General features: G+C 63.0%; 56 protein-coding genes and 1 riboswitch. Of the genes, 28 read left to right on the forward strand and 28 right to left on the reverse strand.

The features are described from left to right. Window positions 1-10 precede the first annotated feature (10 nt). The 4 genes from A11A3_RS03955 to A11A3_RS03970 form a co-directional block, all read right to left on the reverse strand. On the reverse strand, window positions 11-520 hold the full coding sequence (locus A11A3_RS03955; RefSeq protein ID WP_008927974.1) for a dihydrofolate reductase: 510 nt from the start codon (window positions 518-520) through the stop codon (window positions 11-13). 93 nt (window positions 521-613) lie between these two features. Then, on the reverse strand, window positions 614-1,447 hold the full coding sequence (locus A11A3_RS03960) for a thymidylate synthase (RefSeq protein WP_008927975.1): 834 nt from the start codon (window positions 1,445-1,447) through the stop codon (window positions 614-616). After that, entirely contained in the window at window positions 1,444-2,244 is an 801-nt protein-coding gene (gene lgt, locus A11A3_RS03965) for a prolipoprotein diacylglyceryl transferase (protein WP_008927976.1), read from the reverse strand. The genes A11A3_RS03960 and lgt overlap by 4 nt, the downstream gene beginning before the upstream one ends. Window positions 2,245-2,251: 7 nt before the next feature. Continuing rightward, window positions 2,252-3,055 carry a sulfite exporter TauE/SafE family protein gene (locus A11A3_RS03970; RefSeq protein WP_008927977.1) on the reverse strand — a complete coding sequence of 268 codons (804 nt, stop codon included), beginning with the start codon at window positions 3,053-3,055 and terminating at the stop codon, window positions 2,252-2,254. 122 nt (window positions 3,056-3,177) lie between these two features. Here A11A3_RS03970 and A11A3_RS03975 point away from each other — a divergent pair, with 122 nt between their 5' ends. Beyond that, complete coding sequence (locus A11A3_RS03975; RefSeq protein WP_008927978.1) at window positions 3,178-3,927, forward strand: NRDE family protein; 750 nt, start codon at window positions 3,178-3,180, stop codon at window positions 3,925-3,927. On the opposite strand, the gene A11A3_RS03980 is transcribed toward A11A3_RS03975, so the two are convergent. Genes A11A3_RS03980 through A11A3_RS03990 form a run of 3 tightly spaced genes read right to left on the reverse strand, consistent with a single transcriptional unit; the run spans window position 3,924 to window position 8,177 of the window. Further along, window positions 3,924-5,369 carry a M20/M25/M40 family metallo-hydrolase gene (locus A11A3_RS03980; protein ID WP_008927979.1) on the reverse strand — a complete coding sequence of 482 codons (1,446 nt, stop codon included), beginning with the start codon at window positions 5,367-5,369 and terminating at the stop codon, window positions 3,924-3,926. The two genes, A11A3_RS03975 and A11A3_RS03980, sit on opposite strands and share 4 nt — an antisense overlap. A gap of 41 nt (window positions 5,370-5,410) precedes the next feature. Then, window positions 5,411-7,681, reverse strand: coding sequence for a phosphoenolpyruvate--protein phosphotransferase (gene ptsP, locus A11A3_RS03985; protein ID WP_008927980.1), 2,271 nt, complete (start codon window positions 7,679-7,681; stop codon window positions 5,411-5,413). Further along, entirely contained in the window at window positions 7,674-8,177 is a 504-nt protein-coding gene (locus A11A3_RS03990) for an RNA pyrophosphohydrolase (protein WP_008927981.1), read from the reverse strand. The genes ptsP and A11A3_RS03990 overlap by 8 nt, the downstream gene beginning before the upstream one ends. A gap of 205 nt (window positions 8,178-8,382) precedes the next feature. Here A11A3_RS03990 and A11A3_RS03995 point away from each other — a divergent pair, with 205 nt between their 5' ends. Together A11A3_RS03995 and A11A3_RS04000 are read left to right on the forward strand one after the other, a co-directional pair. Then, a complete protein-coding gene (locus A11A3_RS03995; protein WP_008927982.1) occupies window positions 8,383-9,045 on the forward strand; it encodes a histidinol-phosphatase in 663 nt (220 codons plus the stop codon). Window positions 9,046-9,047: 2 nt separating this feature from the next. Then, complete coding sequence (locus A11A3_RS04000; RefSeq protein WP_008927983.1) at window positions 9,048-9,971, forward strand: imelysin family protein; 924 nt, start codon at window positions 9,048-9,050, stop codon at window positions 9,969-9,971. 99 nt (window positions 9,972-10,070) lie between these two features. Here the strand turns inward: A11A3_RS04000 and A11A3_RS04005 are convergent, their stop codons facing one another. After that, the gene (locus tag A11A3_RS04005; RefSeq protein ID WP_008927984.1) at window positions 10,071-10,670 is read right to left on the reverse strand and encodes an outer membrane beta-barrel protein; all 600 of its coding nucleotides are present in this window, start codon (window positions 10,668-10,670) and stop codon (window positions 10,071-10,073) included. A 178-nt stretch (window positions 10,671-10,848) separates the two neighbouring features. On the opposite strand from A11A3_RS04005, the gene A11A3_RS04010 reads away from it, so the two are divergent. The 9 genes from A11A3_RS04010 to A11A3_RS04050 all read left to right on the forward strand — a co-directional run bounded on the left by A11A3_RS04010 (window position 10,849) and on the right by A11A3_RS04050 (window position 21,526). Then, a complete protein-coding gene (locus A11A3_RS04010; protein WP_157375300.1) occupies window positions 10,849-13,329 on the forward strand; it encodes a heavy metal translocating P-type ATPase in 2,481 nt (826 codons plus the stop codon). Further along, a complete protein-coding gene (locus A11A3_RS04015) occupies window positions 13,326-13,685 on the forward strand; it encodes a cupredoxin domain-containing protein (protein ID WP_008927986.1) in 360 nt (119 codons plus the stop codon). Before A11A3_RS04010 ends, A11A3_RS04015 begins: the two co-directional genes overlap by 4 nt. Before the next feature lie 342 nt (window positions 13,686-14,027). Continuing rightward, a complete protein-coding gene (locus A11A3_RS04020; protein WP_008927987.1) occupies window positions 14,028-16,322 on the forward strand; it encodes a catecholate siderophore receptor Fiu in 2,295 nt (764 codons plus the stop codon). Between the two features lie 127 nt (window positions 16,323-16,449). Continuing rightward, window positions 16,450-17,130 carry a Fe2+-dependent dioxygenase gene (locus A11A3_RS04025; protein ID WP_008927988.1) on the forward strand — a complete coding sequence of 227 codons (681 nt, stop codon included), beginning with the start codon at window positions 16,450-16,452 and terminating at the stop codon, window positions 17,128-17,130. A gap of 37 nt (window positions 17,131-17,167) precedes the next feature. After that, complete coding sequence (locus A11A3_RS04030; RefSeq protein ID WP_008927989.1) at window positions 17,168-17,797, forward strand: LysE family translocator; 630 nt, start codon at window positions 17,168-17,170, stop codon at window positions 17,795-17,797. A gap of 23 nt (window positions 17,798-17,820) precedes the next feature. Next, entirely contained in the window at window positions 17,821-18,177 is a 357-nt protein-coding gene (locus A11A3_RS04035; RefSeq protein ID WP_008927990.1) for a hypothetical protein, read from the forward strand. Window positions 18,178-18,216: 39 nt separating this feature from the next. Further along, window positions 18,217-20,127, forward strand: coding sequence for a copper resistance system multicopper oxidase (locus tag A11A3_RS04040; RefSeq protein WP_008927991.1), 1,911 nt, complete (start codon window positions 18,217-18,219; stop codon window positions 20,125-20,127). Beyond that, window positions 20,124-20,843: a copper resistance protein B gene (locus tag A11A3_RS04045; RefSeq protein WP_040296684.1), complete on the forward strand. Its 720-nt coding sequence runs from the start codon at window positions 20,124-20,126 to the stop codon at window positions 20,841-20,843. Before A11A3_RS04040 ends, A11A3_RS04045 begins: the two co-directional genes overlap by 4 nt. A gap of 125 nt (window positions 20,844-20,968) precedes the next feature. Next, window positions 20,969-21,526: a c-type cytochrome gene (locus tag A11A3_RS04050; RefSeq protein WP_008927993.1), complete on the forward strand. Its 558-nt coding sequence runs from the start codon at window positions 20,969-20,971 to the stop codon at window positions 21,524-21,526. Between the two features lie 39 nt (window positions 21,527-21,565). Here A11A3_RS04050 and can read toward each other — a convergent pair whose 3' ends face one another. Together can and moaA are read right to left on the reverse strand one after the other, a co-directional pair. Beyond that, window positions 21,566-22,213: a carbonate dehydratase gene (gene can, locus A11A3_RS04055; protein WP_008927994.1), complete on the reverse strand. Its 648-nt coding sequence runs from the start codon at window positions 22,211-22,213 to the stop codon at window positions 21,566-21,568. 37 nt (window positions 22,214-22,250) lie between these two features. Beyond that, a complete protein-coding gene (gene moaA / locus A11A3_RS04060) occupies window positions 22,251-23,246 on the reverse strand; it encodes a GTP 3',8-cyclase MoaA (RefSeq protein ID WP_008927995.1) in 996 nt (331 codons plus the stop codon). A 139-nt stretch (window positions 23,247-23,385) separates the two neighbouring features. On the opposite strand from moaA, the gene A11A3_RS04065 reads away from it, so the two are divergent. Next, on the forward strand, window positions 23,386-23,874 hold the full coding sequence (locus A11A3_RS04065; RefSeq protein WP_008927996.1) for an FKBP-type peptidyl-prolyl cis-trans isomerase: 489 nt from the start codon (window positions 23,386-23,388) through the stop codon (window positions 23,872-23,874). A 70-nt stretch (window positions 23,875-23,944) separates the two neighbouring features. On the opposite strand, the gene A11A3_RS04070 is transcribed toward A11A3_RS04065, so the two are convergent. After that, the gene (locus A11A3_RS04070) at window positions 23,945-24,604 is read right to left on the reverse strand and encodes a class I SAM-dependent methyltransferase (RefSeq protein WP_008927997.1); all 660 of its coding nucleotides are present in this window, start codon (window positions 24,602-24,604) and stop codon (window positions 23,945-23,947) included. Window positions 24,605-24,644: 40 nt separating this feature from the next. Continuing rightward, complete coding sequence (locus A11A3_RS04075; protein ID WP_008927998.1) at window positions 24,645-25,508, reverse strand: LysR family transcriptional regulator; 864 nt, start codon at window positions 25,506-25,508, stop codon at window positions 24,645-24,647. Window positions 25,509-25,607: 99 nt separating this feature from the next. Here A11A3_RS04075 and A11A3_RS04080 point away from each other — a divergent pair, with 99 nt between their 5' ends. Both A11A3_RS04080 and A11A3_RS04085 read left to right on the forward strand, forming a co-directional pair. Then, window positions 25,608-26,078 (forward strand): nuclear transport factor 2 family protein, encoded by a 471-nt coding sequence (locus A11A3_RS04080; protein WP_008927999.1) that lies wholly within the window; start codon window positions 25,608-25,610, stop codon window positions 26,076-26,078. Between the two features lie 50 nt (window positions 26,079-26,128). After that, the gene (locus tag A11A3_RS04085; protein ID WP_008928000.1) at window positions 26,129-27,304 is read left to right on the forward strand and encodes a YbfB/YjiJ family MFS transporter; all 1,176 of its coding nucleotides are present in this window, start codon (window positions 26,129-26,131) and stop codon (window positions 27,302-27,304) included. A gap of 252 nt (window positions 27,305-27,556) precedes the next feature. Here the strand turns inward: A11A3_RS04085 and A11A3_RS04090 are convergent, their stop codons facing one another. The 6 genes from A11A3_RS04090 to A11A3_RS04115 form a co-directional block, all read right to left on the reverse strand. Beyond that, on the reverse strand, window positions 27,557-29,020 hold the full coding sequence (locus tag A11A3_RS04090) for a cobyric acid synthase (RefSeq protein ID WP_008928001.1): 1,464 nt from the start codon (window positions 29,018-29,020) through the stop codon (window positions 27,557-27,559). Window positions 29,021-29,113: 93 nt separating this feature from the next. Beyond that, the gene (cobO, locus tag A11A3_RS04095) at window positions 29,114-29,725 is read right to left on the reverse strand and encodes a cob(I)yrinic acid a,c-diamide adenosyltransferase (RefSeq protein ID WP_008928002.1); all 612 of its coding nucleotides are present in this window, start codon (window positions 29,723-29,725) and stop codon (window positions 29,114-29,116) included. Window positions 29,726-29,728: 3 nt separating this feature from the next. Then, window positions 29,729-30,517 carry an ABC transporter ATP-binding protein gene (locus A11A3_RS04100; RefSeq protein WP_008928003.1) on the reverse strand — a complete coding sequence of 263 codons (789 nt, stop codon included), beginning with the start codon at window positions 30,515-30,517 and terminating at the stop codon, window positions 29,729-29,731. Then, on the reverse strand, window positions 30,517-31,497 hold the full coding sequence (locus tag A11A3_RS04105; protein WP_008928004.1) for a FecCD family ABC transporter permease: 981 nt from the start codon (window positions 31,495-31,497) through the stop codon (window positions 30,517-30,519). The genes A11A3_RS04100 and A11A3_RS04105 overlap by 1 nt, the downstream gene beginning before the upstream one ends. Then, window positions 31,484-32,368, reverse strand: coding sequence for a cobalamin-binding protein (locus A11A3_RS04110; protein ID WP_008928005.1), 885 nt, complete (start codon window positions 32,366-32,368; stop codon window positions 31,484-31,486). Before A11A3_RS04110 ends, A11A3_RS04105 begins: the two co-directional genes overlap by 14 nt. A 23-nt stretch (window positions 32,369-32,391) precedes the next feature. After that, window positions 32,392-34,215, reverse strand: a complete 1,824-nt coding sequence (locus A11A3_RS04115) for a TonB-dependent receptor domain-containing protein (RefSeq protein WP_008928006.1) — start codon at window positions 34,213-34,215, stop codon at window positions 32,392-32,394. On the opposite strand from A11A3_RS04115, the gene A11A3_RS17665 reads away from it, so the two are divergent. The 4 genes from A11A3_RS17665 (at window position 34,214) to A11A3_RS04130 (ending at window position 37,125) form a co-directional block, all read left to right on the forward strand. Next, window positions 34,214-34,390 (forward strand): hypothetical protein, encoded by a 177-nt coding sequence (locus A11A3_RS17665; RefSeq protein ID WP_157375303.1) that lies wholly within the window; start codon window positions 34,214-34,216, stop codon window positions 34,388-34,390. The genes A11A3_RS04115 and A11A3_RS17665 overlap by 2 nt on opposite strands. Continuing rightward, a riboswitch (cobalamin riboswitch) is annotated at window positions 34,356-34,568 on the reverse strand. Its footprint overlaps the gene before it by 35 nt. Window positions 34,569-34,723: 155 nt before the next feature. Then, complete coding sequence (gene cobT, locus A11A3_RS04120) at window positions 34,724-35,776, forward strand: nicotinate-nucleotide--dimethylbenzimidazole phosphoribosyltransferase (protein ID WP_008928007.1); 1,053 nt, start codon at window positions 34,724-34,726, stop codon at window positions 35,774-35,776. A 6-nt stretch (window positions 35,777-35,782) separates the two neighbouring features. Then, window positions 35,783-36,397: a histidine phosphatase family protein gene (locus A11A3_RS04125; RefSeq protein WP_008928008.1), complete on the forward strand. Its 615-nt coding sequence runs from the start codon at window positions 35,783-35,785 to the stop codon at window positions 36,395-36,397. Continuing rightward, on the forward strand, window positions 36,394-37,125 hold the full coding sequence (locus A11A3_RS04130) for an adenosylcobinamide-GDP ribazoletransferase (protein ID WP_008928009.1): 732 nt from the start codon (window positions 36,394-36,396) through the stop codon (window positions 37,123-37,125). Before A11A3_RS04125 ends, A11A3_RS04130 begins: the two co-directional genes overlap by 4 nt. Window positions 37,126-37,156: 31 nt before the next feature. Here the strand turns inward: A11A3_RS04130 and cobU are convergent, their stop codons facing one another. From cobU to moaB, 4 genes are all read right to left on the reverse strand, one after another. Further along, window positions 37,157-37,684, reverse strand: coding sequence for a bifunctional adenosylcobinamide kinase/adenosylcobinamide-phosphate guanylyltransferase (gene cobU, locus A11A3_RS04135; protein ID WP_008928010.1), 528 nt, complete (start codon window positions 37,682-37,684; stop codon window positions 37,157-37,159). Next, entirely contained in the window at window positions 37,681-38,262 is a 582-nt protein-coding gene (locus tag A11A3_RS04140) for a PhnA domain-containing protein (RefSeq protein ID WP_008928011.1), read from the reverse strand. Before A11A3_RS04140 ends, cobU begins: the two co-directional genes overlap by 4 nt. Before the next feature lie 70 nt (window positions 38,263-38,332). Then, the gene (locus A11A3_RS04145) at window positions 38,333-39,577 is read right to left on the reverse strand and encodes a molybdopterin molybdotransferase MoeA (protein WP_008928012.1); all 1,245 of its coding nucleotides are present in this window, start codon (window positions 39,575-39,577) and stop codon (window positions 38,333-38,335) included. Next, complete coding sequence (gene moaB / locus A11A3_RS04150; protein ID WP_008928013.1) at window positions 39,577-40,089, reverse strand: molybdenum cofactor biosynthesis protein B; 513 nt, start codon at window positions 40,087-40,089, stop codon at window positions 39,577-39,579. The genes A11A3_RS04145 and moaB overlap by 1 nt, the downstream gene beginning before the upstream one ends. 157 nt (window positions 40,090-40,246) lie before the next feature. Here moaB and A11A3_RS04155 point away from each other — a divergent pair, with 157 nt between their 5' ends. The 6 genes from A11A3_RS04155 (at window position 40,247) to A11A3_RS04180 (ending at window position 44,458) form a co-directional block, all read left to right on the forward strand. Next, a complete protein-coding gene (locus A11A3_RS04155) occupies window positions 40,247-41,611 on the forward strand; it encodes a cytochrome P450 (RefSeq protein WP_008928014.1) in 1,365 nt (454 codons plus the stop codon). Between the two features lie 92 nt (window positions 41,612-41,703). Then, window positions 41,704-42,345, forward strand: a complete 642-nt coding sequence (locus A11A3_RS04160) for an MBL fold metallo-hydrolase (protein WP_008928015.1) — start codon at window positions 41,704-41,706, stop codon at window positions 42,343-42,345. Window positions 42,346-42,351: 6 nt separating this feature from the next. Further along, window positions 42,352-42,888, forward strand: coding sequence for a mechanosensitive ion channel family protein (locus tag A11A3_RS04165; RefSeq protein ID WP_008928016.1), 537 nt, complete (start codon window positions 42,352-42,354; stop codon window positions 42,886-42,888). A 161-nt stretch (window positions 42,889-43,049) separates the two neighbouring features. Continuing rightward, complete coding sequence (locus A11A3_RS04170; RefSeq protein WP_008928017.1) at window positions 43,050-43,346, forward strand: BPTI/Kunitz domain-containing protein; 297 nt, start codon at window positions 43,050-43,052, stop codon at window positions 43,344-43,346. Next, a complete protein-coding gene (locus tag A11A3_RS04175; protein ID WP_008928018.1) occupies window positions 43,343-43,687 on the forward strand; it encodes a DUF4870 family protein in 345 nt (114 codons plus the stop codon). Before A11A3_RS04170 ends, A11A3_RS04175 begins: the two co-directional genes overlap by 4 nt. 75 nt (window positions 43,688-43,762) lie before the next feature. Further along, window positions 43,763-44,458, forward strand: coding sequence for a DUF2057 domain-containing protein (locus tag A11A3_RS04180; RefSeq protein WP_008928019.1), 696 nt, complete (start codon window positions 43,763-43,765; stop codon window positions 44,456-44,458). A gap of 89 nt (window positions 44,459-44,547) precedes the next feature. Here the strand turns inward: A11A3_RS04180 and A11A3_RS04185 are convergent, their stop codons facing one another. Beyond that, entirely contained in the window at window positions 44,548-44,973 is a 426-nt protein-coding gene (locus tag A11A3_RS04185; protein ID WP_008928020.1) for a secondary thiamine-phosphate synthase enzyme YjbQ, read from the reverse strand. 77 nt (window positions 44,974-45,050) lie between these two features. Between A11A3_RS04185 and A11A3_RS04190 the strand changes: the two genes are divergently transcribed. After that, window positions 45,051-45,857 (forward strand): SDR family NAD(P)-dependent oxidoreductase, encoded by an 807-nt coding sequence (locus A11A3_RS04190; RefSeq protein ID WP_008928021.1) that lies wholly within the window; start codon window positions 45,051-45,053, stop codon window positions 45,855-45,857. Window positions 45,858-45,904: 47 nt separating this feature from the next. On the opposite strand, the gene A11A3_RS04195 is transcribed toward A11A3_RS04190, so the two are convergent. Beyond that, window positions 45,905-46,861: a 2-hydroxyacid dehydrogenase gene (locus A11A3_RS04195; RefSeq protein WP_008928022.1), complete on the reverse strand. Its 957-nt coding sequence runs from the start codon at window positions 46,859-46,861 to the stop codon at window positions 45,905-45,907. A 39-nt stretch (window positions 46,862-46,900) separates the two neighbouring features. Here A11A3_RS04195 and A11A3_RS04200 point away from each other — a divergent pair, with 39 nt between their 5' ends. Next, complete coding sequence (locus A11A3_RS04200) at window positions 46,901-47,569, forward strand: 2-thiouracil desulfurase family protein (RefSeq protein WP_008928023.1); 669 nt, start codon at window positions 46,901-46,903, stop codon at window positions 47,567-47,569. A gap of 120 nt (window positions 47,570-47,689) precedes the next feature. Here A11A3_RS04200 and A11A3_RS04205 read toward each other — a convergent pair whose 3' ends face one another. The 3 genes from A11A3_RS04205 to speA form a co-directional block, all read right to left on the reverse strand. Further along, the gene (locus A11A3_RS04205; RefSeq protein ID WP_008928024.1) at window positions 47,690-48,145 is read right to left on the reverse strand and encodes a DUF4112 domain-containing protein; all 456 of its coding nucleotides are present in this window, start codon (window positions 48,143-48,145) and stop codon (window positions 47,690-47,692) included. Continuing rightward, window positions 48,145-48,489, reverse strand: a complete 345-nt coding sequence (locus tag A11A3_RS04210; RefSeq protein ID WP_008928025.1) for a Rieske (2Fe-2S) protein — start codon at window positions 48,487-48,489, stop codon at window positions 48,145-48,147. Before A11A3_RS04210 ends, A11A3_RS04205 begins: the two co-directional genes overlap by 1 nt. A gap of 88 nt (window positions 48,490-48,577) precedes the next feature. After that, window positions 48,578-50,458 carry a biosynthetic arginine decarboxylase gene (gene speA / locus A11A3_RS04215; protein WP_008928026.1) on the reverse strand — a complete coding sequence of 627 codons (1,881 nt, stop codon included), beginning with the start codon at window positions 50,456-50,458 and terminating at the stop codon, window positions 48,578-48,580. A 181-nt stretch (window positions 50,459-50,639) separates the two neighbouring features. Between speA and speE the strand changes: the two genes are divergently transcribed. Then, window positions 50,640-51,500: a polyamine aminopropyltransferase gene (gene speE, locus A11A3_RS04220; protein WP_008928027.1), complete on the forward strand. Its 861-nt coding sequence runs from the start codon at window positions 50,640-50,642 to the stop codon at window positions 51,498-51,500. Between the two features lie 92 nt (window positions 51,501-51,592). On the opposite strand, the gene A11A3_RS04225 is transcribed toward speE, so the two are convergent. Beyond that, window positions 51,593-53,248: a P-loop NTPase family protein gene (locus tag A11A3_RS04225; RefSeq protein WP_157375306.1), complete on the reverse strand. Its 1,656-nt coding sequence runs from the start codon at window positions 53,246-53,248 to the stop codon at window positions 51,593-51,595. Between the last annotated feature and the right edge of the window lie 53 nt (window positions 53,249-53,301).

Here is a 53,301-nt window from a genome sequence, read left to right on the forward strand (position 1 = left end):
CTCTCGGTGTTTATTGGCGCTGGTACACCACGAAGGAATAATCGTAGGGATTGGGCCCCTGCGCGGCGAAGTCTTCCCTGGCAATTTCCGTCCACTGATCGGTGTCATACTCGGGAAAGTAGGTATCGCCCTCCACCTGGGCATGCACTTCGGTGAGGTAGAGACGGTCCGCGCTCGGCAGGGCCAGCTTGTAAATCTCCGCCCCGCCCATGATCACCGCCTCTTCCTGGCCATCAATGAACGCCACGTTCTCTGCCAGGCGAATCGCCTCGTCCAGTGTCGCCACCACTTTGGCGCCCTCGGCCTGATAATCCGGCTGGCGGGTAATAACGATATTGGTGCGCCCCGGCAACGGCCCCTTGAGCGATTCCCAGGTCTTGCGCCCCATGATCACCGGCTTGCCGAAGGTCACCTGCTTGAAGTACTTGAGGTCATTGGGCAGGTACCAGGGCAGTTTGTTGTCGCGACCGATCACATCATTGCTGGCCTTGGCGACCATCATGGCAAGTCGAATGGGCATAGTGAAATCCGTCTGACGTCCGACGCCCGACGTCTGATGTCGGACGCGAAGGTTTTAGTCGTCTGACGTCAGACTTCCGACGTCAGACCCGACTTAGATCGCCACCGGCGCCTTGATATGGGCGTGGGGCTCATAGTTGCTCAGGGTGAAATCCTCGAAGGTAAAGGCAAACAGGTCCTTCACCTGGGGATTAAGCGTCATGGTCGGCAGGGCACGGGGCGCCCGGGCCAGCTGGGTATCGGCCTGCTCCAGATGATTGGAATACAGGTGCGCATCACCCAGAGTGTGCACGAAATCCCCCGGTTGCAGGCCACACACCTGGGCCATCATCAGCGTCAACAGGGCATAGGAGGCGATATTGAAGGGCACACCCAGGAAGATATCGCCGCTGCGCTGATAGAGCTGACAACTGAGCTTGCCATCGGCCACGTAGAACTGGAACAGGCAATGACAGGGCGGCAGCGCCTGTTTGCCGGCGGCAGCATTGGCCTCTGGGGAAATGCTCGGGTCCGGCAATACCGCCGGGTTCCAGGCACTGACCACCAGGCGGCGGGAATCCGGGTTGCGCTTGATCTCCGCCAGCACCTGGCTGATCTGGTCGATCACCTCGCCATTGGGGGCTTTCCAGCTGCGCCACTGTTCGCCGTACACCGGGCCCAGCTCGCCTTCCGGCGTGGCCCACTCATCCCAGATGGAAACGCCGTTTTCCTTCAGATAGCGGATATTGGTTTCGCCGGACAGGAACCACAGCAGCTCGTGGATAATGGAGCGCAGGTGCAGTTTCTTGGTGGTCAACATGGGAAAGCCGGCGCTCAGGTCATAACGCATCTGATAGCCGAACACCGCATAGGTGCCGGTGCCGGTACGGTCTTCCTTGAAGGTGCCGTGCTCGCGCACATGACGCAGCAGATCCAGATATTGTTTCATGCGGTCGCTCCCGGTTGATGGCGACGGTAGGCCCAGATCACCATGGCCGTACCGATAACCACCATGGGCGCGCTGAGCAGCATCCCCTCGGTGAGCCAGCCACCATGCAGGTAGCCGATCTGCACATCCGGGGTACGGAAGAATTCACAGGTGATCCGGCCCAGCCCGTAACCGACACCGAACAGGCCGGTTACCGCCCCGGCCGGCCGCGGCCTGGCCGAATAGAACCACAGCACCAGAAACAGCACCACACCCTCCAGCGCAAACTCGTACAGCTGGGACGGGTGGCGAGGCACCTGCATGGGATCGGTGGGGAAAATCATCGCCCAGGGCACATTGGACGGGTGCCCCCACAACTCCGCGTTCATGAAGTTGCCCAGCCGCCCGGCGGCCAGACCGATGGGCACCATTGGCACCATGAAGTCGGCCACATCGAAGTAGCGTTTGCCGGTCTTGCGGGCAAACAGGCCGAAGGCCACCAGCACACCGATGGCCCCGCCATGGAAACTCATGCCGCCGGTCCACACCTCGAACAGCCACACCGGATCAGCGAGGAATTTGTCGAAGTTATAGAACAGCACATAACCAAGGCGACCGCCCAGGATCACCCCCATGGCGCCATAGAACACCAGATCGCCAACCTGCTCCCGGGTCCAGCCGGAGTTGGGCTTGTCGGCCCGGCGGTTGCCCAGCCACCAGGCGGCGGCAAAGCCGACCATGTACATCAGCCCGTACCAGTGGACCTTGAGCGGGCCAAGGGAAACGGCAACCGGGTCAATCTGCGGATACGTGATCATGCGTTTTTCACCCCAGGGCCAGCTTCAGGCCCAAAATAAACAGCACCAGCGCGAATACCTTCTTGAGCGTGGCCGACGGCAAACGGTGACTGAGCCGGGCACTGACACGCGCCATGGGAAAACTGGTGAGCACTATACCGGCTGTCGCCGGCAGATACACATACCCGAGAGCACCGTCGGGCAGGTTGTGCTGATGCCAGCCGGCCACCGCAAAGGCCACCGTACCGGACAGGGCAATCGGCAACCCGCAGGCGGCGGAAATGGCCACTGCCTGCTGCATCTTCAGGCGGCACCAGGTCAAAAAGGGGACCGTCAGCGAGCCGCCACCGATGCCGAACAGGGCCGAGCCGGTGCCGATAAAGAGCCCGGCCAGCCCCAGCCCCATGGCTCCCGGCACGCGCTCCGGGGCTCGCTCATCCACCTGGCGACGCCCCACCAGCAACATCTGAAGGGCCACCAGCATGGCAAAGATACCGAACAGCCGGGTCAACAACGCCCCCTTCATCCAATCAGCGATAAAGGCGCCAGCAAAGGCCCCCAGCACGATACCGGCGGCCAGCCGCCAGACCACCGGCCAGCGTACGTAGCCGGCCCGGTGATGGGTGCGCACGGCACTGATGGAGGTAACGATAATGGTGCTCAGGGAGGTGGCCACCGCCATCTTGGCAACCAGATCCGGCGGAAAATCCAGACCGTGGAACAGGAAGATCAACGCCGGCACGATCACCACACCACCGCCGAGCCCCAGGGCCCCGGCCAGCATGCCGGCGGCCACGCCCACCACCAGACAGATCAGGAATAAATGCAGCATCGGCTGCTCCTCGCAAACAGGACCGGTATGCTAGCACGGCTCATAGAAGACGCCAGGAGCGCGCCATGCCCATTCGGCACTGCGGGCTTCCACGACAATCCCTGGACACAGGAAAGCGACAGATGTGCATCGTTCTTTTCGACTGGCAACCCGGCTCGCCAACGCCGTTGCGGCTGGCCGCCAACCGGGATGAATTCCATGCCCGCCCTGCCGAACCGGCGCGCTGGCGTGGCGATATCTTCTGCGGCCTGGACCTGAGCGCCGGCGGTACCTGGCTGGGCATTCACCGGGACGGGCGCATGGCGGTGGTCACCAACTTCCGCGAACCCATTGCCGAGCGTCAAGCCGGCGAGCGCTCCCGTGGTCAGCTGCCGCTGGCCTTCCTGCAGGGCCATGAGGGTCCGCGGGACTTCTGTCTGGCCCTGGCCGAACAGCAGCACCACTACGGTGCCTTCAATCTGCTGGTCGGTGACCGGCATCAGCTCTGGTATCTGGGCAATCGCGGCGCCGCTCCCCGGGCGGTAGCGCCGGGCCTGCACGGCCTGTGTAATGGCCTGCTGGATGATCCCTGGCCCAAGGTGGAACGGGGCAAGCAACGGCTGCGCGATACCCTGGTCGGCCCCCATGATCTGGCCGATCTGCTGGCCGTGGTGGAAGACCCCTACCAGCCGGATGACGCTCACCTGCCGGATACCGGGGTGGGGCTGGAGCTGGAGCGGCTGGTGGCACCGATCTTTATCCAGTCCCCCCAATACGGCACCCGGGCCAGCTCGGCGGTGATCATCGGCAGCCAGGGTCAGCCACGCATGCGTGAGCAGGGCTGGAGCCCGGAGGGACAGCCGCTGGGCGCCCCCTGCGACAGCGAGGGTTAGCCGCCCGCCGGCGCCATCATCACGCCAGCGTAGAAGCGCACCATGGTCGCCAACTGGTCGCGGGCCAGGCGCTCGTCACGGCCGTGGAAACGGTGCAGGTCTTGCTGCCCGAGTCGCACCGGCATAAAGCGGAAAATCTGCTCGGAGAGCCCCTGATAGTGGCGCGAATCCGTGCCGGCCACCAGCAGATAGGGCGCCACCACCGGGCTGGCGTCCTCGACTTTCAGTGTGGTGCGGATCAGGCCTGCCAGGCGCTGCCATTGCGGTGACGGCACCGCGGACACCGCCGAGGGGTTGGAGCGAAAATCCTGATAAATGCTCACATCGATGGTGGCCGGCAGGCGCCGCTTCAGATCCGCCAGCAGCGTGTCCACATCATCGCCCGGCGCCAGGCGGAAGTTGACCAGGGCACTGGCCTGGGCGGGAATCACGTTGTCCTTGACCCCGGCCTTGAACACGGTGGGCGCCGAGGTGGTACGCACCAGCGCATTGGTGGCCGGCTTGCCTTCCAGCTGGCGGCGCACCAGTGATTTGAACAACCACAGGTTGCTGAGCACCAGGCGCTTGCCAAAGCCCTGATAGGGGGCAATGGATTCCAGCATCTGCCAGGTCGGCCCGGACAGGTGCGCCGGGCGCGGGTAGGCCTGCAAATCGGCCACCGCGGCGGCCAGATCCCCCACTGCGGTATGGGCCGGTGGCCGGGAGGAATGGCCCGCCTCGCCATGGGCCACCAGCTTCATGGTCACATAGCCCTTCTCGGCAATGCCGACCACCGCCACCGATTGCCTGATCCCCAGCATGGCACCGGGCAGCACCATGCCGCCCTCATCGAGCACCATGGCGAAATGCAGCCCCTGTTTTTTCAGTGCCGCGGCGATCCTGGCCGCCCCCTGATTACCTCCGATCTCCTCATCGGCCCCCAGCGCCAGGTAGATGTCACAGGGCGGCGTCTGCCCGGCGGCCAGCAGTGCCTCGCTGGCCTCCAGAATGCCCATCAGACTGCCCTTGTCATCCAGGGCACCACGGCCCCAGACAAAGTCGTCATCCAGCACGCCGGCAAAGGCCGGCTGCTGCCACTGGTCGGGCTCGGACACCGGCACCACGTCCTGGTGCGCCAGTAACAGCGTGGGGGCACAGTCATGGCCACTGCGCCAGTGCAGCAGCACACTGTTGCCAAAGAAACGGGGAGACAGGGTCTGCCAGGTACGCGGAAAACTGTCGGCCAGAAAACCGTGAAAGGCCTTGAAGGCCGCCGGGTTGTCGGCGGTGGTGGGGAAACGCAGGGCCGCCGCCAGCCGCCGGGCCAGGGCATCGCTGTCCAGCGCCAATGCCGGTGGCGTGACCGCCGGATAATCCGGCGCCGTCACCCGGAGGGTGCGCACCACCAGTACCGCCACCAGCACCAGCAGTGCCAGGGCCGCCAGTATCAGTGCTCGCTTCATGACTCCCCCAATATCGTGAGCAGGTTCTTATTAGCAGGCTGTTAAATGTTCTTGCGGTGGCGCAGCAGATCGCTGAGGCCGGCCTTTTCCAGTTGCAGGTCCACGTAGGAGGCAATCACTTCGCCGTTGTCCATGGCCAGCACTTCGTTGAGCAGCTTGCGGATGAAACTGACCTTCACCTGCCGCACCGCCGCCTTGACCTTGAGCAGGTTGGAGGCATTCATGGACAGCACGTTGTAGCCCATGGCCATCAGCAGCAGGGCGGAACCCGGCTCACCGGCCATCTCGCCACACACGGACACCGTCTTGCCCTCTTCGTGGGCCTGCTCCACCACGTGCAGCAGGGCATGCAGCACCGCCGGATGATAGGAGTTGTAGAGGTCGGCCACCTGGCGGTTGTTGCGATCCACCGCCAGCAGATACTGGGTCAGGTCATTGGTACCCACGGACAGGAAATCCACCCGCTGGGCCAGCGCCCGGGCCTGGTACACCGACGCCGGCACCTCGATCATCACGCCCACCGGCGGCATGGCTACCTCCAGCCCCTCGTCACGCACTTCCAGCCAGGCGCGATGAATCAGGTGCTGGGCTTCCTCGGCCTCGAACACGCTGGTAACCATGGGCAGCATGATGCGCAGGTTATCCAGCCCTTCACTGGCCTTGAGCATGGCGCGAATCTGCACCATGAAGATTTCCGGGTGGTCCAGGGTCACGCGGATACCGCGCCAACCCAGAAACGGGTTTTCTTCCTCGATGGGGAAATAGGTCAGCGACTTGTCGCCGCCCACATCCAGCGTGCGCATGGTCACCGGGTGCGGCGCAAAGGCACTGAGCTGCTCACGGTAGATGACCCGCTGCTCTTCCTCCGAGGGAAAGCGGTCACGGACCATGAAGGGGATTTCCGTGCGGTACAGGCCCACGCCCTCGGCGCCCCGCTCCAGGGACCGGTTGATATCGGTCATCAGGCCGGTATTCACCTGTAGCTGAATGCGGGTGCCGTCGGCGGTTTCCGCAGGCTCATCGCGCAGTTTTTCCAGCCCGGCCTGCAGGCTGGCCTCCTCCGCGATGATCTCCTCGAACTGGTGTTTGAGTTCTGCGGAGGCATTGGCCACCACCCGGCCGCGGAAGCCATCGACGATGATCTCCTTGTCGTCCATCTGCTTGAGCGGCAGGTTCTGCACACCCACCACGGTGGGAATGCCCATGGCGCGGGCGACGATGGCCATGTGCGAGTTGCGCGAGCCACGGGTCGTGACAATGCCGCGCACCCGCTCACGGGGCACTTCCATGAGCATGGGCGCGGAAATGTCCTCGCCCAGCAGAATGCAGTCCTCCGGGAAAACAATATGCCGGCGGTTCTGGCTTTGCAGGTGGGCCAGCAGGCGGCGGCCCAGGTCCTTCACGTCGGCGGCCCGTTCGCGCAGGTAGGGATCATCCATCATTTCGAAATTGCGTACATGGGCGTCCACCACCATGCGCAACGCCCCCTGCACCCACTGCCCATCACGGATGTGGGCAATCACCTCCGCCGGCAGGGCGTGGCGGTCCAGCATGCGCAGGTAGACATCGAACAGCGCCTGCTCTTCGGTGCCCAGGGACTTGGCGGCCCGCTCGGCCAGATCACGCACCTCCTGGCGCACGCGCATCAGGGCATCATCCAGCAGGGCGATTTCCGCACTGATATCGGTGATCGGCCGGTCGGGCACGGAGGCCAGATCCGCCGCCGGGAACAACAGCACCCCGTGGCCGATGGCCGCCCCCGGGGAACCGGACAGCCCGTCATAGAAACTGGGTAGATCGGCACTGGCATCCATTTGCGCGAACAGCGCCCCGGAGGCATGGGCGTGGGCAATCACCGCTGACAGCTGGGCGGAAATGGTCACCAGGAAGGCTTCTTCACTCTGGTCAAAGCGCCGCACATCGCGCTGCTGCACCACCATGATGCCCAGCACCTGGCCGTGATGCATGACCGGCACACCGAGAAAGGCGTGGAAGGGGTCCTCACCGGTTTCCGCCAGATAATGGAACTTGGGGTGGGAGAAGGCATCTTCCAGGTTGATGGGCTCCTCACGCTGGCCGACCTGCCCGACCAGCCCCTCGGACAACCCCAGGCTGACATGACCCACGGCCTCGCGCTTGAGCCCCTCGGACGCCATCAGCACATAGCGCTGCTCTTCCTCATTGAGCAGGTAGATGGAGCACACCTCGGTGCCCATGGCATCGCGCACGCGCTTGGCCATCAGGTCCAGGGCACTGGGGATGTCCGCCGCGTTATTCACTTCCTGAACAATGCGACGCAGGATATCAAGCATCGGAGGTATCCTTCTTCAGGGCCGGGGCCAGCTCGCGCAGGGCCCGGGCATAGACGCCGCGCTTGAAGTGCACCACCTTGCGAATCGGGTACCAGTAATTGACCCAGCGCCAGTCCTTGAACTCCGGGCTGTCACTGGCAAACAGATCGATGGCTGCCTCGTCGGCCACCAGCCGCAGCAAAAACCACTTCTGGCGCTGGCCAATGCAATAGGGCCGGTTGCGGCGCCGGCGCAGAAAACGGTGTGGCAGCCGGTAGGTCAGCCAGCCTTCGGTGCTGGCCACGATTTCCACATGCTCGGCGCGCAGGCCAACCTCCTCTTCCAGCTCGCGGAACAGGGTCTGCTCCGGTGTTTCTCCGGGCATCATGCCGCCCTGGGGAAACTGCCAGGCATCCCGGTTGCCCATCCTGCGCCCCCAGAAAACCCGGCCATCCTGGCCGGCAATAATGATTCCCACATTCAGCCGGAATCCCTTGTCGTCGATAATGCCTGTCATGTGTGCTCTTTACGGTGGGAACCGCCGGCGAAACCGCCCCGGAACCGGAATGTCATGCAATCATGCATAAATACTGCCATATCCCATGAAAGGTTGCCTATGCAATCAATCCGCCGCAAAGCAAAGGCACCACGCCCACGGCCGTCCGTGACAGTAGGCGTCCCGCGCCGCTTCGCATACACTGTGCCGGCAACAAGGAGAGGCCATGACGCTCGCAATTTTTGACCTGGACAACACCCTCATCGCCACCGATTCCGACCACCTCTGGGGCGACTGGCTGGTGGAAAAGAACATCGTCGACCCGCAGCTGTACAAGGAAACCAACGATCAGTTCTACCGGGACTATCAGGACGGTCGGCTGGATATCATGGCTTACCTGCGCTTTGCCCTGAAGGTGCTGGCCGAGAACGACATGGCCCAGCTGCATCACTGGCGCGAACAGTTCCTGGCGGAAAAGCTCGACGAGATGTGGCTGCCCAGGGCCGAGGCCCTGTTACAGAAGCACCGCGACCAGGGCCATACCCTGATGATCATCACCGCCACCAATGATTTCGTCACCGCACCGCTGGCGGACCGGCTGGGCGTCGACCACCTGATCGCCACCGTGGCCGAGCGCCGGGGTGAGCAATACACCGGCAATGTGGCCGGCACCCCCAGCTACCGGGAAGGCAAGGTGGAGCGGCTCAACCAGTGGCTGGACGACAATGATGAAACCCTGGCCGGCAGCTGGTTCTACAGCGACTCGCACAATGATCTGCCGCTGCTGAAGATTGTCGACCACCCGGTGGCCGTGGACCCGGATGCCACCCTGGAGCGCCATGCCCTGGAACAGGGCTGGCCGATTCTTTCCCTGCGAGACCCGGATTGAGCATGCGTTTTTTCCCCGTACTGCTGCTGGCCCTGACGCTGGTCGCCTGCGACAACAACAGCCCGCCGCCGGCGCAACCGGATAGCCCACCCACCGCCACGCCACGGGCCATCAAGACCGATGCCTGGCAAAAGGCCGGCGACCAGCGACTGGCCGACGCCGCCAACCACTGGCAAAGCGCCATGGCGGCCTTCCAGGCCGGCCCGGATCAGGCACGACTGGACAGCCTGCGCCAGGCCGCCCGGCAGTGGTACGCCAGCGTCAGCCAGGCGTATCTGCTGCTGGCCAGCCGCGCCTGTGCCAGCGAGCAGCAGGACCGTCTCGACCGGGTGGATAGCTGGCCGCTCTACCCCGGCTACCTGGACGCCCTGCCACAATGGCCGGATTCCGGCCTGATCAATGATCCCACCCTGGCCCTCACCGCTGACAGCCTGCGCAACCAGCACGGCGCCACCGATGACGGCGAAGCCAGCCTGGGCTTTGCCGCCCTGTTCGTGGTGCTGGAGGGCCCCGGCGACGATCTCAAGCCGCTCAAGGCCTATACCGGCAAGGCCGACAGCCCTGACCGCCGCCGCCAGTACCTGGCGCTGGTCGGCACGCAACTGCAGCAGGATATCCAGGCCCTGGATGTGCGCCCACTCACCGACCGCAACCTGGCCTGCGGCCTGCAACGCACCCTGGACCAGCACCACCGCCTGCAACAGTGGCAGAACAATCATGACAACGACGAAAACCTGGCCGTGCCCGCCGCCACGGTGGCGATTCAGGGCAAGCAGCTGATCAACACCGTGAGCACGCTGCCCGATGCCATCGTCAACCAGTGGCAACAGACCCGACCGGGCCTGGCCGACGCCATCAAGGCCAGTGACGCCGAGGACTGGAGCGCCCTGGATGACTGGCTGAATCCGCCGGTGGACAGCGACTGAGTCCGGCGGCTTTCATGAGCGATAAAAAAGCCCGTGACGTATTCCGCCACGGGCTTTTTTTCGGGCGTCCCTGCCCGTTTCCGGTCCGGCCTCGCCGGATCAGAAGTTGTAGCGACCGAACACGCCGAAGGTGTCGCGGTCATCGCCGACGATGACGCGGGCACCCAGGTCCACCACCGGGGTCACTTTCACCAGACCCTGACCGTAGACACCCAGATCACCGTCATAGATATCCTGGTAGGTCAGACCACCGGACAGCTCCAGCTTGTCGGTGGTGGCATGGCGGACACCGGCACGCAGCTCGTAGCCGAGCTCGTCATCGGAACCGCCCGGATCGAAGTCGTGATCGTCATAGATGATGTCGGCGCTGCCGACCAGATCCAGGCCACGCTGCAGCGGGGTGTGGAAGCCCAGGCCGCCATAGATCTGATTACCGTCCAGATCGCCGTAACGGTAATCACCATCATAGAAATTCAGGCCGCCACGCAGGAACAGATGCTCGTCCAGGGCAAAGGCCCCTTCGCCGGTGATGGCATCGATGTCCTGACCGTCATCCAGGTCCCAGCGGTCGTAGGCCAGCTGGCCATAGGTGTAGGAGAAGCCGTTATCACGAACCGGCGCGGTGCGCTGCTCGGCGAAGGCCGCCGGGCTGCTGACCGCGATGGCAATGGCTGAGGTGAGTATCGTTTTTTTCAGCATAAGGGAAATCCTCACTGATCCAGAAAGTGGCGTTATCTTGCCTCAACTGGGAACGTCATTTCCGTGTAACAGTTCCTTTATAATCAGGGTTTTATAAAAATTTTCATTGTCGGCTTGCCCGCTTGACCCAAGGGTTACCCCCAGGTTTGATAATGATGGTATGAACGAGGAAACCACCATGTCCGAGCATACCTTTGCCATTCAGGGTGCCTCCTGCCAGGGCTGCGCCGGCAAGATCCGCCGCGCACTGGAAACCGTGGAGGGGGTCGAGCAGGTCCAGGTCGATCTGGACACCCAACGGGTGACCATCAGCGGCGAGGCCAACCCCGACGCCCTGCAGGCCGCCCTGCAAGAAAGCGGCTATGCCGCAGATCCGCCCGCCACCGCAACACCGTCAGCGCACAGCAGTAAAGCGCCGGCGGCAGACGCCAGCGAACAGCAACTGAGCATTAGCGGCGCCACCTGCGCCTCCTGTGTCAGCAGCATTGAAAAAGCCCTTCGCCATACCCCCGGCGTCACCGATGCCAGCATGAACCTGGCCGACCGCAGCGCCCGGGTACAGGGCAGTGCCTCCCTGGACAGCCTGATCCGGGCGGTGGAAAACGCCGGCTACGGGGCCAGTGCCATGCACGGGGACCCGCAGCAACACCGCCAGCATCAGCGCCAGCAACAACAGGCTCATTACCGCCAGCTGCTGGGGCATACCGCGCTGGGGATCGGCGTGGGCGGACCCCTGATGGCCTGGGGCCTGCTGGGCGGCGACATGGCCGTCACCGATCAGAGCCGCTGGGCCTGGCTGGCGGTGGGGCTGGTCTGCCTGGCCGTGCTGCTGGTGGCCGGGCGGCATTTTTACATCAGCGCCTGGAAAGCCTTTCGCCACCATAACGCCAACATGGATACGCTGGTGGCGCTGGGTACCGGCGCCGCCTGGCTCTATTCCATGGCGGTGGTGCTGTTTCCCCAGACCCTGCCGGTCAGTGCCCGGCACGTCTACTTTGAAGCCAGCGCCATGATCATCGGCCTGATCAACCTGGGCCAGGCCCTGGAAGTGCGCGCCCGCGGCAAGACCAGCCAGGCGGTGGAGCGGCTGCTCGACCTGGGCGCCAAAACCGCCCGCGTGATCCGTGATGGCGAGGAACAGGACCTGCCGGTGGAGCAGGTACGCACCGGTGACACCCTGCGCATCCGCCCCGGCGAGAAAGTGGCGGTGGATGGCCAGGTGCTGGAAGGCGACAGCCAGCTGGACGAGTCCATGCTCACCGGCGAACCCATGCCGGTGCGCAAGCACAGCGGCGACACCCTGCACGCCGGGACCCTCAACCAGAGCGGCACCCTGCTCTATCGGGCCACCGCCGTGGGCAAGGACACGGCCCTGGCACAGATTGTTGAACTGGTGAAAAAGGCCCAGGGCAGCAAGCCGTCCATCGGCCGCCTGGCGGACCGGATCTCCGCCGTGTTCGTGCCCACCATCATGCTGATCGCGGTGGCCGCGGCCCTGCTCTGGTACAACCTGGGCCCGGACCCGCGCCTGACACACATGCTGGTGGTCGCCACCAGCGTGCTGATCATTGCCTGCCCCTGCGCACTGGGCCTGGCCACCCCCATGTCGGTGATGGTCGGCGTCGGCAAGGCTGCCGAAGCCGGCATCCTGATCCGTGACGGTGAAGCCCTGCAGACCAGTGCGAAACTGGACACCATCGTGCTCGACAAGACCGGCACCATCACCGAAGGCAAACCGGCGGTCAGCGGCATTCTCTGCAGCGACGGTCAACAGGAAGACAGCCTGCTGGCGCTGGCCGCCGGGCTGGAGGCCGGCTCCGAACATCCGCTCGCCCACGCTATCCTCGACGCGGCCCGCGAGCGCTCGCTGACGCGCGCCAGGGTGACGGCTTTCCAGGCCCACAACGGCCTGGGCGTCAGCGCCCGGCAGGGAGAGCAGACCCTGCGCCTGGGGAATCGCCGCTGGCTGGAGGAACAGGGAATCGCGGTAAATCTGGACCTGTCCGCGCTCACCGACGCCGGCGCCACACCGCTGCTACTGGCCAGGGACCGGCAGCTACTGGGCGCCATCGGGGTAGCGGACCGCATCAAGCCGGATTCCGCCGAGGCCATCGCCCGACTGCGACAGGCCGGCCTGAAGGTGGTGATGATCACCGGCGACGTGGCCGCCAGCGCCCACGCCATTGCCCGCCAGGCCGGCGTGGATGAGGTCATGGCCGAGGTGTTGCCGGCGGACAAGGCCGACCGGGTCAAGGCCCTGCAGGCACAGGGCGCCACCGTGGCCATGGTCGGTGACGGCATCAATGACGCGCCGGCCCTGGCCCAGGCGGACGTGGGCTTTGCCATCGGCAGTGGCACGGACGTGGCCATCGAGTCCGCCGGTGTCACCCTGATGGGGGGCTCCCTGCACGGGGTTGCCGACGCCATTGCCATCTCCGCCGCCACCGTGCGCAACATCAAGCAGAACCTGTTTGGCGCCTTCGTCTACAACAGCCTGGGCGTTCCACTGGCCGCCGGGCTACTTTACCCCTTCACTGGCGCCTTGCTGAGCCCGGTGATTGCCGGTGCCGCCATGTCGCTAAGCTCGGTGACGGTGGTCAGTAACGCCAACCGGTTGCGGTGGTTCAACGCGCGAAAATCCCGGGGAGACACACCATGACATGGATCATCAATCTGGCCGGCCTGTTACTGATGGCCCTGATTGTCTGGTGGTTCTGGCTGGCCAGACGCGAGCCAGGCCAGCGTAGCGAGGACGGCGAATTCCATATTCGGGTGGCCGACGGCGTCTACGACCCGGCCACCCTGCACGCCCGGGTGGGGCAACCCCTGACCCTGTGGTTCCACCGGCAGGACCCGTCACCCTGCGCCGAGCAGGTGATTTTCCAGGGGCTGGATGTCAGCGCCTTTCTGGCCGTGGGCGAGCCAACCGCAGTCCGCCTGACACCCGGGCAAGCCGGCCGGTACCGCTTCACCTGCCAGATGCAGATGTACCAGGGCACTCTGATCGTGGATTGACCCGGCCCGGCCGCAACACTGCCTCCCAGGCATCCAATCTTCCCGGCAAGAGCCCCTCTCCCACCTACGGCAGAGGGGGGCTTAGTAAACGGCATTACAGCACTCTCTTTGGGAATCAATCTCTCCCACCTGAGTTATTGCACTTCATTCTCATTAGCATTAGTATCTGCCGCCACTGATCGATCAGATCGGGGCTCACCCTTGTGTTTGCTCAACCAGCCAAGCGTCACTGCCAGCCATTGAGCCGGTGAGATCGGGGATCGCCATGCCTGCCGGCCCGCCTTTCTGCCAGCCCGCAACCCGTGGCGTTTTTTATTACCATGCTTTCAACGGGAACGGACAATGACCTATATCACTCGTCGTAAACGGCCAGTGGCGCAGACCGCCCTGTGCCAGGGGGTTGGCCTGGGCACCGCCCTGCTCACCGGCCTGATGGCCTCCACCGCCGGCGCCGCCGAAGCGCAGAACAGCCAGGCCGACAGCAACGTGCTGACACCGATTTCGGTCAGCGCCACCACCACCAGTGATTACAAGAGCGACACCCTGTCCTCTTCCAAATTCGCCAAACCGGTAGCCGAAACGCCGCAGACCATTCAGATCATCAACAAGGATCTGATTCAGGACCAGGGCGCCACCACCCTGACCGAAGCCCTGCAGAACAGCGCTGGCGTGGGCACCTTCTACGCCGGCGAAAACGGCAACACCACCACCGGCGATTCGGTCTACATGCGCGGCTTCGACAGCTCCAGCTCCATCTTCGTGGATGGCGTACGCGACCTGGGCTCGGTGTCCCGCGACACCTTCAACCTGGAACAGATTGAAGTGATCAAGGGCCCGGCCGGCACCGACTACGGCCGCACCGCCCCCAGCGGTTCCATCAACCTGTCCACCAAGCAGGCCTTCATGGCCAACCGCAACAGCGGCTCGGTACAGGGCGGCACCGACGGCCAGAAACGCGCCACCCTGGACCTGAACCGCAAGCTCACCGACAACGTGGCCGGGCGACTCAACCTGATGGGCCAGGACAGCGACGTGGCCGGCCGGGACGAAGTGAACAACTCCCGCTGGGGCGTGGCACCGGCACTGACCATCGAGCTGGATGAACAGTCCCGCCTGTACCTGAACTACCTGCACGTCACCCAGAACAATGTTCCCGATGGCGGCGTTGCCACCGTGGGCCTGCCGGGCTACGCCACCCCGGACCCGGCCTACCCGCAGATCAGCAATGCCCCCAGGGTGGACACCAGCAACTTCTACGGCGTCGATTCCGACCATGACGACGTGGACGTGGACATGGCCACCGCCATTTTCGAATACGACATGAGCCCCACCACCCAGCTGCGCAACACCCTGCGCTGGGGCCGTACCGAGCAGGATTACATGCTCAGCGCCATCATGGCGGTCAACGCCAACGGCTCCACCAACCCGGATGACTGGACCGTGCGGCGCCTGCCGAACCTGAAGAACCAGACCAACACCATCATCACCAACCAGACCGGTCTGGTCACCTATGTGGACACCGGCAAGCTGTCACATACCTTCTCCTACGGGGTGGAACTGACCCGGGAAAAAGTGGAAACCACCGGCATGGCCAGACCGGCCACGGTACCGGATGCCAACCTCTACAACCCGGATCACAACCTGTCCTACAGCGGCAGCCGCGATGGCAGCGCCGGCAAGGGCACCACCGACACGGTCTCCGCCTACCTGTTTGACGCCGTGGATATCGGCAGCCGCTGGCAGCTCAATGCCGGCGTGCGCCTGGACCACTACAAGGCCGACTACAAGAGCAGCGCCGCCTGCACCGGCGGGCGTCGCGACCCGGACGCCTGTGCCGGCCAACCGGTGGGCACCGTGGTGGATGCGGTCAATGCCGACACCAGCGACACCCTGTTCAACTGGAAGCTGGGCGCGCTCTACAAGATCAACCCGCAACTCAATGTCTACGCCGACTACGCGGTGTCCGCCCAGCCCCCCGGCGGCAACAACCTGGAGCTGAGTGACCGGGACAACAGCGCCGACAACCCCAACTTTGATCCCCAGGAAGCGCAGACCGCGGAACTGGGTACCAAATGGACGCTGGCCAACAACAAGCTGCTGCTCAGTGCGGCGGTATACCGCACCACGGTCACCAACCTGATCGAGGAAGATCCCTCCGACGGCACCTACCACCAGACCGGTGAAAAGCAGGTTGAGGGCGTGGAGCTGTCCGCCGTGGGCAACATCACCGAAAACTGGAACGTCAGCGCCGGCTTCACCACCATGGATGCCACCATCGAGGACGGCGAAGCGGATGCCCAGGACGAAAGCAACGACCTGACCTACACCCCGGACAAGGCATTCACCAGCTGGACCACCTATCGTCTGCCGTTCAACCTGACCATCGGTGGCGGCGCCCGCTACACCGGCGGCCTCAAGCGCGGCTCCGACGGCGCGGTGGGCACCCCGGAATACACCGACAGCTACTGGGTGTTCGACGCCATGGCCAGCTACCCGCTGAGCAAGAACGCCGACCTGCAGCTCAACGTGTACAATGTGTTCGACAAGGACTACGTGGCTTCCATCAACAAGAGTGGCTACCGCTATAACCCGGGCACCCCGCTTTCCGCGTTGCTGACGCTGAATGTGAAGTTCTGATCCCCGGGAACGCCACAAACGGAGCGCGGCCCTGCCCGTGCTCCGTTTTTTTGTTTATTGAAACCCGTTTTTGCCGCAAAGCTGGCCCGTAAAGCTTTTCAGCAGCCGCCTGCAGAAAGGAGAGACCATGTTGCTGCATGTGCCGAATGTGCTCAGTGCCGACCAGACCACTGCCATCCGTCAGGCGCTGGAAAACAGCCAGGACTGGGTGGACGGTCGGGAAACCGTTGGCGCCCAGGGCGCCCAGGTAAAACACAACCAGCAACTGGCGGATGCCTCACCGCTGCGTCAGCAACTGGCGGAAAAAATCCAGCAGACCCTGATGCAACACCCGGTGTTCTTTGCCGCCGCCCTGCCGCTGCGCATTCTGCCGCCGCGCTTCAACCGCTACCGCGGCGGCGGCACCTACGGCATGCATATCGACGGCGCCGTCATGCGCCTTGATAGCCAGCAACATCTGCGCTCGGACCTGTCCTGCACACTGTTCTTCAATGAGCCGGACGACTACGACGGCGGCGAACTGGTGATTGCCGACACCTACGGCGAACACGAAGTCAAACTACCCGCCGGCGACCTGATTCTCTACCCGGCCTCCAGTCTCCATGAAGTGCGCCCGGTCACCCGCGGCGAACGGCTGGCCTCGTTCTTCTGGATTCAGAGCATGATCCGCGACGATGCCCGCCGCCGCATGCTGTTCGAGATGGATACCTCTATCACCCGGCTCACCCAGACCGGCGCCGACAGCGACGCCCTCTTGCAACTGACCGGCGTCTATCACAATCTTCTGCGCCAGTGGGCGGAAACCTGACCGCCCGACCTACCCCGCCACGGACTGCGAGCTGTCGATGGCCCTACACGAATGGCTGCTGCTGGCCAGCATCTGCGCCCTGGGCGCCATGACGCCGGGCGTCAGCCTGGCAGTGATTACCCGTCATACCCTGCACGGCGGCGCCAATGCCGGTGCCGTGGCCGGCGTCACCCATGCCCTGGGGATCGGTCTGTGGGCGCTGGCCACCGTCACCGGCCTGGCCCTGCTGCTGCACCGATACCCGCAACTGGACCTGCTGCTGAGCCTGGCCGGCGCCGTCTTCTTGCTGTGGATGGCGGCGAAAAGCTGGCAGGCAGGCCGGGCCGGCACCCCGGTGCCGCAACCCCAGCCCCGGGCGCTGCACAGCGCCGCCCGCGACGGCTTCATGATCGCCTTTCTCAACCCCAAGGTGGCGCTGTTCTTCCTTGCCCTGTTCAGCCAGTTCCTGCACCGCGACATGGGCAACCTGGCCCGCGGCCAGATGGTGCTGACCTCCATGGTCATCGATGGTGGCTGGTATGTGCTGGTGGCCCTGATGCTGGGCCGTAGCCGGCTGCTGCCCTGGCTGCGTGAACACCACCACTGGGTGGAACGGGCCACCGCCGTGCTTCTGCTGGTGATCGCCGTCAGCGTCATGATTCGCGCCTTAAGCTTGACCTGGGGGTAACCCCAACGTGCATAATAAGAACCATGAATACCGATAATCGCCACAACCGGTCGTCCCTCGCCAGCCTGCTTGCACTGCTGCTGGTCGCGGTGACCCTGTGGCTGCCGGCCAGTGGCGCCGCCGGCATGATGCCCATGCAGGGCGACCCCATGGCGCACTGCCAGATGGGCAATGACACCACCGCGCACGGCACCGGCATGGCCTGTGACCATGGCCAGACCTGCCACTGCCTGTCTCTCTGCCAGATCAGCAGTGCCCTGCCTGCGCAGACACTGGCCAGCAACGAGCCCCCCACTGCCAGCTTCCTGACCGCCGCAAGCCCCGGCCCGCAGGCCGGCAACCCGCACCCGCCCTGGCGCCCCCCGATCCTGACTGCCTGATTCGCGTTTCCACCTCGAACAGACAATCAGGAGCATTTCATGCAACGCAAATCGCAGCTTGTTGTGCCGCGACGGCGCTTTGTGCAGGGCCTGGCCCTGGGCGCTGCCGGCCTGGGGCTGATGCCCCGTACCCTGCTGGCCCGTCAGGGGCACAGTGGCGCCGCCACCCTGCACGGTGACACCTTTCACCTGACCCTGGGGGGTGCCGACGTGAACATCACCGGCAAGTCCCTCCCGGCCACCACCATCAATGGCAGCCTTCCCGGCCCCACCCTGCGCTGGCGCGAGGGTGACACCGTCACCCTGAAGGTGACCAACCTGTTGCCGGAAACCAGTTCCATCCACTGGCACGGCATCCTGCTGCCGTTTCAGATGGATGGCGTGCCCGGCCTGTCCTATGACGGCATTGCCCCGGGGCAGACTTTCACCTACCGCTTCCCGGTACGCCAGAGCGGCAGCTACTGGTATCACAGTCATTCCGGCTTCCAGGAGCAGACCGGTATCTACGGTGCCATTGTCATTGACCCGAAAACCGTGGACCCGCATCCGGTCGACCGGGACGAAGTGGTGGTGCTGTCCGACTGGAGTGACGCCTCCCCGGAGCACATCTTCGCCACCCTGAAAAAACAGAGTGACTATTACAATTTCCATGAACGCACCCTGGCCGACACCTGGCATGACATGCGCGAAAAGGGGCTGGTACAGACCCTCAAGGACCGGCACATGTGGAATACCATGCGCATGAGCCAGAGCGACATTGCCGATGTCACCGGCTATACCTACACCTACCTGATGAATGGCCGCAGCCCGGCGGACAACTGGACCCTGCAATTCCATCCCGGCGAGCGCATCCGCCTGCGCTTTATCAACGCCAGCGCGATGACTTTTTTCGATATCCGCATTCCCGGTCTGGACATGACCGTGGTGGCCATGGATGGCCAGCCCGTGACGCCGGTTAGCTTCCATGAGTGCCGCCTGGGCGTGGCGGAAACCCTGGACGTGATCGTCGAACCCCGAGGCGACCGGGCCTACACCCTGTTTGCCCAGAGCATCGACCGCTCCGGTTTCGTGCGCGGCACCCTGACCCCGGACCCGGCCCTGCAGGCTGACGTCCCGGCCATGGACAAGCCGCCCCTGCTCACTGCCCGCGACATGGGCATGGATATGAGCACCATGAAGATGGACGGCATGGACATGGGCAAGATGAACAACATGGATGAGCACATGGCCGGCATGGATCACAAAGGCGGCATGTCCATGAGCGCCATGGACAACATGGATGAGCACCAGGACGGCATGACGGCAATGGCCATGCCCCACAAACGGCAAAGCCATACCATGCACATGGACTCGGACAAGAGAGGGGCTCCGTTCGCCGAAGATCCGCACAACCCGGACCTGCCCGCACGACAAAGCGCCACCGAACATGCCGCCAGTGAACACGGTCCCGGCGTCGACATGCGTGCCATGATGCCCCAGCCGATGCTGGATGACCCAGGCCCTGGCCTGCGTGATCGCCAGTGGAAGGTACTCACCTATGCCGACGTGGAAACCGCCGGTGGTCCGCCGGACAGCAGTCACGCCGATCGCGATATCGTGCTGCATCTGACCGGTAATATGGAGCGCTACATGTGGAGCTTCAACGGCATCAAGTTCGCCGACTCAGTGCCCCTGCAACTGCACCATGGCGAGCGGGTGCGCATCACCCTGGTCAACGACACCATGATGACCCACCCCATTCACCTGCATGGCATGTGGAGCGACCTGGAGCTGGGCGATGGCAAGCTGCTGCGCAAGCACACGGTGACCGTCAAACCGGGCGAGAAAGTCAGCTATCTGGTTCGCGCCGACGCCCCGGGCCGCTGGGCCTATCACTGCCACCTGCTGTACCACATGCAGGCCGGCATGTTCCGCGAAGTACGAGTCATCGACGGGGAGGAAAACGCATGAGAGCAAGATGGATACTGGGTCTTCTCCCGCTGCTGACAATCACGCCGACACAGGCCATGGACAAACACGAGCCCGCCTTCAGCAAGGTATTACTAGACCGATTGGAAGCCCGCGACCTGGATATCGGCACCCAATTTGCCTGGGACCTATCCGCTTGGTATGGCGGCGATATCGACAAGCTGTACTTTGCCACGGAAGGCGATTATTTGACCGGCGCTGGAGAGGATAACGGCACTGAACGGGCTGAAACACGAATCGCCTGGAGTCGCGCCTTTGCGCCGTTCTGGGACTGGCAACTGGGTGCCCGCCGTGACTGGAAACCAGATCACCCCAACCGTGACTGGGGCAGCATCGGAGTACAAGGCCTTGCTCCCTACCGCTTCGAAATGGATGCCACCCTGTTTATCGGAGAGGCCGGCCTAAGCCAACTGCGGCTGGCGGCGGAATACGAACTGCTGTTCACTCAGCGCCTGATTCTCACTCCCCGCCTTGAGGCCAATGCTTACGGCAAGGAGGATACCCGTAACGGCATCGGCACCGGGCTGACCACTCTGGAGGGAGGTCTACGGCTTCGCTATGAAATTCGACGCCGTTTTGCACCCTACATCGGCGTGAATTGGGAACGGCAATATGGAGATACCGCCGATTTCAGCCGCGCCGCCGGCGAGGACATCCAGACCACCAGCCTGGTCGCTGGCATCCGGGCCTGGTACTGACCGTTTACCAAACAGGCCGTTGACAAATAGCCTGTTTGGCTACCCGTCAAGGCCAGTATCAAGGAAATGGCGCAAACACACCGTAATGAGGCTTTTCACAAGTCCCGTCAACAAGGAAACAGACGATGAAAACAGTAATTGTTACCCTGAGTATTGCCACACTGGCTGCCCTGCTGGTCGCTACCGGGCTGATGGTCAGCGGCAGCTACAATGTGGCCGCCGACGAACCACACTGGTCACTAACCGAAAAGCTGCTCGGTTACGCCCGCGAGCGGTCCATAGAGCGCCGTGCCGAAGACGTCCAGGTGCCCGAGGATCTGGATGATCCAAAACGGCTGGCCGAGGGCATTGAGCATTACAACGCCATGTGCACCGGTTGCCATCTTGCGCCAGGCATGCAAGACAGTGAAATGCGGCCGGGCCTTTACCCCAAACCGCCGGAGTTGGCTGAACATGGTATCCACGATCCACGCCAGACCTTCTGGATTATCAAACACGGTATCAAAATGAGCGGCATGCCGGCCTGGGGCGAGACGCATAGCGACGAAAAAATCTGGGATATGGTGGCGTTACTGAAAAAGCTGCCTGAAATGGATGCCGCCCAGTGGCAAAAACTGACTGCGAATCTGGGCGGCGATGAGGGCGACGATGATGATCATGACCACGACCATCATCATCTCTGACCGAGATAGGCCCGCTTACGCGGGCCCCACTTTCCACTTTTACCCGTCGTAATTACCGTACTCGTTATTCTCCAGCTCGCGCAGCTGGCCGTTGTTTTCCACCATGATATCCAGATCCTGCAGGCGGCCATCGCCAATGCCATAGATCCAGCCATGGATGGTCAGCGGCTGATCACGACGCCAGGCTTCCTGTACCACCGTGGTGTTGGACACATTGATGACCTGGCGGGCCACATTGAGTTCGCACATGCGATCCAGCTGGGCCTTGGGGTCTCCGAGCTCCTTGAGGGCTCTGCGGTTACGCAGGTAAAGCTCGCGCACCTGGCGCAGCCAGTTATCGATCAGGCCGTGGGGGGCATCCTCCATGGAGGCCTTCACGCCACCACACCCGTAGTGCCCCACCACCATGATGTGCTTGACCTTGAGCACGTCCACGGCGAATTGCAGCACCGACAGCAGGTTCAAATCGGTGTGGTTGACCAGGTTGGCCACATTGCGGTGAACAAACAGCTCACCGGGCATCAGCCCCACCACCTCGTTGGCGGGCACGCGGGAATCGGCGCAGCCGATCCACAGGAATTCAGGGCTCTGTTGCTCCCCCAGGGCCTTGAAAAAGCCGGGGTGCGCCTTCTCGATGTCGTGGCGCCAGTTTTCGTTGTTGGCAAACAGCTGAGGCAGGGATTTCATGATTTCTCGCTTGTACAGGGTTACTGGCTGAATAACGCTAACCGCCGGTCATATTCATGAAGCGTACCAACTGCTCCCCCGGGGCCAGGGAAAAGTCGTGTCGCTCGGGCTTGATGGCCATGGCGTCGATGATGGCCTGGCGGAGCGGGCCGTCATCATCGGGGTGGCTACGCAGCACCGCGCGCAGATCCACACTGTGCTCATGCCCCAGGCACAAGAGCATACGACCCTCGGCGGTAATGCGCACGCGATTACACAAATGGCAAAAGTTTTGTGAGTGCGGCGAGATGAAACCGATGCGACTGTCGTGCCCCGGCACCTGCCAATAGCGCGACGGGCCGCCGCTTTTCTCCGCCAGCGGCACCAGAGAGTGGTAGCGGCGGATCTGTTCACGCAGGGCCTGCGACGACACAAACGCCAGCGCGCGATCGTGCTCCTGGATCTCGCCCAGCGGCATTTCCTCGATAAAGGAAATATCCAGTCCGCGTTGCAGGGCGAAATCCACCAGCGCCGGCACCTCGTCCTCGTTACGGCCGCGCAGGATCACGCTATTGAGCTTGATACGCCGAAAGCCCGCCTGGCGGGCCGCCTCGATACCATCGAGCACGTCCTGCAGGTGGCCGGTGCGGGTCAGGGCATGGAAGCGGTCCGGGTCCAGTGAGTCCAGGCTGATGTTGACCCGGCTCAGCCCGCCGGCGCGCAGGGTGTCGGCAAAATGGCCCAGCCGCGCGCCGTTGGTGGTCATGTTCAGTTCATCGAGCCCGTCCAGTGCACCAATCTCGTGCACCAGATCCGCCACCCCCCGGCGCACCAGCGGCTCGCCGCCGGTGAGCCGAATACGGCGCACCCCCAGCGACACCAGCATCCGGGCCAGCCGCGCCACCTCCTCCAGCGTCAGCACCCGCTCGCGGGGCACAAAGGTCATGTCCTCCGCCATGCAATAGACACAGCGGAAGTCACAGCGGTCAGTCACCGACAGGCGCACATAGTCGATCACGCGCCCGAAACGGTCCTGCAGGGGGCTCTGGCTCATGGCCCGAGTGTAGCAAAGCCCGGGCCAGCCTGCCCTAACCGCCGGGGCCCGGTTGGTCAGCCCCGCCGGGCTCCTGTTAGAATGGCTGTCTTTTCCGGATGTTCCACATTCGCCATTCACTTACCCCAAAAGGGTTCCCATGCAAATTTCTGACAACAAGGTAGTGTCCTTTCACTACACCCTGACCAACAATGCCGGTGAAACCATCGACTCTTCCCTGCAGCGCGGTGAGCCCCTGGCCTACCTGCACGGCCACGGCAACATTGTGCCCGGTCTGGAAAAGGCGCTGACCGGCAAGGCGGCCGGCGACAAGATGGACGTTACCGTGACCCCGGAAGAAGGCTATGGCGAGCGCCACGAGCAGCTGATCCAGCAGGTACCGGCTTCCGCCTTTGAAGGTGCCGACGGCAACCTGCAGGCCGGCATGCAGTTCCAGGCCCAGACCGAAGCCGGTCCGCGCATCTTCACCATCACCGCCGTGGAAGGCGACCAGGTTACCGTGGACGGCAACCACCCGCTGGCCGGTGAAACCCTCAACTTCGCCGTGGAAGTCACCGAAGTGCGTGACGCCACCGATGAAGAGCAGGAACACGGCCACGTACACGGCCCGGGCGGCCACGATCACTAAGATCGACGACAGTCCGTTATGAAGAAGGCTCCCTGAGGGAGCCTTTTTTGTGCATCAGAGAAACGCGCGTTCAATCCTTGACCCTGGCGGCAAACAGGGCCGCACACCCCTGAACATGAATTTCCACGGCATCGAATCTCCCCTGCAGTTCGCGCTCCAGTGCCATTAGGGAATCCTCGCGATTGGAAAAGATTCCTCGCCGGTTATAAAGATGCATCAATCCTCGGGCCGGCAGATTGCGTTCCACGCCACCGTGCAACAGGGTGGCGCCAAAAACTCGCGCCCCGGGGTTAAGCAGAGGCTTCAGATGGTCCAGCGCCCGAGCCTTGCCATGCATATCCCCGGGAAGACAGTGAAGAAGAAAGTTCATCCCCAGCGAATCGAATCGAGCGCCGTCAAAATCAATGGGTTCAAGCACATTGGATTGCAGCAACTTGGGGGAATAACGGGCAATCCGCCGGGAACAGAACGCCAGACTATTGGCATTCATGTCCATCAGAACCAGGCGCGGACGGTCACTACGAAACGCCACATGGTCAAGAAAATAACCACTGCCGACGCCCACATCCAGATGGTTGCTACTGACCTGTTTCTGGTAATGGTCAAGAATCCGCTCCGAGGGGCAACGCCATAACCAGCGACATGAAGCGCCCAGAACCAGTCTGTCGTATAACGGCAAGGTAAAAGGCGTATAGGCTGCTTGCCCGGCATGCGCCGCATCCTTGTTCATTGCTGTCTCCCTGATCATTGAATGTCACACTCTACTGCAGTTAACGGGCAAACCAGTCACCATTGGCAAAGGCCAGCAAGGCACGGCTGCACTGAGCCGCCGGCGGCATCACCAGGCGCGTGGTAACGCTGGCCAGCCGGGCCGGCAACGGGTAGCTGTGCAGGCCACTGCGTGCCCGGTAATGCTCGGCGGTGGTGGCGGGCACCAGCGCCACGCCCATGCCGGCACTGACGCAACCCACAATGGCATCCAGACTGCCGAACTCGTGGATATGCGGCGCCTGCACTCCGGCCTCCGCCAGCCACTGCTCAATGCGCTGGCGGTAACTGCAACCCTGGCGGAAGGACAGAAATGCCAGCTGCCCGAGTTGCTCGGGACCAGGCAGGGCCGGCAGCGGATCACCGCTGATCAGAACCAGTTGCTCCTCAAACACGGGCCGGCTCTGCAGCCCGGTGCCCACTTCATCGAGCCCCACCAGGGCGGCATCCAGCTGGCCGCCGCGCAACGCATCCAGCAGGTCACCGCTGGGCGCCGTGGTCAGGGTCACCTGCACCGCCGGGTGGCTGGCACTGAAGGCACTGAGCACCCGGGGAAGATGCACCGCGGCGGTGGTTTCCAGGCTGCCCAGGCGCAGGCGGCCGTGCACGGCGCCGCCCGGGGAAAAGCTGTCCAGCGCCCGGTCATGCAGGGCCAGCAGCTGCCGGGCGTAGCTCAGTAACTGGTCGCCGGCCGGTGTCAGCACCGCCGGGTTGCGCCGGGCCAGCAGCTGTACCGCCAGCTCGTTCTCCAGCTTCTTGATATGGGCGCTGACGTTGGACTGCACCGTGTGCAGCCGCTCCGCCGCGCCATTGAAGCTGCCCAGCTCGGCCAGGGCGACAAACATTTCCAGGGAACGCAGCTGCATAACGATTTCACAAATAGAGATAATCGAAATCAAAATAAATCATTTTTTATGATTCATAAAGTCTGCTCTACTGGCCCTTCACCGCAACCGGGAGCCCCCATGAACGAAGCACGCCCGCCGTTTCCGCCGTTCGACCATGACAGCGCCACATGCAAGGTACGCCTGGCGGAAGATGCCTGGAATAGCCGTGATGCTGACCGGGTAGCACTGGCCTACAGCCCGGACAGCCAATGGCGCAACCGTAATGAATTCCTGCAGGGACGAACGGCCATCGCGGACTTCCTGCGTCGCAAATGGCAGCGGGAACAGGACTACCGGCTGATCAAGGAATTGTGGGCCTTCTGCGACCAACGTATTGCGGTGCGCTTTGCCTATGAATGGCATGATGACAGCGGCAACTGGTTTCGCTCCTATGGCAACGAGAACTGGCAGTTCGATCACCAGGGTCTGATGCGCCAGCGTCTGGCCAGCATTAATGATCTGCCCATTGGCGCCGACCAGCGCCTGTTCCACTGGCCTCTCGGCCGCCGGCCGGAGGATCACCCGTCGCTGAGTGCGCTTGGCCTTTAAGCACAAACCCTTCATGCTCCGCACCCCACCGCCAGAACCCCGAGGATTGCATGCGCACACCCGCCACCCGCTTGTTACTGATGGGCATCGCCGCCACCCTGGCCGGTATCGGCCTGGGCCGCTTTGCCTACGCCGCCCTGCTGCCGGGCCTGATCGAATCCGGCTGGCTGAGCGAAAGCCAGGCCAGCTTTGCCGGCGCCGCCAACCTGCTCGGCTATCTGCTGGGCGCGGTCTGTGCCAGCCGGGTGGGCCAGCGCTGGGGCGCCAGCCGGGTGATTCGCCTGTCCACCCTGCTGGTGGCGATCAGTTTTCTGGCCAGCAGCTGGGCGGCGCCGGTGTGGTGGTTCAGCCTGTGGCGGCTGGTGGCCGGCGTCACCGGGGCCTTCCTGATGGTACTGACGCCGTCCCTGGTGCTGCACAATCTGCCGGTGGAAAAACGCAAGCAGGCCGGTTCGCTGATCTTTACCGGTGTCGGCATTGGCGTGCTGCTGTCGGCCACGCTGGCGCCCGCCCTGTTGCATGCCGGCACCGGCGCCACCTGGCTGGCCATCGGTCTGGTGGCGTTGATCCCGGTGGTACTGGTCTGGCAACACTGGCCGGCACCGGATCATCGCCCGGCCGGCGGCCACCCGCCGATGCCCGCCCATGCCAGCCGCGCCCTGCTGCTGGTCTATCTGTGTTACGCCCTGGATGCCGGCGGCTTTGTGCCGCATACCGTATTCTGGGTGGATTTTCTCGAGCATCACCGTGGCTTCAGCCACTGGCAGGCCGGCATGCAGTGGGGTCTGTTCGCGGTGGGCGCCCTGTGCGGGCCTTTTCTGATCGCCGCAATGGCGCGACTGCTGGGCTGGCAATGGACCTTCTTCACCGCCCTGGGTACCAAGGGCACCGCTATCCTGCTGCCCTTTGCCCTGCCGGGCCTGATCAGTACCAGCCTGTCATCGTTCCTGGTCGGCGCCCTGATTCCCGGCATGGTGGCCAGCACCGCCGGGCGGGTCAGCGAACTGGTGTCCACCGAGCGTTATCCGCAGAGCTGGGGCCGCGCCACGGCCATCTTTGCACTGATGCAGGCCATCAGCGCCTATGTGATGGCAGCGCTGTATTCACGGCCCGGCGGTGACCTGCTGATTTTCTGGCTCGGCGGCAGCCTGCTGTTGCTGGCGGCGCTGATACAGTTGGGCGCAGGGCTGATGGCTTCGCCACGGTCGGTTCAGCATCGGCATTAGCAGGCTGTTGAAAAAAAGCCTGTTAGGAGATTCTGAATCCCCCTTCGAGTCTCCTGATGTTGTGGGAGCCTGCTTGCAGGCGAAGGTTTATCCTCTTTCGCTTGCCAGCAAGCGACTACAAAAACCGGTTGGCTCAAGAGGGTCGCTTTGGTTTGAGTGGGAGCATGCTGGCACGCGAAAACCCTGTTCGGCGGCAAGCCGCCTCCTGCAACAAGGCGACACATCGTTCTTTCTTGCGCGGCGACCGGCAATCTATTTTGCTGCGGGTTTAACCGTTGGCCGGGTTACCGTCAGCCGCTCCAGTAACGCCGGCATATCCAGGTGCCGCTCGATGTGATCCGCCAACCGGTCCAGCTGTTGCTGGCGATGGTGGTGATAATCCACCGCCACGCCGTCATGCAGACCGGCCCAGGCCAGTATCGCCCGGCAGCCCTGCGGGTCATCAAACAGGCCATGCAGATAACAGCCCATGACCTGGCCATCCTCGCTGATGGCGCCGTCGTTGCGGTCACCCAGTTGCAACAGGGGCCGGGCCAGGGCCGGCCCGTCACTGACACCGTTATGAATTTCGTAACCGGCCACCGGAGCCCTGGATGGCAGCAACACGCCCTGCACGTTGTGCAGCTGCTTGCCGGGCACCAGTCGTGTGCTCATGGCCAGCCAGCCAAGCCCCTCGCTGCAACCGGGCTCGCCTTCCAGCCCCTGCGGGTCATCGATGGACTGGCCCAGCATCTGGAAGCCGCCGCAAATACCCAGCACCTTTCCACCGTAGCGAAGATGTTTCTCTATCTGTTTATCCCACCCCTGGGTGCGCAGGAAATCGAGATCAGCGCGGGTCGCCTTGCTGCCAGGCACGATCACCAGATCCGCCGCCGGCCAGGGTTCGCCCATTTTCACAAAACGCAGATTGACCTGCCCATGCAGGCGCAATGGATCGAAGTCATTGTGGTTGCTCATGCGCGGCAATAGCGGCACCACCACATTGAGCGCGCCCGCTTCATGGTCACCCTGTTCGTCCACCGCATCTTCCGCGTCCAGGGTCAGGCCGTGCAGGTACGGCAGCACGCCGAATACCGGTTTGCCAGTGCGCCCTTCCAGCCAGTCCAGCCCGCCCTGCAGCAGGGACAGATCACCGCGGAAACGGTTGATGACAAACCCCAGGGTGCGAGCCTGTTCGCTCTCGGACAGCAATGCCAGGGTCCCGGTGAGATGGGCAAAGACGCCGCCGCGGTCGATATCCGCCACCAGGATCACCGGGCAATCGGCGCTTTCGGCAAAGCCCATGTTGGCGATGTCATTGTCGCGCAGATTGATTTCCGCCGGGCTGCCGGCCCCCTCCACCACGATCACCTGGTAACGGCTCGACAGGGCCTGCCAGGCGGCCAGCACCGCCTCGCGGGCGGTCTTTTTGTAGGCGTGGTAATCCAGCGCCTGCATATTGCCCAGCACCTTGCCACGGATGATGACCTGGGCCCCCATGTCGCTCTGCGGCTTGAGCAGCACCGGGTTCATGTCACTGTGCGGTTGCACGCCGCAGGCCAGCGCCTGCAACGCGGTGGAGCGGCCGATCTCGCCGCCGTCCACCGTCACGGCACTGTTGAGCGCCATGTTCTGCGGCTTGAATGGCGCCACCGAATAGCCCCGCCGGGCAAACCACCGACACAACGCCGCCACCACCGTGCTCTTGCCGGCATCGGAGGTGCAGCCCTGAACCATCAAGGTTAATGGAGAGTGGAGAATTGACAATTGATAACTCCTTAGTGGTTTCGATCTGAGCTATCAATTCTCAATGATCAATTATCCATTGATTCAAAGTTCCACTCCCTTCTGCGCGCGCACACCCTGATCCTTGAAGGCATGCTTGACCACTTTCATTTCCGTGACCGTATCCGCCAGCTCGATCAGTTCCTGCGGCGCATAGCGCCCGGTCACCACCGCATGCTGCATGGCCGGGCGATTCTGCAGGTCGTCCAGTACCGTATCCCGGTCCAGGTAGTCGTAACGCAGGGCAATATTGAGTTCATCCAGCAGCACCAGCTGGTAGCTGTCGTCACGCAGCATCTTTCGGGCTATCTGCCAGGCGGCCCGGGCGGCGGCCACGTCCCGGTCCCGATCCTGGGTATCCCAGGTATAGCCCTCGCCCATGACGTGGTAGTCCACATTGGGCAGGTGGCGGAAAAAGGCTTCCTCGCCGGTGCTGAACGCCCCCTTGATGAACTGCACCACGCCCACTTTCATGCCATGGCCCAGGGCCCGGGCCAGCATGCCGAAGCCGGAGCTGCTCTTGCCCTTGCCCGGCCCGGTCAGCACCAGCAGGATGCCCTGGTCCTTGTCGGCACGGGCGATGCGCTCGCGCATGATTTGCTGTTTCTTCTGCATCCGCCAGGCATGGCGGTCCTCGGGATTGATGTCATCACGCATGAATTATTCCTTGTTGGCGGGCAGGCCGCCGGTGGGCACAAAGACGGGCGCGCCATCCACCTGGCCCACCGCCAGGCGCTGACCATAGAGGGCTTCCAGCGCGGAGGGCACCAGCATGTCGGCGGCCGGGCCGAAGCACAGCTCACCATCGGGGTAGAGCAATAACAGGTGGTCGCACCAGCGCGCCGCCAGGTTTAGATCATGCAGGCACATCACCACGGCGGCCCCGCGGTCGGCCTGCTCGGCCAGCAACGCCATCACCGCCACCTGATGATGCAGGTCAAGATGATTGGTGGGCTCGTCCACCAGCCACAGGGAAGGCGCCTGGGTGAGCGCCGTGGCGAGCGCCACTCGCTGGCGCTCGCCGCCGGACAGGGTGCTGACCAGACGATCGCGCAACGGCGTCAGACCGAGCGCCTCCAGCGCCGCCAGCGCCCGCCGGTGATCCTCGCGACCCTCCCATTGCCAGGGCGACAGGTAGGGATGCCGGCCGATCAACGCGGTCTCCATCACGGTGGCAGGAAAACTGTCCTGGCGTTCCTGGAACACCACCGCACGCTGGCGGGCCAGACGCCGATGGGAAAGGGCAGGCAGGGCACGACCGTCCAGCAGTACCTGCCCGGCGCGGGGCGAGCGCAGGCCGGCCAGGGTATGCAGCAGGGTGGTTTTGCCGGCACCGTTGGGCCCGAGTATGCCCCAGCGCTGCCCCGGTTCGATGGTCAGGTCCAGGGGGCGACCCGCCGGTCGGCCCGGCACGTCCATGACCAGTTGCTGGGCGGTCAGCGTGGCCATCAGCGACTCCGGTAAAGCAGGTAAAGAAAGGACGGCACCCCCAGCAGGGCGGTAATCACTCCCACCGGCAATTGCTCCGGGGCCAGCGCCGTGCGAGCCACGGTATCGGCCAGGGTCAGCAGGCTGCCACCGGCCAGCACACTGGCGGGCAGGATCAGGCGCTGATCATTGCCCAGCAGCAGGCGCAGCATGTGCGGCACCACCAGCCCCACGAACCCGACACTGCCGGCGGTGGTCACGGCCATGGCGGTGAGCAGGCTGGCCAATCCGTAGAGCAGCCACTGCAGGGGTCGCACCGCCACCCCCAGTGCCGCCGCCTGCAAGGGCCCCCGGGCCAGCACATTAAGGCTGCCCCCCAGTGGCAGGGTCAGCAGCAGGGCCGGGACCAGGACCAGCCAGGCCGGCCAGGGGCTGCCGGCATAGCTGAGATCGCCCATCAGCCAGTAGAGCATGCCGGGCAACTGCCGGGCCGGGCTCAGCGCCAGCATGAAAGTCACCATGGCGCCCCAACCGGCGGCCACCACCACGCCGGTGAGCAGTAACCGGGTCGGCGTCCAGCCGCCCACGCCGTGGGCCAGGCCAAACACCAGCAAGGTGGACAACAGGGCGCCGGCGAAGGCCGAGCCGGATACCAGGGTGATACCGGCGCCACACAGCAGGGCCAGCAGGGCCGCCACGGCGGCGCCACCGGAGACGCCCAGCACATAGGGGTCCGCCAGTGGGTTGCGCAGCAGAATCTGCATCAGCGCGCCGGCCAGCGCCAGCAGGCCGCCGGTGGCAAACGCCGCCATTGCCCGCGGCCCGCGCAGGGTCAGAATCAAGTCATGGTGTAACGGCTCGCCGCCGCCACCGAGGACCGCCAGCAACTGTGTCGGGGACACCGCCACGCTACCCACGGCCACCGCCACCGCCAGGCTAAGCAGCGCCAGCAGCAGCAAGGCCAGCAGAATCAGCCGACGCTTCGACTCAGCGTCGGCCACGGGCGGTCTCCAGCTGGGTACAGAGGGTACGGGCGCCGATCAGCAGGCGCGGCGACGGGCGCTGCAGGGTCGAGGGGGAGACAAAGAACAGGTTGCCGCGCTGTACCGCCGCCATAGCCGGGAAGGCTTTCCAGTCCTTCAGCCAGTGGTCGTTTTCCTCACCCATGCCGCCGGCGACAATGGCTTCCGGGTTGGCTTCCAGTACCGCTTCCCGGCTCACTCTGGGCGCCAGACGCGGCAGGTCGGCAAACACATTAACGCCGCCACACAGGCTGATCACCTCATTGATCAGGTGCTGGCTGTTGACGGTCATCAGCGGGTCCTTCCAGACCTGATAGAACACCCGCACCGGTAGTGCCGTTTGATAACGGGCGCCCAGGGCCGCCATGCCGTCGCGGAAACTTTTCGCCGTGGCCTGACCGGTCTGCTCGCTACCCGCCAGGGTGGCCAGCCGCTCCAGGCTGGTGGCGATATCCTCGATATGGCGAGGCTCGCTGTAGTAAACAGGCAGGCCCAGACTCTGCAGCTTGCGGGTCTGCACCTGCGGGTTGCCGCTGCGCCAGGCCACCACCAGGTCGGGCTTGAGGGCGGCAATGGCCTCCAGATCCAGCCGCTGATAGCTGCCCACCCGGGGCAGATTTTTGGCTGCCGGCGGGTAGTCACTGAAAGTCACCGCGCCCACCACCTGGTCACCGGCGCCGGCGGCAAACAGTAGCTCGGTGGCTCCCGGTGACAGGGCGACAATGCGGCTGGCTGCCCGGGGCACACAGACGTGCTGGTCCGCATCATCGGTGACACAGCGTTGCGCCGCCCACAGGGAGGAGGCGGACAGCAGCACGGACAGGGCAATCAGCAGGCGGATCAGCAACATGGCGACTCCGGTCTCCGGTTCAGTTAACGCACATCGTAGCGCACACTCATGAATACCGAACGGCCGGCGTTAAGATAGTTCCAGCCGGCAAAGTTTTTTGAGGTGCTGTAGCGCTTGTCGAGCACGTTCTTGACGGTGAGCTGGGTATACCACTGGCGGGTCAGTTGCCAGCGGGCGCGCAGGTCCACCAGGCCGTAACCGGGCAGGCGCTGCTGGTTGGCCGCATCGTTGTAACGATGGCCCTGAAAGCTGGCCGTGCCACCCAGGGTCAGTCTGCCCAGGTGCCGGTCCACATCCAGCCGGCCGGTGCGCTGGGCCCGGCGTATCAGTACGTTATCGGTGGCGTCATCCCGCGGGTCCAGCGCCGAGAAGGCGGCGCGCAGGCGCCAGTCCTGCCACTCCAGCCCCATGGCCAGCTCACCGCCCTTGATACGCGCCTTGTCCACATTCAGCGAGGTGGCGGCGGAGGCATCATAGGTGATCATGTCATCAATACGGGTCTGGTAAAGCGCCAGATCCCAGTACCAATACTGATATTGCCCACGCAGGCCGGCCTCGGTGGAGGCGGAACTCTCCGGCTTCAGGTTCGGGTTGCTGTAATAGTAGGGCGGCGAATCCGGGTAGTAGAGATCATTGAAGGTGGGTGCCTTGAAGGCGGTGCCATAGCTGAGGCGCGCCCGGTAGTGATCCAGAAACTGATACCCCAGCGCGGCGGCGCCGGTGGTCTTTTCGCCATAGGCATCGTTGTCGTCATAACGCAGACTGGCCTGCAGGTCCGCCGGGCCGGCGGTGAGCAGCGCCTGCATGAAGGCCGCCCGGTTGTCCCGATCGGTGACGTCGTAATCATTGTCACTGGTGATCTCGTCACGTTGATATTCACCACCGACGATGAACTGCTGGTCGCCTGCCAGCACAATGTTCTGCCAGTTGGCAGTGCGGGTACGGGTATCAAAGGTGCCGTTCTTGTCGCCGTCGGCAAAGTCCTGGGACTCATCCTTCGCCTGGCTGATCACCAGCTTGCTCTGCCAGTTGTCATTGAGCCACAGGTCGCCGTTGAGGGCCGCCACTTCCAGGGCATAATCCGTGTCGCGCTTGTCCTCCGGGTTGCTGCCTTCGTATTCGGTATTGCCCTGACTGTGAAAGCCCATCACGCTGACGCTGCCACGGTCATCAAAACGATGACCGAGCCGGGCAATGCCGGCGGTGTTGTCATAACCACGGTCTTCACTGTGGGCCCGCACCTGGGTGCCCTGGGTACTGAAACGGTTGATGCCGACGCTGTAGAAGGTGCCACCCTGTTCGCCGGCGGTGCCGGCACCGGTATTCACCGAGCCGAAACTGCCGCCACCGAAGTCCAGCCAGCTACCCGGCTGTTCGGGCGTAAAGACCTGAATCACCCCACCCACCGCATCGGCACCGTAAAGGCTGCCACGGGGTCCGCGCACCACTTCCACCCGATCAATCAGTTGCGGCGGCAGATACTGCCAGGAAGGGCTGCCGGCGGTGGCCGAGCGCAACCGCACGCCATCCAGTAACAGCTGGGTGGAATTGCTGGCGGTGCCGCGCAGATAAAGCCCGGTGGTCTTGCCGAAGGCGCCGTTGCCACTGACATCCACGCCAGGCTGGCCCTGCAGGATATCGGTCAGTTCCGCCGGCTGCTGTTCACGCAGCTGTTGGCGGTCGATCACGGTCACCGAAGACAATGACGCCTGAGTGGTCAGGCTGGTCAGCGTGGGCGTCACGACCACCGGGTCCAGCAATGCATACTGGTCATGGGAGACGGGTTCATCGGCCTGCACGGCCCACGGCAGAAAAACGGCAAGCACCGTCAGAAAACGAAACGTCATGGAAAGATCCCCTGTTGCCGAGCTCACCCGCACGGCGGTTTTGCCGCGACAGGCGCAACAGGGGCGACACCGGCGGGCGGTGTATCGCGCCCCCGCCGCTGCCCACCGCAACGTCTGGTTCTGGTTCGGCAACAGCGCGCCGATCCCCTCTCCTTCCGGCCGGTCTCCGGGCTGATGAGCGAGGCCGAACCTCTCCACGGTCGCCTTCCCATGCAAATGCACAGTGGCACTACGATCGCGGTTTACTCAATCACCGTTGCGGGGGCAGCGTCGGATTGGCAAAAAGCAGGCACCGACTTCCCGTTTAACCCGAGCGTTTGCACACGCCGGGCACCTGAAGGTGGCGCGAAATTACCAACTGCCTGATCAGGACGCAAACGGATTCGCGCTTTATGAAGCAATCTCAACCGGCGTTGAAAATTGCTCAAGCAGGCGCCGCCAACTTGACAGGTCAGACCGTGCACCGGAGCATTTGCCGTCTTGCAAGCCGCCCCCACCCGGAGTCCTCGTGACCGACCCAGCCTGGCAACAGCCCATTCGCCCACCCAGCCAGCCCCACCGGCAACGTGCCCTGGCCCGCCAGGTACTACTGACCAAACCCCCCGGCTCACTGGGGCAGCTGGAATCCGTGGCGGTTACCCTGGCCGCGCTGCAACACAGCGACAGCCCCGACGTGGACCCGATCCGCATTGCCGTGTTTGCCGCCGACCATGGCGTGTGCGACGAAGGTATTTCCGCCTTTCCCCAGGCCGTCACCGGCCAGATGATTGCCAACTTCGCCGCCGGCGGCGCCGCCATCAGTGTCCTGGCCCGCCAGCTGCAGGCCGGGCTGGAAGTGATCAACCTGGGCACCGTTACCCCAGCGCCGCTCAGCGACGGCGTGATCGACGCGGCGATTGCACCCGGCACCGCCAACCTGGCCCGCCAGCCGGCCATGACGTCGCCTCAGTTGCAGGCGGCGCTGGCCACCGGTGACCGGGCCGCAGCCCGCGCCGCCGAGGCCGGCAGCCGCTTGTTTATCGGCGGCGAAATGGGCATCGGCAATACCACCAGCGCCAGCGCCATGGCCTGCGCCCTGCTGGAGCAGCCCCCCACGGCACTGACCGGCCCGGGCACCGGCCTGGATGCGGATGGCGTAGCCCACAAGATCGCGGTGATCGAACAGGCCCTGCAACGCCACGGCCAGGACCGTGAGCCACTGGCAGTACTGGGTTCACTGGGCGGTTTCGAAATCGCCGCCCTGGCCGGCGCCTTCATCGGCTGCGCCGTTCGCGGCATCCCGGTGCTGGTGGATGGCTTTATCGTCTCGGTGGCGGCACTGGCCGCAGTGCGCCTGCGCCCGGAGCTGCATGACTGGCTGCTGTTTGCCCACCATTCCCTGGAGCCCGGCCATATGGCGGTACTCACCGCCCTGGACGCGCGCCCGCTGCTGGCCCTGCATATGCGCCTGGGCGAAGGCAGCGGTGCGGCGGTGGCGGCTCCGTTGCTACGCAGCGCCTGTGCCCTGCATAACCAGATGGCCACCTTCGCCGATGCCGGCGTCAGTGGCGCCAGCGAGTAACTCACCATGACGACCACGGTGTTTGATCTGATACGCCACGGCGAACCCGCCGGCGGGCCCATGTACCGGGGCCACAAGGATGACCCGCTCAGCGAACGGGGCTGGCAGCAGATGCGCGCGGCCATTCGCGACAGGGACCAGTGGGATGCCATCCTCACCTCGCCCCTGTTGCGCTGTCGGCAATTCGCTGAGACGCTGGGCGAGCGCCTGCAGCGGCCGGTAACCGTGGCGCCGGCCTTCAAGGAAATCAGTTTCGGTGACTGGGAAGGGCTGACCCGCGAACAGGTCAGCGATCGCTTTGGCAACCACCAGGCCCGCTTCTGGCGCGATGCGGAAAACCACCCGCCACCCAACGCGGAAACCGTGCAGGCCTTCCATCAACGCATCGGCGATGCCTGGCAACAGTGGAGCCTGGCCCTGCAGGGTCAGCGTGTGCTGCTGGTCTGCCATGGCGGTGTGATCCGCATGGTGCTGGCCCATGTCCTGGGGCTGACACCGGGCCGCGCCATGGCCGGTTTTCAGGTGCCCTACGCCAGTCGCTCCCGGGTGCGACTGGACCACAGTGAATACGGCCTGCTGAGCAGCCTGATTCACCACGGCCCCCTTGATCACGAACCATGAATAGCGAACCGCTGAAACTGGCCCTGGCCTTGCTGACCCGGCTGCCGGTGAGCGTGCACACGCCGGTACAACCGCGCGACCAGGGCCTCGCCGTGCCCTGCTACCCGCTGGTGGGTCTGTTGATCGGCGCCTTGCTGGCCACCCTGGCCGCGGCCCTGCACAGCGCCCCGGCATGGCCGCTGGCCGCGTTGCTGGTGATCGCCTGGGTCGGGCTGACCGGCGCCCTGCATCTGGATGGCCTGGCGGATAGCGCCGATGCCTGGCTGGGCGGTTATGGCGACCGCCAGCGTACCCTGCAGATCATGAAAGACCCGGCCTGTGGCCCGGCCGGCGTGGTGGCGCTGGTGCTGGTGTTGCTGGGCAAGGTGGCGGCGCTGGCCACCCTGCTGGCCAGCGGGCAGTGGCTGAGCCTGTTGCTGGCACCGGTACTGGGGCGCAGTGCCTGCGCCGCGCTCTTTGTGATACTGCCCTATCAGCGGGATAACGGCCTGGCCGGCGACGCCGCCCGGCATCTGCCGCGGCGCGCCACCCTGCTGGCCGGGCTGGCCGGGTTGCTGCTGGCGCTGGTCTGCGGGCAACTGTTGATGGCGCTGGTAAGCGTTCTGCTACTGGCCGGCGGGGCGGCACTGATGCGCCAGCGGCTGGGCGGTTTTACCGGTGACACCGCCGGCGCCCTGGTGGAAGGTGTGGAAATGGCTTCGTTACTGGCCGCGGCCTTGTTGCTGTGACGAAGGCTTGGCAGGCTTTTTCAACACCCTGTTAGAGTGGCGGGCCCTTGAGCACCTGGGGCAAACCGGCCACGGACAACACCACCTGCTCACAACGGCGCGCCAGCGACTGGTTGAGCCAGCCCAGCTCATCACCAAAACGGCGGGTCAGCGGGTCCATGCCGATAATCCCCAGCCCCACTTCATTGCTGACCACCACCACCCGGCCGGGGTAACGCTCCAGCGCCGCCAGAAAACTGTCCCGCTCGCGCACGAAGGCGGTATCCCCGGCATGCAGCAGGTTACTGACCCACAGGCTCATGCAATCGATCAGCACACAGGGCACCGGGTCCAGCAGCGCCTGCCGCGCCAGTAACGCGCCCAGCGCCACCGGCTCCTCCACCAGCCCCCAGCTGGGCGGGCGGCGGCGCCGATGACGGCGAATGCGGTCGCTCATTTCCCCGTCTTCCGCCGTCGCCGTGGCCACATAGACCACCGGCGCCGGCTGCTGACTGACAAGCCGTTCGGCCAGGGAGCTTTTGCCGGAGCGGATGCCACCAAGAACCAGACTGCCGCTCATCCGCTTTTCTTCACGAACTGGGTGAGAATGACAATACGCTGGCCTTCCACCCGGCCTTCGATCTGCTCCGGGTTGTCCGGCACCAGGGCGATATTGCGCACGGCGGTTCCGCGCTTGGCGGTGAAGTTGGCGCCTTTGACATTGAGATCTTTGATCAGGGTGACGGTGTCACCGGCGGCCAGCACGGCGCCGTTACTGTCGCGATGGGCAACAGCGTCGTCCTCTGCCTGCCCTTCCCCGGTGGCCTGCGCCCAGGCCAACACGTCGTCTTCCAGGTAAAGCATATCCAGCAGCTCCTGGGGCCAGCCTTCCGCCCGCAGTCGGGTTAGCATGCGCCAGGCCAGCACCTGCACCGCCGGTTGCGGGCTCCACATGCTGTCATTGAGGCAGCGCCAGTGGTTGATATCCTCACTGCCCGGCGTCTCCAGCTGCGTGATGCAGGTTTCGCACAGCAGGGCACAGCTGGCGGCACTGCCGTCGGCCTCCGGGGGCACCGCGTAGACCGACAGCGCCTGGCCGGCGCCGCACAGTTCGCATTGTGAATCGGCTCGGGCCAGCAGTTCGGATTCCAGACTCATGTCGCCATTCTCGCTATGTAAAAGAGTGCGCATTATAGCGGCTGCGGATAGCGATGTGTTGCAGGACCATTCAGTTCAACAGATGGGCAAAGGAGAAATAATCCAGGCGATCGCCCGCTATCACCGTCGCCCCCACCGGCACCACCGCCAGGCCATCGGCCCAGACCGCGGAGCTGAGCATGCCGGAACTCTGGTTGGGGTGTTTTTCCAGAGATAGCTGCCCCCCCTGATTCACGCAACGCACGCGCAGGTATTCCTGGCGTTTGCCGGGGCGGGGTATGGCGAAGTCGGCGGGCAGTGACAGCGGTGCCGGCAGCACGCTGGCAGCGCCACAGCAACGACGCAGGGTCGGCAGTACCAGCATCAGGTAGCAAACCAGTACCGCCGACGGGTTGCCCGGCAGGCCGAACAGGGGAATGCCGTCCACGTGACCGTAGGTGAACGGTTTGCCCGGCTTGATCGCCAGCCGCCAGAAATCCAGCCGCCCCTGTTTTTCCAGCACCGCCCGCAGGTGGTCTTCTTCACCCACGGACACGCCACCGGTGGAGATGATCACATCCGGGCGTTGCTGCGGGTCGGTGAGAACCCGGGTGAGGGTGTTCTCGATCATGGCGGGATCATCGGGCAGGTGCTCACGGCGGCAATCCGGGAAGCCACTCTGGCGTAGCAACTGCTCAAGCAGGGGGCCGTTGCTGTCGAAGATCTTGCCCGGCAACGGAGTCTCGTCCGGCGCCTGGATTTCGTCACCACTGGTGAGAATCAGCACGCGGGGCGCGTTGACCGTGACCGTGGCGCAGCCCACCGAGGCAATCAGCCCCAGCGCCTGGGGCGTCAGCCGCTGGCCCCGCTCCATCACCACCTGACCCTGGCCGGCATCCTGGCCGGCCGGGCGAATATTCTGGCCGGCACTCACCCGGTCCCGGCCCGGCAGGCGCACGCGGCCATCCGCCAGTTCGCAGTCTTCCTGCATCAGCACGGTATCGGCGCCGGCGGGCACCGGCGCGCCGGTGAAGATACGCGCCACCTGACCGGGCATCAGGGTGGCCGGCGGGTCGCCGGCGGCAATGCGCAGCGGCATCGGCAGTGTCAGACCCGGTTCATCCAGGTCGGCAAAGCGCAGGGCCACACCGTCCACGGCGGCATTGTCGAAGGCCGGTACATCCACCCGTGAGACCACGTCGTGGGCCAGGTACTGACCACGGCATTCACTCAACGGCAGATCGCGGACGGCGCGAAACGGGCTGGCACTGTCCAGCAACCGCGACAGCGCCTCGGACACCGGCATCAAACGGGCGGGAATATCTCCGGCGGGCATCAGCGACGCACCTGGGCGACGAAGTTGCAGGGCCGATGGCGGGCATCCAGCTGCTCGACGATGATGCGATCCCAGCCGGTGGCGCAGGCATTGTTGGACCCGGGCAGGCAGAAGATCACCGTGCCATTGGCCAGCCCCGCCAGACACCGGGACTGAATGGTGGACGAGCCGATGTCGGCCACGCTGACCTGGCGAAACAGTTCACCAAAGCCCTCGATATGCTTGTCGAACAGCACCCCCAGGGCTTCCGGTGTGGAATCCCGGCCGGAAAAGCCGGTGCCGCCGGTGGTCAGAATCCCCTGGATGCGCTCGTCGGCAATCCAGTCGGATACCACCCGACGCAGCTGATAAATATCATCCCTGACGATCTGGCGGGCCTGCAGGTGGTGGCCGGCAGCCTGCAGACGCTCCACCAGCAGATCCCCGGAGGTATCGGTTTCCGGGGTACGGGTGTCACTGACGGTCAGGACCGCCAGGGCCAGGGGCTCGAAACGGGCCGCGGGTTTGGACATAAAGACACTCTCCTTTCACTGCCTGAATCATAGCACGCCAGCACCGTGAGGCTGGCCAGCACAGCACCGATTGACCGTTGCAGACAGGCCTCTGGGCAGGCCCGGGTGGGCGGCGTAGATTACAGGATATACATAATGTTTATCGGGAGAGTCTGCCATGAGCAGCATGGAAACCGCCCAGCAGGAGGCCACCCAACTGCCTCGCATGCCGCAACGTCGCCTTGAGGGGATTCCGGGTGATTACGGCTGGCCCCTGCTGGGCCACACCATCCCCTTCCTCAAGGATTATCACCAGCTGGTCACCGAACAGGCCAGCAAGTATGGCCTGGTGTTCAAGGGGTCGGTGCTGTTTCAGCGCGGCGTGACGCTGCTCGGGCCCGATGCCAACGAATTCGTGCTGCGCGATACCGACCATGTGTTCTCCAGCCGGGCCGCCTGGAATCCGATCCTGGAAAAACTGTTCACCGACGGTCTCATGCTGCGCGACTTCGCCGACCACAAGTTCCACCGGCGCATCATGCAGCAGGCCTTCAAGAAGCCGGCCCTGGCCAGCTACCTGGACCGCATGAACCAGCATATCGCCGACCAGATTCAGCCCTGGCAAACCGGCGAGACCCTGAGCTTCTTTGACCACATCAAAAGCCTGCTGCTGGATGTGGGCGCCCAGATTTTCTTCGGGCTGGATATGGGCCCGGAAGCGGACAAGGTCAACCAGTCCTTTATCGATACCACCGATGCGTCCCTGGCGGTACTGCGCCTGCCGATCCCCGGCACACTCTGGCACCGGGGCATGGCCGGCCGGCGCTACCTGGAAAAATTTGTCACCGACCTGATTCCGCAGAAACGGGCCAGCGACACACCGGACTTCTTCAGCGAACTGTGCAAGGCCGCCGACGAGGAAGGCGGGCTCACCGACCGGGACGTGATGAACCACATGATCTTCCTGCTGTTCGCCGCCCACGACACCACCACCAGTACGCTGTGCTCGATCATCTACATGCTGGCCCGGCATACCGAGTGGCAGGAGACGCTGGCCGAGGAAATGGCCTCACTGGGGAAGGACGCCCTGGATTATGACGATCTGGGCAAGCTGGAAAAAACCGGCTGGGTATTCCGCGAAACCCTGCGCATGCGACCCCCACTGACCACCTTCCCTCGCCGCACCGTCAAGGACGTGACCTGGCAGGGTTATACCCTGCCCAAAAACACCCTGGTCAATGTCTCCACCCTCTTTACCCACTACATGGAGGAGTACTGGAGCCAGCCGCACACCTTTGACCCGGAGCGCTTCAGCGATGAACGTGCCGAGCACAAGAAGCACTTCTATCAGTGGGTGCCGTTCGGTGGCGGCCACCACAAGTGTCTGGGCTTGAATTTTGCCGAGCTGCAGACCAAGACCTTCCTGTTTCACTTTCTCAAACGCTACCGGGTGAAGGTGAAGGCCGGCTACGAAATGCCGGTGCAACTGGTGCCGCTGGCCATGCCCAAGGACGGCCTGCCGGTGGAGCTGGAGAGACGCTGACCCATGCGGCCCGGCCATGCGCATATCAGGCATGAATCCGGGCCGGCTTTGCGGCTATACTGCGGGCACATTTTCGACCCGCACCGAGAACCATGAAGTACGCCATCCTCCCGGTTACGCCGTTCCAGCAGAACTGTTCCTTCCTCAAGTGCGACACTACCGACAAGGTCGCCATCGTTGATCCCGGCGGCGACCTGGACAAGATTCTGGAAGCGCTCAAGCAGGTCGGTGGCACGCCGGAAAAGATCCTCGTCACCCACGCCCACCTGGACCATGTGGGCGCCGTGGCGGAGCTCGCCGAGCAACTGTCACTGCCCATCGAGGGGCCGCACCGGGACGACCAGTTCTGGATCGACATGCTGCCCCAGCAGGCACAGATGATGGGCTTTGCGCCGTCACGCCCGTTCACCCCCAACCGCTGGCTGGAAGACGGCGACAGCGTCACCGTCGGCGATACCGTATTCGAAGTGCGTCACTGCCCGGGCCACACCCCCGGCCATGTGGTGTTCTATCAACCACAAGCCAAACTGGTGGTGGTGGGTGATGTGCTGTTCAACGGCTCCATCGGCCGCACGGATTTCCCCAAGGGCGATTTCGATACCCTGATCCAGGCCATCCAGGACAAGTTGCTGACACTGGATGACGAGGTGGCCTTCATCCCCGGCCATGGCCCCATGTCCACCATTGGCCACGAACGGGCCAACAACCCCTTTGTCTCCGGCAAGCACGGTTAATCCACCATGAACCCGATCCTGACCAAATGGCTGCTGACCCTGGCAGTGATTCTGCTCTGCTGGGGCCTGTCCTCGTTGCTGCGCGGCGCCACCCGACGCCTGGGCACCCGACGTGGCTACAGCCGGGCGCGCATCTTCCAGACCGCCGTGGTGATCAACAGCGCCGCCGTGGTGATGAGCCTGCTGTTGCTGGGCATTCTCTGGGGGCTTAATGGCGACGGCATCATGGTATTTGCCACTTCGCTGCTGGCCCTGCTGGGCGTGGCCCTGTTCGCCAGCTGGTCCATGCTCAGCAACACCACCGCCGCCATCATCCTGTTCTTCAGCGTGCCCTATCGGGTAGGGGACCGTATTCGCCTGCTGGATGGCGACAACACCGTCACCGGGCAGATTCGTCACATGGGCCTGATCTTCATCACCGTGCAGGACGAGCTGGGCCACCGCTACTCCCTGCCCAACAACCTGCTGTTGCAGAAGACCGTGATCCGTCTGCGCAACGACACCCTGCCCCGGGACGACAAGCACTGTCGCCCGCAACAATAAGCAGGCTTACCCAGCAAGACAGTCTCACTCGTATAAAGGCATGGCGAGACAGGTGGGCTGACGAACATACAAGGGAGCGTTAAAGTAGCTCTCTGTACCGGGCGTTGCAGAAACCGACCAGCGCCCGCCACGTCTTTGCACACGTCACAAGGATTGGATGCATGCGATCTTCCCTGATCACGGCCGCGGCCCTGGCACTGACCGCCCTGCTGGCCGCCTGCCAGAGTGCCCCGGACGAGCTGCCCGACGCCTGCTACCAGAAGCCGGAATCCGGCATGTGCCGGGCCGCTTTTCAGCGTTACTACTACGACGAAGATACCGGCACCTGCAAAAGCTTCATCTGGGGCGGCTGCAAGGGCAGCGTGCCATTCGAAACCCTGGATGACTGCACGCGCAGCTGCGATGCCCTGGCCGCGCCCCATGCCGATGAGTCCAGCTTGAGGAAGGTGGCCCAATGAATAGCGGCAACAGCAGCCAGGCCAATCTGGTACGCATTGTGTATGTCCTGCACCTGGTGGGTCTGATCACCGGCGGCCTGACCGCCCTGATCGGCGCCATCATTGCCCACGTCAACGCCGGGCAGGCCATCTCGCCCTACCGGGAGCATTACCGCTTCCAGTACCGCACCTTCTGGATTGGCGTGCTTTACAACCTGATTGCCGGCATCACCACCGTGGCCCTGGTGGGCTGGGTGTTGCTGGTGATTATTGCCGTCTGGTGGATCGTGCGCTGCGCCCGGGGCCTGAGCGCCCTGGAAAAACAGATGCCACCGGCCAAGCTGGAAACCTGGGGTTTCTAGCAAGCCATTAGCTTACTGTCATATTTCTGTCACCACGGGCCGCCAGACTGGTCGGCCAGTAAAATGGAGTACACCATGCCGTTGATGCGCCCCCTGATTCTCTTTCTCTGTGCCCTGACCCTGGCCGCCTGCGCCCGCAGCCCGGTGGTAAAACTCTACGATGGCCCGGACAAGGCCGATAGCCAGCTACTGACGGTACGCGTGCCCACCGAGCTGGAAGTGTTCACCATCAACGGCAAACAGGTGGATGGTGCCAATACCTTCTTCGCCACCGGCCACAAGGATCTCAAACTGGCACCGGGCCGCTACGAAATCCTGGCCTACTACAAGGAACTGTTCCAGCTGGACGCGGACAACCACGAGATCATCAAGACCAACCCGGCCAACTTCATTGTCGACGGCAAGGCCGGCGAGACCTACCAGCTGGGCTTCAAGAAACCCCAGGACGTGGATGAAGCCCGGGCCATGGAAGACAACTTCAGTGGCTGGACCGAAAACCTGGCCACCGGTGACAAGGTGGCGGCGGAGAAATCCGGCCTGATCCTCAAGCGCGGCTTCCTGGCGCCGATCACCGGCGAAGCGGTGGAAACCGCCGACACGGCCACCAGCAGCAGCGTCGCCCCGCAGGCAGCTGCCGCAGCGGCCACCGGTGGCGCCGCCGCCAGCCAGTCAGCCCCGGCAGCAGGCAGCTACCTGGATACCCTCAAGGCGCAGTGGAACCAGGCCACCCCGGAAGAGCGTCGGCAGTTCCTGCAGTGGATCTCCCAGTAAGGCATTGACTGGCAACGGTCGGGGATCACCAGCACGCCGGGTGATTCCCTCGCCCATGACCTGCGGTCGCCATCACTGCCCGGCACGCGCTACCCCCCTTCCCCCTGAATCGTGGCCATGATGCGTCTTTGCCCGCCATGGTCGCGGTGCTCGCACAGATAAATGCCCTGCCAGGTGCCCAGCGCCAGATGGCCATCGTGGATCGGCAGGGTCAGTGACGGCCCGATCAAGACGCTCTTGATATGGGCCGGCATGTCGTCCGGCCCCTCCAGGGTATGGGCATAATAGGGCGCGTTCTCCGGCACCATCACGTTGAGATGGCGCTCCAGATCAGCACGCACATCCGGGTCGGCATTTTCATTGATGGTCAGCGAGGCAGAGGTATGCTGGATAAAAAGATGCAGCAACCCGACCTTCACCTCACCCAACACCGGCAGGCCTTCCAGCACCTCACGGGTAACCAGATGGCAACCACGGCGTTTGGCAGACAATGTCAATGTTCTCTGGAACCACATTTTCGTTCCTCCGGATATTGGCGCCCTCGCAGGCCGGCGGCACACTGGACTCTGCAACCGACAAACAAGAGAACACCATGAAATTAAAGGGCCAGACCATTGTACTCACCGGTTCCTCCAGCGGCATCGGCGCCGAAGCGGCCCGCCTGTTCGCCCGCCGTGGCGCCCGGCTGTGCCTGGTGGCGCGCCGTGAGGAACAGTTGCGGGACGTGCAGCAAGCCATTCAGGCCGAAGGCGGCAGCGCCTTTATCTACCCCTGCGACCTGAGTGACAACGATGCCATTGCCGCCTGCGTGGCGCAGATTCTTGCCGACCACCCGCGCATCGATGCGCTGGTCAACAATGCCGCCCACTCCATTCGCCGGCCCATTGAAGACGCCCTGGATCGCCTGCACGACTTCGAGCGCACCGCCCAGCTCAACTATATCGGCGCCGTGGCCATCACCCTGAAACTGCTACCGCGCTTTCTTGAACAGGGCCACGGGCATGTGGTCAATGTCTCCAGCCTGTCCACGCAGATTCCCATCCCGCTGTTCTCGGCCTACCTGGCCAGCAAGAGCGCGCTGGAATCCTTCACCCGTTCCCTGCAGGCGGAGCTGGGCCACAAGGGCATCTCCACCACCGTGGTCTACTTCCCCATGGTGCGCACGCCCATGTCATCACGGACCGCCATCTACAAATACATGCCGATGATGGATGTGAAAAAGGCCGCCGGCTGGCTGGTGGAAGCCTGCGAGAAACGCCCGGCGCGCATTGCCCGCCCCATGGGCAAAGTCGGCAGTGTGCTGCTGGCGGCGGTGCCGGGCCCGGTCACTCGCCTGCCGCAACCGCTGTTTCGCGGCATGGACAAACTGCTGGCCAACCGCCTGAAAAAGAAGGGGTGATAGCGCCATGATCGCCAACCGGCGGCTATCCGCCCGCCAGCGCGGGCTCAATTCACCACATTCACCGGGGTGCCCGCCTGCCACTGGCGAATATTGTCGGCCACACCATCCAGCAGACGCTGGCGACATTCACGGCTGATCCAGGCGTTGTGCGGCGTGATGATCAGGTTGGGCAGATCGTCAGCCAGCAGCACATGGTCCGCCGGCGGCGGCTCCACACTCAGCACATCCAGCCCGGCACCGCCCAGGTGCCCGTTTCTGAGCGCCTCCGCCAGCGCCGGTTCATCCACCAGGCCGCCACGGGCGGTATTGATCAGCAGGGCTCCGGGTTTCATCTGCGCCAGGAAGGAGCGATTCACCAGCCGCTCGGTCTGCGCGGTCAGCGGGCAGTGCAGGCTGACCACATCGGCCTCGGCCAGCAGGTGCGTCAATGGCAGCCGGCCACGCTGCTCCGCCGCCCCCTGCAGCGATTGCGCCACCACCACCCGCATGCCCAGCGCCTCGGCCACCCGGGCGACACCCCGGCCCAGGTTGCCATAGCCGATAATGCCCAGGGTTTTGCCGGCCAGCTCGGTGACCGGGTGACTCAACAGGCAGAACTGCGGCGAGCGCGACCATTCGCCGGCACGCACATCTGCGGCATACTCATACCAGCGGGTGGCCAGGGACAGCATCAGCGCGAGGGTATGTTGCACCACGGTGGCACCGGCATAGCCGCTCACATTGCAGACGGTGATGCCGCGTTCGCGGGCCACAGCCAGATCCACATTGTTGGTGCCGGTGGCGCTGATACAGATCAGTTTCAGGTCCGGCGCCCGGGCCAGCACATCGGCATCCAGCACCACCTTGTTGGTAATCACCACGGCGGCACCGTCCAGCCGCTCCACGGTTTGCGCCGGCGTGGTATGGCGGTAACACTGCCAGTGTGGCAACAGCGCATTCAGGGCGCTCAGGTCCAGCTCATCGGGCCTCACCGTGTCGGCATCAAGAAACACTCCCTGCATGGCTGTCACCTTTGTCCGTTGTTCCATTGAGGGTTCTACATGCTAACGGATTTGCTGGAAAAAATGGGCTTCGCCCTGCCCCGCCGGGAGATGGACAAACCCCTGGTGGGCGTCAGTGCCTGCCTGCTCGGGCAGCCGGTCCGTTATGATGGCGGCGACCGCTTCAACCACCTGATCACCAACCGGCTCAGCGACCTGCTGCGTTTCATGCCGGTTTGCCCGGAGGTGGCCATTGGCCTGCCGGTGCCCCGGCCACCGATACAGGTAGTGCAGATGGGTGAGGGAAAACGGGTACGCGGAGTACTGGAGCCGGAGCGCGACTTCACTGACGCGCTGGAAGCGGTGGCCGATGAGCTGGACGCGCCCCTCAGTGGCTTTCTGCTCAAGGCCCGCTCGCCCAGCTGCGGGCACCTGAGTACACCGGTCCATGACGACAACGGCCAACCCATCGGCATGGATTCCGGCGCCTTCGCCCGGCGCCTGCACCAGCGCTACCCGCGCATTGCCCTGGCCAATGAAAGCGATCTGGAAAAGCCGGCCTTTGTGCAGGAGTTTCTGCTACAGGTGTTCTGCTACCAGCAATGGCACGGCAGCGACCAGCAGGGCCAGTGGCTGCAAGGCATGCGTGAGCGCACCCATGTTCTGGAGGAGCCGCTGCAAACCTGCACCAACCATTACCTGCAACGGCTCAGCGAGGCGATGCACTAGCAGCCTGCCGGGGTCCAGCCGCCCGACAACATTGATTTGTCGCGGGAGCGTGCTTGCACGCGAATGGCCGGATTCGCGTGCAAGCACGCTCCCACAAGACACCCATTGATTGACGGGTTGCTAGTACCAGATCACCACGGCGGCGGTAATGGCACCAAACAGCAACGACAGCCCCAGCAGGGTGCCCCAGGGAAAAGGCGGCGCCGGCGGCTCGGTGTCCAGCTGTTTTTCCAGCCAGGTTTTCAGCAGCACGGTGTTGCGGGTGTTGGCCTTGAAGATGGCATCAAAGGCATCGCCCACCACCGGCAACAGCCCGCCGAAAAAGTCGATCAGCATGTTGCGCACCATACGCCGCTTGACCTTGCCGCTGGCGCCGGCGCGCTGGGCCTCCACCAGCACATAGCTGGCCAGCACCAGCCCGGCCAGATCCCCGAAACCGGGAATCAGGCCGATAATGGCTTCCGCGCCGATGCGGAATTTGGTGAAGGGAATACCGATATTGCTGTCGGTGAAACGGCTGAATTTTTCCAGCCGCTGCAGGGCGGCCTGCTGTTCTTCCCGGGTGGGCTCGGCCATTACAACTCCACGAACAGGCGGCCGTCTTCTTCGCTGACCGGCCAGGTCTGCAACGCCTTCTCGCCGCGCACCACATTCAGCAACTGAACGCCGGGCGGGAAGTTGGCCCACTCACTGACCTCACCGGTGCGGATATCGAAGCGGGCCCGATGCAGGGGACATTGCACACACTTGTCCTCAATAATCTTGCCCTTGCCCAGCGAGGCAAACATATGGGTACAACGGGCCTGGGTGGCATAAAACCCGTCGCTCAGGTGGTAAACCACCAGCTTGGTGTCACCGGCCTGAATGGCCTTGCTCTTTCCCTGGGGAATGTCACTGCTGGCGCAGAGATCGTGACGCATGTGTTTCTCCTGGCTGGCTTAAAAAGGTTGGGCTGGCAAGGCCGCCGGCGCTGCCATCGACAGCAGGCGGCCTCGCGCAAGATTGTGGCTACTCCAGGTAGGTATACCCTGCCAGGCCTTCGCGGACCAGCTCGATAAAGCCGTCCTGCTCGGCCTGCGCCAGGTGGGCCTGGCGGCAGTGCTGTTCCAGCGCTTCCAGCAGGCGATCCGGGTCATAGTTCACGTACCGCAGCACCGAGCTGACGGTATCGCCCTGGATGGCATGGTCCAGACGCAGGGCGCCGTCGGCATCCACATCCACATCCACCGAATCGGTATCGCCAAACAGGTTGTGCATGTCACCCAGGATTTCCTGGTAGGCACCAACCATGAAGATACCCAGATGGCCATTGAGCTGATCCGGCAGCGGCAGGGAGCTCTCCACCCCTTCGCCATCCACGAACTGATCGATGCGCCCGTCCGAATCACAGGTAATATCCTGCAACACGGCACGGCGGGTCACCGGCTGATCCAGACCGGACAGCGGCAACACCGGGAACACCTGGTTGATGCCCCACACATCCGGCACCGACTGGAACACGGAAAAATTCACGAACAGCTTGTCGGCCAGGGTTTCATTGAGTTGGTCGAGCAATTCACGCTGCTGCTTGCGCAGCGGATTGAGCCGCCCACGCAGGGCCAGCAGACAGTTGATATAAAGCTGCTCGCCCCGGGCCCGGGTGGCCAGCCCCAGCTCGCCGGTAATATAGCGTTGGTGAATGTCCTGCCAGGCACTGACCACTTCCGGGAAACGCTCCAGCAGGTTACCGGGCTCACCGGCCAGCGCCGCTTGCAGCTGCCACAGCTGATGCAGCTCGTCGGCGTCATCGGCGCCGGGCGCCTCCACGGTCACCGGTGCCATCTGTTCCTGGTCGGTGATGTTGACCAGCAGCACCGCATGGTGGGCGGTCAGCGCGCGACCGGATTCGGAGATGATATGCGGCTCGGGCAGACCGTGGCGGGCACACTGCTCCTGCAGGGTCTGCACGATGTGCCGGGCGTAGTCCGCCACGCCGTAGTTCATGGAGCAGTAGGAACGCGAGTGGGTGCCCTCGTAGTCCACGCCCAGACCGCCGCCCACGTCCACGGTTTCCACCGCCGCACCCAGCGCGCGCATCTCGGCATAGTAACGGGCCGCCTCGCGCATGCCCGCCTTGATATCCTGGATGTTGGCCACCTGGGAGCCCAGATGGAAATGCAGCAGCTTGACGCAATCAAGCCGGCCAGCCTGGCGGCAGTGCTCCAGCGCCTGCATCAACTGCGGCGCGCTGAGGCCGAACTTGGATTTCTCGCCACCGGTGTTCTGCCAGTTGCCCTTGCTGATGCTCATCAGCCGCACCCGCAGACCAATGCGCGGCGCCACGCCCAGCTCATCGGCAATGGTCAGCAGCGCCGGCAGCTCGGACATCTTCTCCACCACGATATGCACATGGAAGCCGAGCTTCTCGCCCATCAGCGCCAGGCGCAGGTATTCCGCATCCTTGTAGCCATTGCAGACGATGGTGTCACCGGGCCGGGAGAGCGCCAGCACCGCCAGCAACTCCGGCTTGGAGCCGGCTTCCAGGCCAATACGCTCGCCGTCATCGCGGGCCCGCAAAATCTCGTGCACCACCCGGCGCTGCTGGTTGACCTTGATCGGGTAGACCGGCGTGTAGTGGCCCTGGTACTGCTGGCCGTCAATGGCCTCACGAAAGGCCCCGGCCAGCAGCTTCACGCGCTGGCGCAGAATACCGGAAAAGCGCGCCAGCACCGGCGCACGCAGCCCCGCACTGCGGCAGGCTGCCAGCACCGCCTCCAGCGTGGCCTCCCCGCCCTGCTCCCCATTGGGTCGCACGCACAGGCGGCCCTGGTCGTCGATGCGGAAGTAGCTGTCGCCCCAGCGGTCCACGTTGTAGATCTCGCTGGCGGGTACGGGGGTTCTGTCGGTCATTACCTGTCCTGAATCACACTGGCACGCAACACGCGGGCAAGCCCGCAACAGGGGCCATTATGCCTGCCAGCCGCCGTCTGTCGCATCCCCTTTTCTTGTTTTGACAGACGCCCCCCATCTCTTACAATCGCGACTATCGTTCACCCGTCGAACACCCCTGTATTTTCCACCGGAATCGCCCATGAGCACCTCCAAGGACAACTGGTTTTACGAGCACTTCGACACCGCCGGCACCGCCTTTGGCCTGCGCCTGAAACAGAAGCTGGAAGAGGTGCAGACCGAGTATCAGCACATCGAAATGTGGGAGACCGACACCTTCGGCTACCTGATGACCATCGATGGCGCCACCATGCTCAGCACCCGCGACAACTTCCTCTACCACGAGATGATGTCGCACCCGGTGCTGTTCAGCCACGCCAACCCGAAACGGGTGATCATCATCGGCGGCGGCGACTGCGGCACCCTGCGCGAAGTGCTGCGCCACCCGGGCGTGGAAAAGGCCACCCAGATCGACATCGACGAGATGGTCACCCGCCTGTCCGAGAAATACTTCCCGGAGCTGTGCGAATCCAACAACGACAGCCGTGCCGAACTGCTGTTCGAAGACGGCGTGCAATACATGCGCAACTGTGAAGACGGCAGCGTGGACGTGATCATCGTGGATTCCACCGACCCGGTGGGCCCGGCGGAAGGCCTGTTCAAGGCCGACTTCTTCCGCGATTGCCACCGCGTCCTGGCCGATGGCGGCATCATCGTGCAACAGTCAGAGTCACCGCTGCTGCACAGCGACACCATCATCAAGGATCTTCACAAGAACATGCGCGAAGCGGGCTTCAGCAGCACCCAGACCCTGCCCTTCCCGCAGCCGGTCTACCCCAGCGGCTGGTGGAGCTGCACCCTGGCCGGCAAGAACACCGACGTGGCCGCGTTCCGCGAAACCGACGCCACCGGCAAGGGCTTTGAGACGAAGTATTATTCAGCGGCCATGCACAAGGGCGCGCTGGTGATGCCGCCGTTTATGGAGAAGGCGATTAAGGGCTAAGTTGAAAGTTGAAAGTTGAAAGTTGAAAAAGTGCCCTTATCTTCGTTGGAAGCAAGGGCATTTTTGTGAAAAGCAAAACATGAAATAAAAGATTAACTTTTATCTGCCTCATTTCGCTCTACCGCAAGCTCTACCCGTTTAAAAGTAGCATTAGACTCTTCAAGAACAGCCTCAAAATCTAAATAACTTGGAGCTTGTGTAAATCTCTTCCATCTATCCAAAAGGTATTTTTTAAACACAGACGCTCTCTTAAATCTAGAATCAATGGTAAGAGACTCAAGCTCTTCGCTAATACTTTCCCTCACATCAGCACTTAGTATTGGAGTATCGAATACCATCGCATCCAAATAGGCAAACTGTCCCATCCAGCGACGAAAATGATAGGCTCCCGAAGAAGTTATTCTAAATGAATCAGGCATCTCACCGATCAAAGCGCCATTTATATCCTCCTCAAAAGTCACCCTTTGCGAGGTTTCTATAAGCTTTTTATTGGTTGACCTTCTTAGTGACCTCTCTATCTGATCTCCGGTAAAACCTGAATTCTGCAACTCAGAAAAGAGTTCACTAGTAAGGCAAAACCCATCGTTATCTCTATGCCTTCCATCCAAATCTAGAAAAGCCAATATTATAGGCGCCAAAAAATGCTCATTTGGATCAGAATTGGAAATATCGAATAAATTCATTGCCATTGATGTATCTGAACTATAATGCGAATACTCGCCCAATAGAGCCTGCTTAGTAAATTCATGAAGGGGAATTCGATACCTTCCTTTTGTAGCCATTTTTTCTATTATTTTTTCTGCATCAACGCCCGGACTACCAATAAAATTGGTAACAAATTCAATGGCAGCCCTGATATTCCCTCCTGTTATATTGGAAAGAAACTCAAGAAGCTCAGAATTTCCCCTCAATGAAGACAGAAGAGCTTTAAGAAACAAAGCCAAGCTCTCTGCATTAACCGCAAAACCACGATAAACTTCACTGGAAACATTCCCCTCTGCCATTTTCAAAGCAAATCCAAGCCGCTTCTCAATTACCTTATCAATACGGGGAGGCGAAATCGTGAATACTTTATGCGGGTAGGCTGTAAGCGCTCCAGACCTTTTGGACCTAAAGAAAGTTTGCGGCCGCACAGAAATAAAAACCATGGATTCCCAGTCTTGGGCAAGCTCCTGACCAATAACAAAAGCCTCTTGCTGGACTTCAAAGTCCCTTTGATCTGCATTATCCAAACATATTATTACTTGCTTCTGGGATGTTTTCGAATAATAACCAATAACTCGCTTTAAATGCTGATCTCTCTCACCATATAAACTCTCTATCTTTTCCAGAAGCTTTGTTTCATACAAATCGGGATCAGTTTCCTTTTTCCTTCCCCACACACCTCTCGAGAACCGACTAATATCCGCAGCATAAACACCTTTTATTATCCCGCTCTCATAAGGATCAACCTCATATTTATCTATTAACTGGCGCTCCACCTCATTCAGAATGAAAACACGAAGGTTTTCTGTGAGCGAAGCCTTAGACCCCAAATCAATGTAGATATACAGCGCTTTCTTGAATTCTTCATGTGCACTGTTATACATTAGGTTTTTAATAAAAGATGTTTTACCAACCCCAACATCGCCCAACAAGACGATAGGTCTTTTTGCCACAGCTTCGGAAAGAACTTCTGGCGTAAGGTTATCACTTTTTTTGCTTTTTACACTTTTCAGGCTGGGCTGCGGCTCTGAAGAACTAAACAAAGAAGCATAACGGGCCTCAAGAGGTAGTGTTCAGAATTCTGTGTCATTTCTTT

The sequence above is a fragment of the Alcanivorax hongdengensis A-11-3 genome, from assembly GCF_000300995.1.
Taxonomy (GTDB): domain Bacteria; phylum Pseudomonadota; class Gammaproteobacteria; order Pseudomonadales; family Alcanivoracaceae; genus Alcanivorax; species Alcanivorax hongdengensis.

Excerpts from the sequence above, each read along its gene's own strand:
- A11A3_RS03955 (WP_008927974.1), bottom strand. The coding sequence starts at position 520 with ATGCCCATTCGACTTGCCATGATGGTCGCCAAGGCCAGCAATGATGTG.
- A11A3_RS03960 (WP_008927975.1), bottom strand. The coding sequence starts at position 1,447 with ATGAAACAATATCTGGATCTGCTGCGTCATGTGCGCGAGCACGGCACC.
- lgt (WP_008927976.1), bottom strand. The coding sequence starts at position 2,244 with ATGATCACGTATCCGCAGATTGACCCGGTTGCCGTTTCCCTTGGCCCG.
- A11A3_RS03970 (WP_008927977.1), bottom strand. The coding sequence starts at position 3,055 with ATGCTGCATTTATTCCTGATCTGTCTGGTGGTGGGCGTGGCCGCCGGC.
- A11A3_RS03975 (WP_008927978.1), top strand. The coding sequence starts at position 3,178 with ATGTGCATCGTTCTTTTCGACTGGCAACCCGGCTCGCCAACGCCGTTG.
- A11A3_RS03980 (WP_008927979.1), bottom strand. The coding sequence starts at position 5,369 with ATGAAGCGAGCACTGATACTGGCGGCCCTGGCACTGCTGGTGCTGGTG.
- ptsP (WP_008927980.1), bottom strand. The coding sequence starts at position 7,681 with ATGCTTGATATCCTGCGTCGCATTGTTCAGGAAGTGAATAACGCGGCG.
- A11A3_RS03990 (WP_008927981.1), bottom strand. The coding sequence starts at position 8,177 with ATGACAGGCATTATCGACGACAAGGGATTCCGGCTGAATGTGGGAATC.
- A11A3_RS03995 (WP_008927982.1), top strand. The coding sequence starts at position 8,383 with ATGACGCTCGCAATTTTTGACCTGGACAACACCCTCATCGCCACCGAT.
- A11A3_RS04000 (WP_008927983.1), top strand. The coding sequence starts at position 9,048 with ATGCGTTTTTTCCCCGTACTGCTGCTGGCCCTGACGCTGGTCGCCTGC.
- A11A3_RS04005 (WP_008927984.1), bottom strand. The coding sequence starts at position 10,670 with ATGCTGAAAAAAACGATACTCACCTCAGCCATTGCCATCGCGGTCAGC.
- A11A3_RS04010 (WP_157375300.1), top strand. The coding sequence starts at position 10,849 with ATGTCCGAGCATACCTTTGCCATTCAGGGTGCCTCCTGCCAGGGCTGC.
- A11A3_RS04015 (WP_008927986.1), top strand. The coding sequence starts at position 13,326 with ATGACATGGATCATCAATCTGGCCGGCCTGTTACTGATGGCCCTGATT.
- A11A3_RS04020 (WP_008927987.1), top strand. The coding sequence starts at position 14,028 with ATGACCTATATCACTCGTCGTAAACGGCCAGTGGCGCAGACCGCCCTG.
- A11A3_RS04025 (WP_008927988.1), top strand. The coding sequence starts at position 16,450 with ATGTTGCTGCATGTGCCGAATGTGCTCAGTGCCGACCAGACCACTGCC.
- A11A3_RS04030 (WP_008927989.1), top strand. The coding sequence starts at position 17,168 with ATGGCCCTACACGAATGGCTGCTGCTGGCCAGCATCTGCGCCCTGGGC.
- A11A3_RS04035 (WP_008927990.1), top strand. The coding sequence starts at position 17,821 with ATGAATACCGATAATCGCCACAACCGGTCGTCCCTCGCCAGCCTGCTT.
- A11A3_RS04040 (WP_008927991.1), top strand. The coding sequence starts at position 18,217 with ATGCAACGCAAATCGCAGCTTGTTGTGCCGCGACGGCGCTTTGTGCAG.
- A11A3_RS04045 (WP_040296684.1), top strand. The coding sequence starts at position 20,124 with ATGAGAGCAAGATGGATACTGGGTCTTCTCCCGCTGCTGACAATCACG.
- A11A3_RS04050 (WP_008927993.1), top strand. The coding sequence starts at position 20,969 with ATGAAAACAGTAATTGTTACCCTGAGTATTGCCACACTGGCTGCCCTG.
- can (WP_008927994.1), bottom strand. The coding sequence starts at position 22,213 with ATGAAATCCCTGCCTCAGCTGTTTGCCAACAACGAAAACTGGCGCCAC.
- moaA (WP_008927995.1), bottom strand. The coding sequence starts at position 23,246 with ATGAGCCAGAGCCCCCTGCAGGACCGTTTCGGGCGCGTGATCGACTAT.
- A11A3_RS04065 (WP_008927996.1), top strand. The coding sequence starts at position 23,386 with ATGCAAATTTCTGACAACAAGGTAGTGTCCTTTCACTACACCCTGACC.
- A11A3_RS04070 (WP_008927997.1), bottom strand. The coding sequence starts at position 24,604 with ATGAACAAGGATGCGGCGCATGCCGGGCAAGCAGCCTATACGCCTTTT.
- A11A3_RS04075 (WP_008927998.1), bottom strand. The coding sequence starts at position 25,508 with ATGCAGCTGCGTTCCCTGGAAATGTTTGTCGCCCTGGCCGAGCTGGGC.
- A11A3_RS04080 (WP_008927999.1), top strand. The coding sequence starts at position 25,608 with ATGAACGAAGCACGCCCGCCGTTTCCGCCGTTCGACCATGACAGCGCC.
- A11A3_RS04085 (WP_008928000.1), top strand. The coding sequence starts at position 26,129 with ATGCGCACACCCGCCACCCGCTTGTTACTGATGGGCATCGCCGCCACC.
- A11A3_RS04090 (WP_008928001.1), bottom strand. The coding sequence starts at position 29,020 with ATGGTTCAGGGCTGCACCTCCGATGCCGGCAAGAGCACGGTGGTGGCG.
- cobO (WP_008928002.1), bottom strand. The coding sequence starts at position 29,725 with ATGCGTGATGACATCAATCCCGAGGACCGCCATGCCTGGCGGATGCAG.
- A11A3_RS04100 (WP_008928003.1), bottom strand. The coding sequence starts at position 30,517 with ATGGCCACGCTGACCGCCCAGCAACTGGTCATGGACGTGCCGGGCCGA.
- A11A3_RS04110 (WP_008928005.1), bottom strand. The coding sequence starts at position 32,368 with ATGTTGCTGATCCGCCTGCTGATTGCCCTGTCCGTGCTGCTGTCCGCC.
- A11A3_RS17665 (WP_157375303.1), top strand. The coding sequence starts at position 34,214 with ATGGAAAGATCCCCTGTTGCCGAGCTCACCCGCACGGCGGTTTTGCCG.
- A11A3_RS04115 (WP_008928006.1), bottom strand. The coding sequence starts at position 34,215 with ATGACGTTTCGTTTTCTGACGGTGCTTGCCGTTTTTCTGCCGTGGGCC.
- A11A3_RS04125 (WP_008928008.1), top strand. The coding sequence starts at position 35,783 with ATGACGACCACGGTGTTTGATCTGATACGCCACGGCGAACCCGCCGGC.
- A11A3_RS04130 (WP_008928009.1), top strand. The coding sequence starts at position 36,394 with ATGAATAGCGAACCGCTGAAACTGGCCCTGGCCTTGCTGACCCGGCTG.
- cobU (WP_008928010.1), bottom strand. The coding sequence starts at position 37,684 with ATGAGCGGCAGTCTGGTTCTTGGTGGCATCCGCTCCGGCAAAAGCTCC.
- A11A3_RS04140 (WP_008928011.1), bottom strand. The coding sequence starts at position 38,262 with ATGAGTCTGGAATCCGAACTGCTGGCCCGAGCCGATTCACAATGCGAA.
- A11A3_RS04145 (WP_008928012.1), bottom strand. The coding sequence starts at position 39,577 with ATGCCCGCCGGAGATATTCCCGCCCGTTTGATGCCGGTGTCCGAGGCG.
- moaB (WP_008928013.1), bottom strand. The coding sequence starts at position 40,089 with ATGTCCAAACCCGCGGCCCGTTTCGAGCCCCTGGCCCTGGCGGTCCTG.
- A11A3_RS04155 (WP_008928014.1), top strand. The coding sequence starts at position 40,247 with ATGAGCAGCATGGAAACCGCCCAGCAGGAGGCCACCCAACTGCCTCGC.
- A11A3_RS04160 (WP_008928015.1), top strand. The coding sequence starts at position 41,704 with ATGAAGTACGCCATCCTCCCGGTTACGCCGTTCCAGCAGAACTGTTCC.
- A11A3_RS04165 (WP_008928016.1), top strand. The coding sequence starts at position 42,352 with ATGAACCCGATCCTGACCAAATGGCTGCTGACCCTGGCAGTGATTCTG.
- A11A3_RS04170 (WP_008928017.1), top strand. The coding sequence starts at position 43,050 with ATGCGATCTTCCCTGATCACGGCCGCGGCCCTGGCACTGACCGCCCTG.
- A11A3_RS04175 (WP_008928018.1), top strand. The coding sequence starts at position 43,343 with ATGAATAGCGGCAACAGCAGCCAGGCCAATCTGGTACGCATTGTGTAT.
- A11A3_RS04180 (WP_008928019.1), top strand. The coding sequence starts at position 43,763 with ATGCCGTTGATGCGCCCCCTGATTCTCTTTCTCTGTGCCCTGACCCTG.
- A11A3_RS04185 (WP_008928020.1), bottom strand. The coding sequence starts at position 44,973 with ATGTGGTTCCAGAGAACATTGACATTGTCTGCCAAACGCCGTGGTTGC.
- A11A3_RS04190 (WP_008928021.1), top strand. The coding sequence starts at position 45,051 with ATGAAATTAAAGGGCCAGACCATTGTACTCACCGGTTCCTCCAGCGGC.
- A11A3_RS04195 (WP_008928022.1), bottom strand. The coding sequence starts at position 46,861 with ATGCAGGGAGTGTTTCTTGATGCCGACACGGTGAGGCCCGATGAGCTG.
- A11A3_RS04200 (WP_008928023.1), top strand. The coding sequence starts at position 46,901 with ATGCTAACGGATTTGCTGGAAAAAATGGGCTTCGCCCTGCCCCGCCGG.
- A11A3_RS04205 (WP_008928024.1), bottom strand. The coding sequence starts at position 48,145 with ATGGCCGAGCCCACCCGGGAAGAACAGCAGGCCGCCCTGCAGCGGCTG.
- A11A3_RS04210 (WP_008928025.1), bottom strand. The coding sequence starts at position 48,489 with ATGCGTCACGATCTCTGCGCCAGCAGTGACATTCCCCAGGGAAAGAGC.
- speA (WP_008928026.1), bottom strand. The coding sequence starts at position 50,458 with ATGACCGACAGAACCCCCGTACCCGCCAGCGAGATCTACAACGTGGAC.
- speE (WP_008928027.1), top strand. The coding sequence starts at position 50,640 with ATGAGCACCTCCAAGGACAACTGGTTTTACGAGCACTTCGACACCGCC.